The 57,671-nt window shown below is 74.2% G+C and carries 42 protein-coding genes and 1 tRNA gene (1 of these 43 only partly in view); 21 read left to right on the forward strand and 22 right to left on the reverse strand.

Translation table 11 applies throughout. The features are described from left to right. Positions 1-1,949, reverse strand: the 5' portion of a protein-coding gene (locus tag ACFPZN_RS00245; RefSeq protein WP_378278836.1) for an AfsR/SARP family transcriptional regulator. The gene continues 1,048 nt to the left of window position 1, outside the view; 1,949 of the gene's 2,997 nt are visible here — the first part of the coding sequence; its start codon is at positions 1,947-1,949; its stop codon lies beyond the left edge, outside the window. Positions 1,950-2,045: 96 nt separating this feature from the next. Here ACFPZN_RS00245 and ACFPZN_RS00250 point away from each other — a divergent pair, with 96 nt between their 5' ends. The 7 genes from ACFPZN_RS00250 (at position 2,046) to ACFPZN_RS00280 (ending at position 12,269) form a co-directional block, all read left to right on the forward strand. Beyond that, positions 2,046-5,048 carry an AfsR/SARP family transcriptional regulator gene (locus ACFPZN_RS00250; RefSeq protein ID WP_378278838.1) on the forward strand — a complete coding sequence of 1,001 codons (3,003 nt, stop codon included), beginning with the start codon at positions 2,046-2,048 and terminating at the stop codon, positions 5,046-5,048. A gap of 131 nt (positions 5,049-5,179) precedes the next feature. Beyond that, the gene (locus ACFPZN_RS00255) at positions 5,180-6,445 is read left to right on the forward strand and encodes an MFS transporter (protein ID WP_378278840.1); all 1,266 of its coding nucleotides are present in this window, start codon (positions 5,180-5,182) and stop codon (positions 6,443-6,445) included. Next, a complete protein-coding gene (locus tag ACFPZN_RS00260) occupies positions 6,442-7,395 on the forward strand; it encodes a LysR family transcriptional regulator (RefSeq protein ID WP_378278842.1) in 954 nt (317 codons plus the stop codon). The genes ACFPZN_RS00255 and ACFPZN_RS00260 overlap by 4 nt, the downstream gene beginning before the upstream one ends. Further along, entirely contained in the window at positions 7,392-8,297 is a 906-nt protein-coding gene (locus ACFPZN_RS00265) for a serine hydrolase (protein WP_378278844.1), read from the forward strand. The genes ACFPZN_RS00260 and ACFPZN_RS00265 overlap by 4 nt, the downstream gene beginning before the upstream one ends. Before the next feature lie 114 nt (positions 8,298-8,411). After that, positions 8,412-9,215: a hypothetical protein gene (locus ACFPZN_RS00270; RefSeq protein WP_378278846.1), complete on the forward strand. Its 804-nt coding sequence runs from the start codon at positions 8,412-8,414 to the stop codon at positions 9,213-9,215. A gap of 53 nt (positions 9,216-9,268) precedes the next feature. Then, the gene (locus ACFPZN_RS00275; RefSeq protein ID WP_378278848.1) at positions 9,269-10,798 is read left to right on the forward strand and encodes a serine/threonine-protein kinase; all 1,530 of its coding nucleotides are present in this window, start codon (positions 9,269-9,271) and stop codon (positions 10,796-10,798) included. 1 nt (position 10,799) lies between these two features. Beyond that, positions 10,800-12,269 (forward strand): serine/threonine-protein kinase, encoded by a 1,470-nt coding sequence (locus ACFPZN_RS00280; RefSeq protein WP_378278850.1) that lies wholly within the window; start codon positions 10,800-10,802, stop codon positions 12,267-12,269. A 182-nt stretch (positions 12,270-12,451) separates the two neighbouring features. On the opposite strand, the gene ACFPZN_RS00285 is transcribed toward ACFPZN_RS00280, so the two are convergent. Beyond that, positions 12,452-12,811, reverse strand: a complete 360-nt coding sequence (locus ACFPZN_RS00285; protein WP_378278852.1) for a hypothetical protein — start codon at positions 12,809-12,811, stop codon at positions 12,452-12,454. 909 nt (positions 12,812-13,720) lie between these two features. Between ACFPZN_RS00285 and ACFPZN_RS00290 the strand changes: the two genes are divergently transcribed. Both ACFPZN_RS00290 and ACFPZN_RS00295 read left to right on the forward strand, forming a co-directional pair. After that, positions 13,721-16,459: an AAA family ATPase gene (locus tag ACFPZN_RS00290; RefSeq protein ID WP_378278854.1), complete on the forward strand. Its 2,739-nt coding sequence runs from the start codon at positions 13,721-13,723 to the stop codon at positions 16,457-16,459. 58 nt (positions 16,460-16,517) lie between these two features. After that, on the forward strand, positions 16,518-18,230 hold the full coding sequence (locus ACFPZN_RS00295; RefSeq protein ID WP_378278856.1) for a toprim domain-containing protein: 1,713 nt from the start codon (positions 16,518-16,520) through the stop codon (positions 18,228-18,230). 278 nt (positions 18,231-18,508) lie between these two features. Here ACFPZN_RS00295 and ACFPZN_RS00300 read toward each other — a convergent pair whose 3' ends face one another. Then, positions 18,509-19,894: a sensor histidine kinase gene (locus ACFPZN_RS00300; protein WP_378278858.1), complete on the reverse strand. Its 1,386-nt coding sequence runs from the start codon at positions 19,892-19,894 to the stop codon at positions 18,509-18,511. Between the two features lie 164 nt (positions 19,895-20,058). Between ACFPZN_RS00300 and ACFPZN_RS00305 the strand changes: the two genes are divergently transcribed. After that, positions 20,059-20,964 carry a hypothetical protein gene (locus ACFPZN_RS00305; RefSeq protein ID WP_378278860.1) on the forward strand — a complete coding sequence of 302 codons (906 nt, stop codon included), beginning with the start codon at positions 20,059-20,061 and terminating at the stop codon, positions 20,962-20,964. Between the two features lie 10 nt (positions 20,965-20,974). Here the strand turns inward: ACFPZN_RS00305 and ACFPZN_RS00310 are convergent, their stop codons facing one another. Further along, on the reverse strand, positions 20,975-28,150 hold the full coding sequence (locus ACFPZN_RS00310; RefSeq protein ID WP_378278862.1) for a tetratricopeptide repeat protein: 7,176 nt from the start codon (positions 28,148-28,150) through the stop codon (positions 20,975-20,977). A 167-nt stretch (positions 28,151-28,317) separates the two neighbouring features. Here ACFPZN_RS00310 and ACFPZN_RS00315 point away from each other — a divergent pair, with 167 nt between their 5' ends. Continuing rightward, positions 28,318-29,229, forward strand: coding sequence for an AraC family transcriptional regulator (locus tag ACFPZN_RS00315; RefSeq protein WP_378278864.1), 912 nt, complete (start codon positions 28,318-28,320; stop codon positions 29,227-29,229). Here the strand turns inward: ACFPZN_RS00315 and ACFPZN_RS00320 are convergent. Further along, a complete protein-coding gene (locus ACFPZN_RS00320; RefSeq protein ID WP_378278867.1) occupies positions 29,202-30,779 on the reverse strand; it encodes an ABC-F family ATP-binding cassette domain-containing protein in 1,578 nt (525 codons plus the stop codon). The genes ACFPZN_RS00315 and ACFPZN_RS00320 overlap by 28 nt on opposite strands. Before the next feature lie 135 nt (positions 30,780-30,914). Between ACFPZN_RS00320 and ACFPZN_RS00325 the strand changes: the two genes are divergently transcribed. Continuing rightward, on the forward strand, positions 30,915-31,862 hold the full coding sequence (locus ACFPZN_RS00325) for an ankyrin repeat domain-containing protein (RefSeq protein WP_378278869.1): 948 nt from the start codon (positions 30,915-30,917) through the stop codon (positions 31,860-31,862). Here ACFPZN_RS00325 and ACFPZN_RS00330 read toward each other — a convergent pair. Further along, a complete protein-coding gene (locus tag ACFPZN_RS00330) occupies positions 31,846-32,409 on the reverse strand; it encodes an HD domain-containing protein (protein WP_378279228.1) in 564 nt (187 codons plus the stop codon). The two genes, ACFPZN_RS00325 and ACFPZN_RS00330, sit on opposite strands and share 17 nt — an antisense overlap. 193 nt (positions 32,410-32,602) lie before the next feature. On the opposite strand from ACFPZN_RS00330, the gene ACFPZN_RS00335 reads away from it, so the two are divergent. After that, positions 32,603-34,402 (forward strand): FtsX-like permease family protein, encoded by a 1,800-nt coding sequence (locus ACFPZN_RS00335; protein WP_378278872.1) that lies wholly within the window; start codon positions 32,603-32,605, stop codon positions 34,400-34,402. Between the two features lie 12 nt (positions 34,403-34,414). Here ACFPZN_RS00335 and ACFPZN_RS00340 read toward each other — a convergent pair whose 3' ends face one another. The 3 genes from ACFPZN_RS00340 to ACFPZN_RS00350 form a co-directional block, all read right to left on the reverse strand. After that, on the reverse strand, positions 34,415-35,080 hold the full coding sequence (locus ACFPZN_RS00340) for a response regulator (protein ID WP_378278874.1): 666 nt from the start codon (positions 35,078-35,080) through the stop codon (positions 34,415-34,417). Further along, positions 35,077-36,210, reverse strand: a complete 1,134-nt coding sequence (locus ACFPZN_RS00345; protein WP_378278876.1) for a sensor histidine kinase — start codon at positions 36,208-36,210, stop codon at positions 35,077-35,079. The genes ACFPZN_RS00340 and ACFPZN_RS00345 overlap by 4 nt, the downstream gene beginning before the upstream one ends. Positions 36,211-36,298: 88 nt before the next feature. Then, entirely contained in the window at positions 36,299-36,433 is a 135-nt protein-coding gene (locus tag ACFPZN_RS00350; RefSeq protein WP_378279240.1) for a hypothetical protein, read from the reverse strand. Between ACFPZN_RS00350 and ACFPZN_RS00355 the strand changes: the two genes are divergently transcribed. Further along, the gene (locus tag ACFPZN_RS00355; protein WP_378278878.1) at positions 36,375-36,965 is read left to right on the forward strand and encodes a multicopper oxidase domain-containing protein; all 591 of its coding nucleotides are present in this window, start codon (positions 36,375-36,377) and stop codon (positions 36,963-36,965) included. The genes ACFPZN_RS00350 and ACFPZN_RS00355 overlap by 59 nt on opposite strands. On the opposite strand, the gene ACFPZN_RS00360 is transcribed toward ACFPZN_RS00355, so the two are convergent. The 7 genes from ACFPZN_RS00360 to ACFPZN_RS00390 all read right to left on the reverse strand — a co-directional run bounded on the left by ACFPZN_RS00360 (position 36,947) and on the right by ACFPZN_RS00390 (position 42,470). Then, positions 36,947-37,020 (reverse strand) — tRNA-Ala (locus tag ACFPZN_RS00360). The two genes, ACFPZN_RS00355 and ACFPZN_RS00360, sit on opposite strands and share 19 nt — an antisense overlap. A gap of 47 nt (positions 37,021-37,067) precedes the next feature. After that, positions 37,068-37,589: a divisome protein SepX/GlpR gene (sepX, locus tag ACFPZN_RS00365; RefSeq protein WP_378278880.1), complete on the reverse strand. Its 522-nt coding sequence runs from the start codon at positions 37,587-37,589 to the stop codon at positions 37,068-37,070. A gap of 204 nt (positions 37,590-37,793) precedes the next feature. Then, positions 37,794-38,417, reverse strand: coding sequence for a GNAT family N-acetyltransferase (locus tag ACFPZN_RS00370; RefSeq protein ID WP_378279229.1), 624 nt, complete (start codon positions 38,415-38,417; stop codon positions 37,794-37,796). Positions 38,418-38,506: 89 nt separating this feature from the next. Next, positions 38,507-40,249: a DEAD/DEAH box helicase gene (locus tag ACFPZN_RS00375; protein WP_378279231.1), complete on the reverse strand. Its 1,743-nt coding sequence runs from the start codon at positions 40,247-40,249 to the stop codon at positions 38,507-38,509. 36 nt (positions 40,250-40,285) lie between these two features. Continuing rightward, the gene (locus tag ACFPZN_RS00380) at positions 40,286-41,245 is read right to left on the reverse strand and encodes a zinc metalloprotease (RefSeq protein WP_378278882.1); all 960 of its coding nucleotides are present in this window, start codon (positions 41,243-41,245) and stop codon (positions 40,286-40,288) included. A 266-nt stretch (positions 41,246-41,511) separates the two neighbouring features. Continuing rightward, entirely contained in the window at positions 41,512-41,760 is a 249-nt protein-coding gene (locus ACFPZN_RS00385) for a DUF3039 domain-containing protein (protein WP_378278884.1), read from the reverse strand. A 134-nt stretch (positions 41,761-41,894) separates the two neighbouring features. Further along, positions 41,895-42,470 carry a YqgE/AlgH family protein gene (locus ACFPZN_RS00390; protein WP_378278886.1) on the reverse strand — a complete coding sequence of 192 codons (576 nt, stop codon included), beginning with the start codon at positions 42,468-42,470 and terminating at the stop codon, positions 41,895-41,897. 178 nt (positions 42,471-42,648) lie between these two features. On the opposite strand from ACFPZN_RS00390, the gene ACFPZN_RS00395 reads away from it, so the two are divergent. Next, positions 42,649-43,353 (forward strand): hypothetical protein, encoded by a 705-nt coding sequence (locus tag ACFPZN_RS00395; RefSeq protein WP_378278888.1) that lies wholly within the window; start codon positions 42,649-42,651, stop codon positions 43,351-43,353. A 54-nt stretch (positions 43,354-43,407) separates the two neighbouring features. Here ACFPZN_RS00395 and ACFPZN_RS00400 read toward each other — a convergent pair whose 3' ends face one another. The 3 genes from ACFPZN_RS00400 to ACFPZN_RS00410 all read right to left on the reverse strand — a co-directional run bounded on the left by ACFPZN_RS00400 (position 43,408) and on the right by ACFPZN_RS00410 (position 46,609). Then, positions 43,408-44,811: an NAD-dependent malic enzyme gene (locus ACFPZN_RS00400; RefSeq protein ID WP_378278890.1), complete on the reverse strand. Its 1,404-nt coding sequence runs from the start codon at positions 44,809-44,811 to the stop codon at positions 43,408-43,410. A gap of 96 nt (positions 44,812-44,907) precedes the next feature. Further along, positions 44,908-45,549 carry a cytidylate kinase-like family protein gene (locus tag ACFPZN_RS00405; RefSeq protein WP_378278891.1) on the reverse strand — a complete coding sequence of 214 codons (642 nt, stop codon included), beginning with the start codon at positions 45,547-45,549 and terminating at the stop codon, positions 44,908-44,910. Between the two features lie 127 nt (positions 45,550-45,676). After that, the gene (locus tag ACFPZN_RS00410; protein WP_378278892.1) at positions 45,677-46,609 is read right to left on the reverse strand and encodes a tetratricopeptide repeat protein; all 933 of its coding nucleotides are present in this window, start codon (positions 46,607-46,609) and stop codon (positions 45,677-45,679) included. A 473-nt stretch (positions 46,610-47,082) separates the two neighbouring features. Here ACFPZN_RS00410 and ACFPZN_RS00415 point away from each other — a divergent pair, with 473 nt between their 5' ends. Both ACFPZN_RS00415 and ACFPZN_RS00420 read left to right on the forward strand, forming a co-directional pair. Next, positions 47,083-48,705 carry an ATP-binding cassette domain-containing protein gene (locus ACFPZN_RS00415; protein WP_378278895.1) on the forward strand — a complete coding sequence of 541 codons (1,623 nt, stop codon included), beginning with the start codon at positions 47,083-47,085 and terminating at the stop codon, positions 48,703-48,705. Then, complete coding sequence (locus ACFPZN_RS00420; RefSeq protein ID WP_378278897.1) at positions 48,698-50,083, forward strand: hypothetical protein; 1,386 nt, start codon at positions 48,698-48,700, stop codon at positions 50,081-50,083. The genes ACFPZN_RS00415 and ACFPZN_RS00420 overlap by 8 nt, the downstream gene beginning before the upstream one ends. A gap of 67 nt (positions 50,084-50,150) precedes the next feature. Here ACFPZN_RS00420 and ACFPZN_RS00425 read toward each other — a convergent pair whose 3' ends face one another. Continuing rightward, positions 50,151-50,459 (reverse strand): DUF3817 domain-containing protein, encoded by a 309-nt coding sequence (locus ACFPZN_RS00425; protein ID WP_378278899.1) that lies wholly within the window; start codon positions 50,457-50,459, stop codon positions 50,151-50,153. Positions 50,460-50,652: 193 nt separating this feature from the next. On the opposite strand from ACFPZN_RS00425, the gene ACFPZN_RS00430 reads away from it, so the two are divergent. Next, positions 50,653-51,372: a DUF4230 domain-containing protein gene (locus ACFPZN_RS00430; protein WP_378278901.1), complete on the forward strand. Its 720-nt coding sequence runs from the start codon at positions 50,653-50,655 to the stop codon at positions 51,370-51,372. A gap of 224 nt (positions 51,373-51,596) precedes the next feature. Here the strand turns inward: ACFPZN_RS00430 and ACFPZN_RS00435 are convergent, their stop codons facing one another. Further along, positions 51,597-52,784 carry an acetyl-CoA C-acetyltransferase gene (locus tag ACFPZN_RS00435; protein ID WP_378278902.1) on the reverse strand — a complete coding sequence of 396 codons (1,188 nt, stop codon included), beginning with the start codon at positions 52,782-52,784 and terminating at the stop codon, positions 51,597-51,599. A 130-nt stretch (positions 52,785-52,914) separates the two neighbouring features. Between ACFPZN_RS00435 and mce the strand changes: the two genes are divergently transcribed. From mce to ACFPZN_RS00450, 3 genes are all read left to right on the forward strand, one after another. After that, a complete protein-coding gene (gene mce / locus ACFPZN_RS00440; RefSeq protein WP_378278903.1) occupies positions 52,915-53,343 on the forward strand; it encodes a methylmalonyl-CoA epimerase in 429 nt (142 codons plus the stop codon). Positions 53,344-53,827: 484 nt separating this feature from the next. Beyond that, positions 53,828-55,156 (forward strand): DivIVA domain-containing protein, encoded by a 1,329-nt coding sequence (locus ACFPZN_RS00445; RefSeq protein ID WP_378278905.1) that lies wholly within the window; start codon positions 53,828-53,830, stop codon positions 55,154-55,156. A gap of 141 nt (positions 55,157-55,297) precedes the next feature. Further along, positions 55,298-56,812 carry an AI-2E family transporter gene (locus tag ACFPZN_RS00450; RefSeq protein WP_378278907.1) on the forward strand — a complete coding sequence of 505 codons (1,515 nt, stop codon included), beginning with the start codon at positions 55,298-55,300 and terminating at the stop codon, positions 56,810-56,812. 15 nt (positions 56,813-56,827) lie between these two features. On the opposite strand, the gene ACFPZN_RS00455 is transcribed toward ACFPZN_RS00450, so the two are convergent. Beyond that, positions 56,828-57,616, reverse strand: coding sequence for an alpha/beta fold hydrolase (locus ACFPZN_RS00455; protein ID WP_378278909.1), 789 nt, complete (start codon positions 57,614-57,616; stop codon positions 56,828-56,830). Positions 57,617-57,671: the final 55 nt, after the last annotated feature.

Genomic DNA, 57,671 nt, shown 5'->3' on the forward strand with positions numbered 1-57,671 from the left:
GGGCCCGGGTCGGCCACCGAGATCGGCGCGCCCGGCCGGACCAGCCGGTGCACCCCGCGCTGGGTCGCCAGCACGAACCGCACCAGCCGGCGCAGCGCGGCCCGGCGCTCGCCGCGCTCGCCGTCCGGTGCGGGGAGCTGGCGGGCGAACAGCCACAGCAGGTCGTGGTAGCGGTAGCAGCCGGGGGCCGGGGAGTCCATGAGGCCCAGGTCGACCAGCGCCTCCAGGACCCGCTCGCCCTCGGCGTGCGTGGTGCCGAGCATCGCGGCGGCGCCCGGCGGGCACACCCCGGAGGTCTCGGGCACCGACAGCAGCCGGAACGCGCGGGCCAGGTACGGGTCGAGCTGGTCGTACCCCAGCCGGAAGGTGGCCTCGACGGCGAGGTCGCCGATCCGCAGCTCGGCCAGCCGGCGGCGGCCGTCGGCCAGCCGGGCCGCCAGCGACCGCACCGACCAGCCGGGCCGGGCGGCCAGCCGGGACGCGGCGATCCGCACGGCCAGCGGCAGGAACCCGCACAGCCCGACGGCGTCGACGACGGCGCCGCGCTCGGCGGCGGCCCGCGATCCGACGATCGCGGTGAACAGCGCGATCGCCTCGACCGGGTCGAGGACGTCCAGGTCGACGGCGCGGGCGCCGGGCAGTCCGGAGAGCCGGGGCCGCGAGGTCACCAGCGCGGCGCAGCCGGTCGTGCCGGGCAGCAGCGGCCTGACCTGCTCGGCGTCGCGCGCGTTGTCGAGCAGGACCAGCACGCGCCGGTCGGCGAGCATCGACCTGAAGAGGGCGGAGCGCTCGTGCTCGCCCTCCGGGACGGACTGGTCGGGCACGCCGAGCGCGCGCAGGAACTCCCCCAGGACGACGGCGGGCGGCAGCGGGTGCTTGGCCGTGCCCAGGAGATCGACGTAGAGCTGCCCGTCGGGGTAGGCGTCCCGTACGGCGTGGGCGACGTGCACGGCCAGGGCGGTCTTGCCGACGCCGCCGACGCCGGAGACCGCGATGACGGCGGGCGCCGTGCCCTCGCGGCGGGCCAGCCAGCCGGTCATGCGGTCGGCCAGTGCCGCGCGCCCGGTGAAGTCGGGGAGGTCGGCGGGCAGCGAGGCGGGCCGCTGGAAGGGGCGACCCTGGGAGGGGGCGGGGGCGGGGTCGTCCTTCTCTCGCCGGGCGGGCGCGGTCAGCGACGGGTCGTTCCGCAGGATCCTCTCCTGCAGATCGCGCAGTCCGGGGCCGGGGTCGATGCCCAGCTCGCCCGCCAGCGTCCGGCGGGCGGAGGTGTAGGCGGCCAGCGCCTCGGCCTGCCGCCCGCACCGGTAGAGCGCGAGCATCAGCAGCCCGCGCAGCGGCTCCCGCAGCGGGTGCTCCCCGCTCAGCAGCGCCAGCTCGCCGACGATCTCCGCGTGCCGGCCCAGCTCCAGATCGGCCTCCAGCCGCGCCTGCAGGACGGCCAGCCGCCGCTCGGCCAGCCGCGTCCGGCGGGCCTGGAGGTACGGGCCGGGCAGTCCGGGCAGCGGCGCGCCGTCCCAGAGGTCGAGGGCCTGGCCGTAGAGCTCGCGCGCCCGGACCGGATCGCCCGCCGCCTGGGCCCGGCCCGCCTCGGCCGTGCGGGCCTCGAACACTTCGGCGTCGAGCGTGCCGGGCTCCGCGCGGAGGGCGTACCCTTTCCCGGTCGAGACCAGGATCTCGGGGTTCGCCCGATCGTTCTCGAGGACTCGGCGCAACCGGGAGGCGTAGGTGCGCACCGTTCCGACGGCCCGGGCGGGCGGCAGGTCGCCCCACAGCGCGTCCAGCAGGCCGTCGATCGGCATGGTCCGGCCGCGGTTCAGCAGCAGCACGGCCAGGACGGCCCGCTGCTGCGGGCCGCCGAGGTCCAGTTCGGCGGGGCCCCGCCAGGCGCGGACGGGCCCCAGCACGGCGAAGCGCAACCCGGGAGTGTCCACGGTAGTGGAGTCTCTCATCCCGTTCCGGCGATCTTCGAGGCGACGGTAAGCCGGCGCTCAGCTGCCGGCCGTCGCCTTGGCCGCCGTTTAAATCGGCTCATATGGTGCTTTGCAATGGAAATGCCCTCCCTGCGCTTCACCGTCCTCGGCCCCCCGCGGGCCCGGCGCGGCACCGCCGAGCTGCCCCTGGGCCCGCCGCAGCAGCGGGCCGTGCTCGTCGCGCTGCTGCTCCGGGACGGGCGGCCCGCCACCGCGCAGGAGCTGGTCGACGCCGTCTGGGGCGACCAGCCGCCGCGGCGCGCGCTCGGCGCGCTGCGCACGTACGCCTCGGGGCTGCGCCGCGTCCTGGAACCCGGCCGGGGCGGCGGCCCGCGGGGCGGCCACCGGATCCTCGTCTCGGTCGGCGACGGCTACGCCCTCCGCCTGCCGCCGGACGCGCTGGACGCCGCCCTCTTCGAACGCGAGGCGGCCGCCGCCGGACTGGCCCGTTCGCAGGGCCGCGCCGCCGAGGCCCGCGACCTGCTGCGCACCGCACTGGGCCGGTGGCGCGGCGAGCCGCTGTCGGGCGTGCCCGGGCCGTACGCGCGGGCGCAGCGGATCCGGCTGGCCGAGCGCCGGCTGGCCGCCCTGGAAACCCGCCTCGAACTGGACCTGGAACTGGGCGCCCACGCCGAGCTCGTGCCCGAGCTGACCGCGCTGGTCGCCGAGCATCCGCTGCGCGAACGACTGCGCGGCCTGCTCATGCTCGCCCTGCACCGCACCGGCCGCCACGCCGACGCCCTTGCCGTGTACGCCGAGACCCGCCGCACCCTCGTGGAGGACCTCGGCATCGAGCCCGGCCAGGACCTGTCCGCGCTCCACCGGCGGCTGCTGGCCGAGACCGGCCCGGCCCCTCCCGAGACGTCCGAGAGCGAAGGGCCTCCGGACGGGCCCGTCCCGCCGGCGCGGTCGCCCGCCCAGCTGCCGGGCGACGTCCCCGACTTCACCGGCCGCGCACGGCTCGTCGAGGAACTGCGGGAGACGCTGCTGGCCGAGCCCCGCCGCGCGGTGGCCATGGTGACGGTGGCCGGGGCCGCCGGCGTGGGCAAGACCGCGCTGGCCCTGCACGTCGCCCACCGCGTGCGGTCCGGCTTCCCCGGCGGTCAGCTCTACGCCGACCTGCGCGGTGCGGGCTCCGACCCGGCCGACCCGCACAATGTGCTGGGCGCGTTCCTGCAGGCCCTCGGCGTCGAACGGGACGCGATCCCGGCCGGGCTGAGCGAGCGCGCCGCCCTCTACCGCACCCGGCTCGCCGAACGCCGCGTCCTGGTGCTGCTCGACGACGCCCGCGACGCCCGCCAGATCAGGCCGCTGCTGCCCGGCTCCCCCGGCTGCGCCGTCCTGGTCACCAGCCGGTCCAAGCCCGCCGGGCCGGGCGCCGGACGCCAGGTCGACCTGGACGTGATGGAGCCCGGCGAGGCGCGGGCCCTGGCCGCCCGGATCGTCGGGGAGGAGCGCCTGGACGCCGAGCCCGCCGCCGTCCGGGACCTGCTCGCGGCGTGCGGGCACCTGCCGCTGGCGGTGCGGATCGTGGCCTCCCGGCTGGCGGCCCGCCCGTCCTGGACCGTCGCGTCCCTGGTGGAGCGGCTCGCCGACCGGCGCCGCCGGCTGGCCGAGCTGCGCGTCGCCGACCTGGCCGTCGAGGCGGTCTTCCAGCTGGGCTACAACCAGCTGGACGCGGCGCAGCGGCGCGCGTTCCGGCTGCTGGCGCTGGCCGAGGGCCCGACCCTCTCGCGGGAGGCCGCCGCGGCGCTGCTCGGCGTGCCCGAGTACGACGCCGACGAGCTGTGCGAGTCGCTGGTGGACGCCAGCCTGCTGCGCTCCCCGACCGCCGGCCGCTACCGCTACCACGAGCTGCTCAAGCTGTACGCCCGGCAGCGCGCCGAGGCCGACGAGCCCCCGGCCGAGCGGGCCGCGGCGCTGCACCGGCTGTTCCACTTCTACCTGGCCACCGCCCGCGCCGCGCACCTGATGGTCAGCCCGGGAGACGGCCGGGCCGGCGACGCGCTGCTTCCGGCCGCCGTGCGGGGCCTGCCGTTCGACGGCACCGACGCGGCCCGCGACTGGTTCTTCGCCGAGGCCCCGAGCCTGTTCGCCGCGATCGTCCAGGCCGCCCGCGCGCCCGGGGCCGACGGCGCGGCGCCCGCGGAGCGGCTGCCGCTGGCCGCCGAGCTGCTGCTGATGACCGACGCCCTGGTCAGCTCCGGGGTGCACGCCCGCGAGTGCGAGCAGGCCGCCTACGCGGTGCTCGACGCGGCCTGGGAGCACCGCGACCAGCGCAGCGAGGGCCGCGCCCACCTCCACCTGGGCTGGGTCTGCTACTACGCCGACCGGCTCGACGACAGCGCCGCGGTGACCCGGGTCGCGGTGCGCCGCGGCCGGGAGAGCGGCGACCTGTGGACGGTCGCCGACGCGCTGCTGCTGAACGGCCGCGGCGCGATCGCGCTGCACCGGCACGAGGAGGCGCTGCGCCACTGCATCGAGGCGCTCGACGCGTTCCGGCGGCTGGGCGACCGGTACGGGGAGGCCAACACGCTGGGCGCCCTCGCGCGGGCGCTGCTGGGGATGGACCGCGCGGAGGAAGCGCTCACCGCCGCCGAGCACGGCCTGGCCCTGCACCGCGAGCTGGGCGGCGTGGACCGTACCGGGGACGGCCTCTACCAGCTCGGCGTGGTGCTGCGCGGGGTGGGCCGCCCGGACGAGGCGATCGAGCGCCAGCGGGACGCCCAGAAGATCTTCCGGAGCCGCCGCAACCGGCGGTGGGAGGGGCTGGCGATGTTCCGCGTCGCGGAGGCGCAGGCCGACCTCGGCCGGGCGCGGGAGGCGGCGGCCGAGGCCCGCGAGGCGCTGCGGATTCTGCGCGACACCGGCCACGACTGGGGGCAGGGCCATGCCCTGCGGGTGCTCGCGGACGCGCTGGGCGCGCTCGGCCGTCCCACCGAGGCCCGCGCCCTCCGCCGCCAGGCGCTGCGGCACTTCGAGCACATCCGCATCCCCGAGGCCGGCCGCATGCGCGCGCTGCTCGACGACGACGCGTCCGACGATGCGCTACCGCAGATGACCCAGTGTGACGGATGACTCTCCGGTAGCGCCCTGAGCTGCATCGATATCGATTCGCTCATCGGATCCCGACCGATAGCGGTATTGGACCGTCCGGTATCGCTTCTGGTCTGCTCTCCTCGTCCACCCACACGACCGAGGGGAGCCGCATGCCGCAGAGCAAGCCCATGACGCTCCCCGCGCCCCCGCTCGGGCTGGTGCCGTCCGGCGGCCGGGCGGCGGACCGGCGGGTGGTCATGGTGATGGTGGCGGTGCAGTGCACCGCCGCGCTCGGCTTCTGGGCGGTGATGACGCACCTCGTCGCCCACCTGCGGCACGACGTGGGCCTGCTCGCCGGGACGGCCGGGACGATCCTCGCGGTCCGGGTCGGCGTGCAGTACGCGCTGCTGCTCCCCGTCGGGACCGTCACCGACATGCTCGGCCCCGCCCGCGCCGGGGCGATCGCGTGCGGGGTGCGCGCCGCCGGGTTCACGCTGCTCGGGTTCGCGGACGGCCCCGCCGAGTTGGTCGCCGCGGCGGTGCTGCTGGGCGCGGGCGGCGCGCTGTTCCATCCGGCCGCGCAGAGCCTGCTGGCCGGGCTCGCTCCGGGGCGGCGCGCCCGCGGGTTCGCCGCGTACGTGATCACGGGCCAGGCGGCGGCGGTGGCCGGCCCGCCGCTCGGGCTCCTGGTGCTCTCCCTCGGCTCCGGGGCGCCCGCCGGGTTCACGCTGCTGGCGACGCTGGCGGGCGGCGCGTGGGCCGTCGCCTCCGTCCTGTTCCTCCTCCTGCTGGGCCACCGCCCGCCCCGCTCGAACGGCGGCGGCGCCGGTGCCCGGCTGCGGGAGCTGGCCGCGAACGTGCGCGCCGTGGTCGCCGACCGGGCGTTCCTGGCGTTCGCGCTGGCCACGGCCCCCACCACGCTGCTGGCCGACCACACCACCGTGGTGCCGCTGAAGGGGTTCACCTCCGGCGCGGCCACGCTGTTCTTCTGCGTCCTGGCGGCGACGGCGGCGGCCGTCCAGCCGTGGGTGGCCGCCCGCGGCCGGGGCGAGCGGCCCTGGACGCTGCGCTGCGGCCTGCTCCTGGCGGGTGCCGCGTACCTCACCCTGGCGCTGCTCGACGGCGCCCGCTCCCCGCTCGGCTGGCTGCTGGCCGCCGCCGTGCTCGCGGGCGCCGGGAACGGCCTCCTCCAGGCGTCGGTGTTCCAGCGGGTCGCGCGGCTGGCCGCGCCGGAACGGTTCGGGTCCTACTTCGGCGTGCTGAGCTTCGTCTCCGGGATGTTCGCCGCCGCCGGCGGCATGGCCGTGGGGCGGCTGTTCGACTTCGGCGGGACGGGCGCGACCGCCGCGCTCCTCGGGCTGGCGGCGCTCGGCGCGGCGACCGCGGCCCTGTGCGGCGGCCGCCGATATCCGTATTGGTATGATCCCCGGTCGTGAACCTGGTGGGGCACCTGCGGTGCTTCGTCGTCGTGGCCGAGGAACTGCACTTCGGCCACGCCGCCGAACGCCTCGGCATGGCGCAGCCGCCGCTCAGCCAGCGGATCCAGCGGTTGGAGAGGGAACTGGGCGTACGGCTGTTCGACCGGTCGAGCCGCCGGGTGGAGCTGACCGGCCCCGGCCGGCTGCTGCTCGACGAGGCCCGCGAGTTCCTGGCCCGCGCCGACCGGATCTACTCGCTGGCCGAGCGGGCCCGCCAGGGCGGCGCCGGGACGCTGCGCGCCGGGCTGCCCTCGGGCCTCGGCGGGGACGTGGTCGCGGCGATCATCGCCGCGTTCCGTGAGCGCCGTCCCGAGCTGCGGCTCGACCTGCGCGAGCTGCCCACCGACGAGCAGGCCCGGGCGCTCGCCGACGGCGTCCTGGACGTGGGCGTGCTGCGCCATCCCTGCGACACCCGCGATCTCGCCCTTGGGCCCATGCTCGGGCAGCCGGTGGGCGTCCTGCTGCCCGGGCCGGGCGAGGACGAGGCGGACGAGGTGCATCTGGCCGATCTCGCCGGGCGGGAACTGGTGATCTTCCCCCGGGACGAGGCGCCCGGCTCCTACGACGAGCTGCTGGTCACCTGCCGCCGGCACGGCTACTCCCCGCCGGCCGTGCACGAGACGGCCAATCCCCAGTTCGCGCTCGGCCTCGTCCTGTCGGGGACCGCCGTCGCGCTCACGCCCCGCACGGCCGACACCCCGGGGGTCGTGTGGCGGCCGCTGGCCGGAGAGCCGCTGGTCCTGCGGACGTCCTGCGCCTGGCGGCAGGCGGCCGAGCCCGACCCGGCCATCGCCGGGTTCACCGCCGCCGCGACCGCCGTGCTGCGCCGCGAGGCGGGCATGGTGCCGCTCGACCGGGCCCCGGTGCGCCGCGTCACGCCCCGTCCCGCCTCGGGGTTCCTGGCATGAGCGACCGGAACGGGGACGCCGCGCCGCTCGCCCGGATCGAGGCGGTGTTCCGGGACGCGGGCGTCACCGGTTTCCTGCACGCGGCCGACGTGGACGGCGGCCGGGAGCTCGGGCTGCGCGCCGACGAACCGGTGGTGCTCGCCTCGGTGTTCAAGGTGCCGCTGCTGGTGGCGTTCTTCCGGCAGGCCGCGGCCGGGCTGCTCGACCCCGCCGAGCCGGTGACGCTGCCGCCCGGCGGCCGCACCGACGGCCCCACCGGCCTGTCGGTGATGCGCGACGAGGTGCGGATGTCGCTGCGCGACCTGTGCTACACGATGATCGCGGTGAGCGACAACGCCGCCGCCGACGTGCTGTACGCCCGGGTCGGGCCGGAGGCGATCGGGGCGACGATCGAGGCGCTGGGCCTGCGCCGCACCCGCGTCGTCGCCGACGCCCGCGGGCTGCACGACCACATGCTGCGCGACGCCGGGGTCGGCAGCCTCGCCGAGCTGTGGCCCCGGCTGGACGAGCCGGGCCTGCTGCCCGCGCTGGGCGTGCTCGACCCCGCCCACACCAACAGCAGCACGCCCCGGGAGATGACCCGTCTCCTCTCGCTCATCTGGCGGGACGAGGTGTGCCCGCCCGACGAGTGCGAGCAGATGCGCAGGCTCCTGTCGCTGCAGGTGTGGCCGCACCGCCTGTCGTCGGGGTTCCCGTACGACGACGTCCGGGTGAGCGGCAAGACCGGCACCCTGCCCACGCTGCGGAACGAGGTCGGCGTGGTCGAGTACCCGGACGGGGGGCGCTACGCGGTCGCCGTCTTCACGCGCTCGCTCGTCCCGGTGGCCGTGCAGCCGGAGGCCGACGCCGCCATCGGCATCGCCGCCCGGCTGGCCGTGGAGGCGCTGCGCCGCCCCGCCTAGGTTCAGCGCGAGGCGTCGCAGGTGATGGTGCCCGGACGGAAAACGGCTCGCGGAAAGGGCTCCGCGTTCCTACCTTAAGGAGCGCGGCGCGCGCGCCGCGGGGAGGAGGTCCCGATGGGCCTGGACGCCTATGTGCGGTGCCGCTGCCTGCAGGACGGCCTGACCACCGAGCCGCCCGTGCCCGCGGACCTCATCGTCGAGGACGAGGACGGCTACCTCGACCTCTCGGTGCCCTACGAGGGCAACGAGGAGTTGTTCCATGCCTTCGGCGAGTGGCAGCAGTACCACGCCTGCGCGCACGAGGACATGGAGATCGTCAGCGTCCGCGTCTCCAACTGGTACGGGTACCGGCTTTTCCAGGAGGCGCTCCACGGCGCGGGCCGCGAGCGTTTCCCGGTGCTGTGCACCGAACTGCCCAAGGCGAACGGCGGGCACATGTCGCCGGAGTCGGCGCGGCGGGCGCTGGCCGAACTCGACCGTTTCACTGCCGCCCATCTCGCCGCCGTCACCTGGCTGGTAGACGACGAGACGGGCGAGCGGCTGATCGAGAGCATCGAGTCGTACGACGGCGTGTTCGTCCTGGACGGCACCACCGGGCGGCGGGCGGGCGTCGACCCGCGGGGGTTCTTCGTGCGCGACGTCACGGCCGAACCGCACCGCGAGGAGTTCCGCGCCGTCCGCTTCACGCAGGAGCCGGTCGATGCGGGCCACGTCCGGTTCCGGGACCTGGACTCCGGCACGGAGGCGGCCGTACCCCTCGCCGGGCCCGTCCGCGCCGACGGGCAGGGGCGTTACCCGCGGCGCATGCGCGTCGACACCGTCCAGGCGCGGGCCGACGACTTCACCTACATCCTGGAGCCTCTGCGCCAGGTGTTCCGCGCGTCCGTCGAAACGGGGAACCCGGTTTCCTGGTGCTGATCAATGGACCGCCGGCCCGTCGGTAGGGTGTGGGCGCTGGAAAGGACGCGCCTATGCCCGATCGTGTGCTGGCCGGCCGCTACCGGTTGCGGGAGCGGCTCGGCAGCGGCGGCATGGGCACGGTCTGGTCCGCCGTGGACGAGACGCTGCGCCGGGACGTCGCCGTCAAGGAGATCGTGTTCCCCGACGGGCTCACCTCCGAGGAGCGCCGGGTGGCGACCGGGCGGGCGCAGCGTGAGGCCCGTGCCGCCGCGCTCGTCGACCATCCCGGGGTCATCACCGTCCACGACGTCGTCGTCGAGGACGACCGCCCGTGGATCGTCATGGAGCTGCTGAGCGGGCCGTCCCTCGAACAGACGGTGCGCCGGGACGGCCCGCGCCCGCCCGCCGCGGTCGCGCACATCGGCCTGCAGCTGCTCGACGCGCTGTGCGCCGCCCACGCCAAGGGGATCGTGCACCGGGACGTCAAGCCGGCCAATGTGCTGTTCGCCCGGGACGGCCATGTCGTCCTGACCGACTTCGGCATCGCGAGCATCGAGGCCGACCCCGCCCTCACCCGTACCGGCGCCTTCGTCGGCTCCCCCGGGTACGCCGCCCCGGAACGGCTGCGGGAACAGCCGGCCGGCCCTGAGTCCGACTTCTGGTCGCTGGGCGCGACCCTCTACATGGCCGTGGAGGGCAGGTCGCCGTTTGAACGCGACAGCCCCATGGCCGTCCTGGGCGCCGTACTGAGGGAGCAGCCCGCGCCGCCGCGCCAGGCGGGTTCCCTCTCGCCACTGCTGTGGCACCTGCTGCAGAAGGATCCGTCCGCGCGGCCAGGCGTCGACGTCATCCGCCAGGTACTCCACAACGTGGCCGCCGGAAGGCCGTCGGGCCTACCCGACCCCATGCCGCCGCCTCCACCCCGGCGCCCAGGAGCGTTGGTGCCCGTCCTGGCGGGGGCGGCGATGCTCACGGTCATCGTCCTCGCCGTCGTCTTCGTGGCGGTGTTCGCCTTTTCCGGGGACGACCAGACGACCGCGGCGACGCCCACGGCGGCCCCAACGAGTCCCCCGGCCACGACGCCGTCGGCCTCACCCACGTCCGGACTCGACCCGTGCAGCCTCCTCACGGCCGAGCAGGTCCGCAGGCTGCTCGCCGACCGGAAGTCCCAGCAGGAGAAGGACTCCGACAAATCCTGCGGATGGGCGGCGAAGAAGCGCGGGGTGAGCCTCACCAACCTCACCCTCGGAACGGGAGGGCCGCCTCCCGAGACGTCCGTGGAGGCCCACAACAAGTTCGTCAGCTGGCGCAACGCAAGGTCGAAGGCCTCCGACAGCGTGTACTGGGGATGGCCCGAGATAGACGTCAAGCACGTGCGCGGAAGTCAGAGCGCCGCCCGCACGGTCTCCGGCATAGGCGACGAGGCCTTCGCCTATACGACGACCGGGCTGACCCAGCCGATGGACAAGGCCTTCGTCGTCGTCCGGGTGAAACACGTCGTCATCGAGGTCGAGCACATCTACGAACGCGGCACCGCCACCACCGACGACGCGGCCCAGGCCGCCCGCTGGGTCGCGCAGAGCCTCGCCTCGAAGACCTGACATGGACACCGCACGCCTGCTCGCCGGCCGCTACCGGCTCGTCCAACGCCTCGGCAAGGGGGGCATGGGCGTCGTGTGGCGCGCCCACGACGAGGCCCTCGGACGGGACGTCGCCGTCAAGGAACTGCTCCTCCCCGACCACCTGTCCCCCGAGCAGCAGGAGCAGGCCGCGCAGCGCGCCATGCGCGAGGCCCGCGCCGCGGCGCTCGTCCGCCACACGTCCATCGTCACGGTGCACGACGTCGTCATGGACGAGGGCAGGCCGTGCATCGTCATGGACCTGCTGCCAGGACGTTCTCTGGACGCGGTCGTCGCCGCCGACGGACCACTGCCCTGGGACCGCGCGGCCCGCGTCGGCCTGGAAATCCTCGGAGCCCTGCGCGCGGCCCACGCCCAGGGCATCCTGCACCGCGACGTGAAGCCCGCCAACATCTTCCTCCGGGACGACGGCCGCGCCGTACTGACCGACTTCGGCATCGCCTCACTCGAAGGGGACGCCACCCTCACCCAGGAGGGGTCCCTCATGGGGTCCCCCTCCTACATGGCGCCCGAACGCGTGGGGCACGAGCCCACCGGGCCCGCGTCCGACCTGTGGTCCCTGGGCGCGACCCTCTACACCCTGGTCGAGGGGCGTCCGCCGTTCGTCGCGGCCACGATCATGGGCACGCTGAGCGCCGTCCTGACCGACGAGCCCGAACGCCCCCAGAAGGCAGGCCCCCTCGGCCCGCTCATCATGGCGTCGCTCGTCAAGGACCCGTCCCTCCGGCTGAGCGCGGACAGGGCCGGGCAAGCCCTGCACGCCCTGGCGTCCGGCGAGCCGACCTCGCCCGCGATCCCGCTCCCCGCGGCCCCGCACACCGCCCCCTCGGGCCCGCCCCAGAAGGGCACGACGCTTCCCTGGGTCATCGCGGTGCTGGCGTGCGCCGTCCTGCTCGTCGCCGTCGTCGTCGCCGTCGCGCTCCTGCACTCACCCGACCGCCGGACACCGCCACGCGCCGCGCCGACGACCTCCGCCCCCGCGCCCCCCGGCCGCTTCGCCTCGCCCCCGGCCCCGTGCGCCCTGATCAACGCGGAGCAGGCGACACGGCTCGTCCCCTCGTTCTTCACCACGAACGACGCCGGAACCGACCCGTCCACCAACCTGCCCCGCAAGAGCTGCACGTGGATGACGAACGCGACCGCCGACGGCCAGGACGACGACCTGACCCTCACCCTCCGCACCGCCCCGACGGCCGCCGGCGCGCAGAGCCACCACGCCAAGGAGCGCGGCGACGCGACCGCCCCCGTGACCGACCTCCGCGACCTGGGCGACGGCGGCTACTCCTCCACCAGGGGCACCCACGTCATCGTCGGCTTCCGCCTGGACAACCTCCTGGTCGAGGTCGACTACGCGACCAGCCGCCCCAACGCCGCCCAGGAAGCCCTCAGAGCCGCCCGCTGGACCGAAACCTCCCTCACCCGCCCCCGCTGACCCGGCCGGGCCCGTCGGACGCAATTCCCGGGGAGGGCACCTTTCGACAATTACCGAGCCCGCTGACTTACCACGAGCCTCGTCAACAACGACGCTGACAGATCGACCGAACCAGGGTCACCATCGCCGCCGCGACGCGGTCATGCCGGGTCCTCGGCCCACGATCGCCGCCGGTTCCGTCGTCACGGCCCAGCGCCGCCATCCCAGACCATTCCGCCGAGCCGCTGGACCAGGGCCTCCGCGAAACGCCGGGCGATCTCGTCGGCGCCGTCGCGTTCCGCCGCGCGGACCTCGACCCTCCACAGCGGCGGCTCCAGCCCGGCGGACCGTTCCCCCAGCAGGCGCTCGGCCTCGTCCGGCACCTGGATGAGGATCGGCGCCTCGACCGAGAGCAGTGTCCCGCCGGTGTCGTCGCACAACTGAATGACCCCGTCGTGATCAGGGAGGTCCACCCGCAACTCGTCCCCGGCCGCGCCGAGGCCGTCCAGCACGGCCACGGTATCCGGCATTTTCTGAGTCAGGACGATGACATCGAACGTCATCTCCCGGCCACCTCCGATGATCGTGACAGAACGGTCACATGCAGCGTACATCTAGAAGTTGAATACCGGCGGCGTGATCACGATCGCATTTTTTCCGGCCAAGTCGGAACCAGCCTCCTTGCGATGCGTCGACCCCTTATGCCACGCCATGGAGGGCTCCGGCGTCACCGATTACGCCATCGCCCCAGGTGGTGGAGAGAGACGCCGAGCGCCAGCGGATAAACAAACGTGCTGCGTGCGCTTCTCCGCGCTCCAGGCCCCCGGTCGCGGGGCGGCGCGGCCGCGCCGTCCCTCGGCAACACGGTCGTCCACCTGATCGCGGACCGAACACACGAGCCCAGCAGGGTCGGGCGCCGCCATATGTCGAGCCGCCGCCATGGGTCGCGTTGCGCAACCAGCCGTTGGCGCCCTTGCCTTCTGGGGCTCGGGGAGACGCGGGCGGTCCCGCGCGCCGGCGGCCACTTCCGGCCGGGCGGGAGTCGCGTCCGATCGATGATGAGAAGAGGACCGATCGGCGCGAGCTCACCGTCGGCTTTCGGGCCGCCCAGACGGCGGACGCGAATCGCTGAGAATGTTGATGAGGCTCCCAGGCACGGGGTGGGCCGGGTGCGGGGTCGTTACATCGTGTTCGCGTTCGTCACGCGGTTCGACGGGACCGCCGCGCACCGGGCCATGGGGCGCTTGCCGAGGTGGGAGGGGGTTTCGCCGGTCACGGGGAGCGGCGGATCGGGGGCTGAGAGTGACCGGGGGGTCACGGCGGGGTTGTACGTCCTCAGTGAACGCGGGGGTGCCCGTCGGCGGGGGACAGTTGAATGGAGCTTGCGGGTGAGGCGGGCTCCGGTGGGGATTCGATGCGTTCCGGAACCATAGGCTGTTACCCCGATTTGAGTCACTCTTGGGGAGAATGCGTTGCGGCTGCCGGATCATCTGGGGCTACTGCTCACCGACGAGCCGGTCCTCGACGTCTACTCGTACGGGCCCTGGCGGGTGCCGGACGGGCTGTTCGAGGAGATCGGCGCGCGGATCGACGCGCTGGCGCGCGATCCGCGCTGCGCGGGGCTGACCACCGACGAGCACAAGCTGCTGACGCTGCCGGCCTCGCTGGTGACGGCGGAGATCTTCGGGATCCTGGCGTTCCTGCCGGGCGGCGGGGCGATCAAGGCGGGGTCGTGCTCGCAGCTGCCGGAGCGGCTGCTGCACCGGCACCTGGTCAATCCGGGGCCGCTCAGCTCCCGGATGACCCGGTGGGACGCGCCGGGCGGCCGGTGGCGGCCGCCGGTGGACTGGCTGGTGGAGGCGCCCGACCGCGAGCTGGCGATCTCGCTGGCCCGGGACTGCCTGGCGGTCCTGGAGGGCATCGAGCCGCTGGAGCGGCGGCGCAAGGCGCTGCTGCGGCTGTACGACGACCCGCCGCGCTGCGACGTGAACCTGCCCAAGATGGAGCTTCGCGAGCACTGGCACGCGCACGCCGACGACGAGATCCTCTCGGCGGTGCCCGAGCTGATGGGCCCGGTCGGCTACCTGGAGTGGGTGACGGCGGGGCTGCTGGCCGCCTACGGGAATCTGGCGAGCGTGGCGCCGCGGGACGAGACGGTGGAGACGCACCTGATCCAGCTGCTGCTCCAGGGGAACATGGAGCAGGTCCCGGCCGAGCTGGTGGCCGCGCTGGGCGAGGACCGGTACCGGGAGCTGCAGGCGCGGTTCCCGTCCGAGCGCGGCGGGTTCAAGCCGGCCGCGTGGCAGGAGCGGACGCGGGCCTGGCTGGTGCGGGCGCTGGTGTCGGGCGCGGCGGACGCCTGCCGGGCCTGGCTGGACATGGCGATGCGCTGGGTGGCGACCGTCCAGGGGCTGCCGGGCGATCCGTGGTTCCCCAAGCCGGAGTGGATCCCGGTCGGGCAGTTCCAGACCGATCTGCGGCGGCTGTACGCGCCGCGGCGCCGGGTGGTCAACCCGCTGGTGGAGGAGCTGCGGCCGGTGCCGCCGGAGGCGGGCGGCGTCTCCTCGGGGGCGGCCGCGGCCGTCCCGGAGCTGGCGAGCGGGCTGGTGGGGCAGCCGGAGGTGAGCCGGGCGCTGGCGGAGCTGAGCGCGGGCCGCGAGCCGGTGCGGCTGCTGCTGGTGGGCCCGGACGGCACCGGCAAGCGGGACGCGGCGCAGGAGCTGGGCCGGGCCCTCAACCTGGGGCGTGACCCGGTCTGGCTGACCGACAACCTGTTCGTGGGGCAGCGCCTGTCGGACGCCGTGGCCAAGCTGCACGCCGACGTCCGCGACTGCGCGGGCGAGCGGCTGCTGATCATCGAGGGCCTGGACGGGATCGTGACCGATCCGGGCAACGGCGAGGCGATCGCGGGCGAGCTGCACCGGCTGCTGGCGGTGCACGAGGACCTGCATCTGGTGGCGCTGTGCGACGCGGGCGGGGACGAGCGGATCCGGGAGATCAACCCGGTGCTGCCGCACCGCTTCCGCGTCGCCCGTACCGTCCCGTTCGACGCCGGCGGCCATGCCGAGCTGTTCCGGCGGGCGCTGCGCGAGCGCGGGGCGCGGGGCACCCGGCACGCGGTCGCGGCGGCGGGCGAGCTGCTGGCGGCCACGCCGCCGGTGCAGACGCTGCGGAACGCGCGGCTCGCGCCGTACCTGGCCGATGTGGTGGTGGAGGCGGTGCGGGCCCGTGCGGCCGAGGGCGAGGAGCTCGTGGTCGGGAAGCGGGACGTCCCGGCGGCGCTGGACACCACGCAGAGCCCCGGCAACCCGATGACGGAGCTGCGCGAGCTCACCGGGCTGGAGACGATCAAGCAGGAGATCGCGCTGCTGATCGCGGGGACGCACGCGGCGCGGCTGCGCGGCGAGAGCGGGCTGAAGATCAGCCCGCCGACCCGGCACATGGTGTTCACCGGCAATCCGGGGACGGGCAAGACGATGGTGGCGCGGCTGCTGGGCCGGATCTACAAGCGGCTGGGGGTGCTGTCGTCGGGGCACGTGGTGGAGGCGTCCCGGGCCCATCTGGTCGGCGAGTACATCGGGCAGACGGCACCGCGCACCCGGCGGCTGGTGGAGCGGGCGATCGGCGGGGTGCTGTTCATCGACGAGGCGTACACGCTGACCCAGTCGCCGCACAAGAGCGACTACGGGCACGAGGCGATCGCCGAGCTGGTGAAGCTGATGGAGGACCACCGCGACGACCTGGTGGTGATCGTGGCCGGGTACGAGCGGGAGATGGCGGAGTTCCTGGCGGCCAACCCGGGGCTCGACTCGCGCTTCCCCAAGCAGCTGCACTTCCCCGACTACACCGACGACGAGCTGGTGGCGGTGTTCGAGGCGCTGGCGACGGCGGACGGGTTCCGGCTGGCGCCGGGCACGACGGATCTGCTGCGGTCGTCGCTGCGGCGGGTGCAGCGCGGGGAGTCGTTCGGGAACGGGCGGCTGATGCGGAACCTGCTGGACATCGCGGTGGCCAACCAGGCGCAGCGGGTGGCGTCGGCGGCGCGGGACGCCCGGCTGGCCGAGCGCGCCGCGTTCAACGGCGAGGCGGCCGGCGAGGCGGCCAAGAACGGTGTGCGGGCGCCGAGCAAGAAGGACCTGATCACGCTGCGGGCGGACGATCTGCCGCCGATGCTCGACCATCCCGAGGAGCTGTTCGGCCTCTACCTCTAGCTCTAGCTCTAGCCTCTAGCGAGGAGAGCTGAGGCATTTATCCGGGTATGACCGCTATATGGCGATGCCCGGTGACGAGCTGCTCCCCGCCGTGCTGCGCGGCGTCGCCGCGCGGGAGGCCGCCCGGCTGCGCGACGGCACGCTGCCGTGGACGTGGTGGCTGGAGCTGGCGGCCAGGTTCGGGCTGCGGTACGGGTTCACCGACACGCTGCTGATCGCGGCGCAGTGGCGGGCGGCCACCGACGTCCGGTCGTACGGGGCGTGGCGCTCGGCCGGCCGCCAGGTCCGCAGGGGCGAGACCGGGATCCGGATCCTGGCCGACGTGCTGGACGCCTCCACCGCGAACGGGACGGGCCCGCGGGCCGTGTTCGACATCAGCCAGACCGACGGCCTGCCGCCCGAGACGCCCGCCTTCCCCGGACCGCGCGAGGCCAGGAGGCGGCTCGCGGCGCTCGGGGCCCGGTACGGCATCCCGCCCGCCGCGGAACGGGGCGACGACCTCGACGCCTGCGTCCGGCTCGCCCACCAGCTGGCGCACGCGCTGCGTCCCGGCGACCGGATCGACCGGCCGGGGGCGCAGGGCTGCCGCGGGGCGCGCCGGTTCGAGGCCGACTCGGTGGCGTTCCTCGTCCTGGCGCGGTACGGGCTCCCGGCGGACCGGCCGGCCTTCCCGGACGGGCCGGTGCCGTACGCGGTGCCCGACGTGGGCGACCGGATCCTGCGGGTGAGCCGGCGGATCAGCGCGGCCGGCGGGCACGGGAGCGGCCCGCTGCGGGACGCCCACCGCTTCTTCCAGGCCCGGCTGGACGACGGCTGGGTGCCCGCCTACCTGGCCGGACGGGGGTTCGACCGCGGAGTGCAGCGGCGCTGGGGGCTCGGGTACGCGCCGCCCGGCCCGCGCGCGCTCACCGACCACCTCCGCTCGCGCGGCCACTCCGACGAGGCGCTCGTCGCCGCCGGGCTGGCCCGCCGCACGCGGTCGGGGCGGCTGCGCGACACCTTCCGCGACCGGGCGATGTTCGCGGTCCGCGACGCCGCCGACGGGACGGTCGCCGGGTTCGTCGGGAGGCTGCCCGAAGGCGCGCCCGGCCCCAAGTACCTCAACGGCCCGGACACCGCCGCGTACCGCAAGGGCGAGCTGCTGTACGGCCTGCACGAGGTGCGCGAGCGGCTGGCCGCCGGGACGGCCCGCCCGGTGGTGGTCGAGGGGCCGCTGGACGCCATCGCGGTCAACCTGGCCTCCGGCGCGTACGCCGCCGTCGCCACCTGCGGGCTGGCGCCGACGGCGGGGCAGCTCGGCGCGCTCGCCCGGGTCGCCGATCTCGACCGGACCGGGCTGGTCGTGGCGCTGGACGGGGACCGGGCCGGGCGGGCGGCGGCGCGGCGCCTCTGGACGCGGCTGGACGGCGTCCGCGGCCCCGTGGAGGCGGTGCCCCTCGGCCCCGGCGAGGACCCCGCCGGGGTGCTGCGGGAGCGGGGCCGCGCGGGCGTGCGGGCGGCGCTGCGCTCCCGGGCGAGCCTGATGGACGTGCTGGTCGACGACGCGATCGCGCGGTGCGGCGGGACGCTGGCGGCACCGGAGGAGCGGCTGGCCGCGATCCGGGCCGCGGTGGCGGTCATCGCGCGGGGGCGCCCGGCGGAGGCCGCCCGCCAGGTCGCCCGGGTGGCGGAGCGGACGGGGGTCGGCTGCCCGCTGGTAACCGCCGAACTGGTCGAAACGGTCAGTCCGGATTCCGGTCCCGCACCTACCGCTCATACCAACAGGCGGTAATCGGTTCACCACTCAACGCCCCCCTTCGACCGCTCGTCGACAGGGTCCCCGTAGGGCCGAACCTACGGCCCAGTACGGAATAGCTTCATCGCACCCTGTGGGAGTGAGGCTCGCATCGGTTCCTGGTGGGGGGCGGGCGGCGCCCGGTGAGACGGACGGCCGCCGCCCTGGAGCCGCGACCGCCTCCCCACCGGGTGGGGGGACGGGGTCACGGCGACCGGTTGAGGCGCGCACCGGTCGCCGTGACCTCCTTCGCGGGCCGCGCGAGCCGCCGGCTCCTAGTGGACGCCCGGCAGCCGCAGCACGAAGCGGGCGCCGCGCGGGCCGTCCTCGATCGTGAGGGTCCCGCCGTGCGAGGCCGCGATCTCCCGGGACAGCGGCAGCCCCAGGCCGCTGCCGCCCTTGTCGAGCCGGCGCCCCTCGCGCAGGCGGGTGAACCGCTCGAAGACCCGCTCCCGGTCCTCCGGCGCGATGCCGGTGCCGTCGTCGTCCACCGTCACGACCACCTCGTCGTCCCTGACCGCGACGCTGAGGTCGACCCGCGCGCGGGCGTGCCGGACGGCGTTGTCGAGCAGGTTGGTCAGCAGCCGGTCCAGCTGGACGGGCGAGCCGAGCACCCGCGCGGGGCCGTCCAGGTCCGCGTGCACCGGCACCCGGGCGCGGGCGAGCCGCCTGATCTGCTCGGCGGCCAGCCGGCTCAGGTCCACCACGCGCCGCTCGGCGGTCGCGCCCGCGTCCAGCCGGGCCAGCATCAGCAGCTCGTCCACGATCCCCGAGAGCCGCTCGGTCGCCGCCAGGGCCTGCGCGTTCGCGGCGGGCCAGTCGGCGCCCTCGGGGTAGGCGGAGTTCGCCTCCAACTGGAGGCGGAGCGAGGTGATCGGGCTGCGCAGCTCGTGGGAGGCGTCGGCGACGAACCGCCGCTGCGCCTCGGCCGACCGCTCCAGCCGCTCCAGCGTGGCGTTGGTGGTGGACGCCAGGCGGGCGATCTCGTCCCCGGAGCCGGGCACGGGCACGCGGCGGCTGAGGTCCTGGCCGCTGATCTCCTCCAGCTGCGCCCGGATCCGCCCCACCGGGCGCAGCGACAGCCCCACCGCGCCCCACGCGACCGAGGCCACCAGCAGGACCGCGAACGGCGTGACGATGAAGATCAGCAGGTTGAGCAGGGTGAGGGCGCGCTGCACCTCGACCAGGTCGACGGCCGCGTACACGGTCACGGGACCGTACGGCGAGCGCACCCGCAGCGCGGCGACCAGGTGCTCCTCGGGCTTCTCCGAGCGCCCGCCCGGCGGCCGCATCGGGACCTGCTGGGTGGCGACGGCCTCGTACCCCTCGGGCTCGAAGGAGGCCATCCGGCCCCGGCCGCGCAGCCCGGCGCTGGAGGCCAGCACCCGGCCGTCGCTCGCGACGACCTGCACCTCGTAGCCGGGGCCCAGGCCGCCGTGGGGCACGCTCAGCGTCCCGGGCAGATTCCCGGTGCGGGCCGGGCCGGCCGCCCGCCGCGCCGCCAGCTCGACCCGGCTCTCCAGCCCCTCCCGCAGGTCGCCGGGCACCAGTGCCAGGATCAGGCTGGAGGTGATCGAGAAGACCACCATGGAGATCAGCGCGGCCACCACCGTCAGCCTGGCGCGCAGGGAACGCGGCACCAGGCGTCGCAGGCCGGTCATCGCCCCCCTTCCCCTGGCGTCCCGAGGCCGCCACCGCACGTGACGAGAAGATCGTTCCCTTTCGCGGCGACATCACCCCTGCAGGTCAGGGCCCTGCGCGACACGCGCGGCGGCGCGACCGGAACCTACAAGACCGGACGGCCCGGCCCGCCCACGATGGACGCATGACGATCGACATCCACGCCGCCGGGTCCTTCATGGCCGGCCACGCCCGCGTCCTCGACCGCCGCCGCTTCGCGCTGCTCACGGGCGGCGGCGACACCGCCGGTCTGCTCGCCGCCCTGGACGGCTACCGCAACCCCGACGGCGGCTACGGCTGGGGCCTGGAGCCCGACCTGCGCTCCCCCGAGAGCCAGCCCGGGACCGCGCTGCACGCCTTCGAGGTCTTCGAGGAGGCCGCCCGGGCCGCCGCGCCCGCGACCGGCCTCCCGGAGGCGGCCGCGCTCTGCGACTGGCTGGGCTCTGTCACGCTGCCGGACGGCGGCCTGCCGATGGCGCTGCCGCTGACCACCGAGGCCGCGACCGCCCCGTGGTGGCGGGCCGCCGACCCGGCGGTGTCCTCCCTCCAGATCACCGCGGTGTCGGCGGCCGCCGCGCTCCGGGTGGCCGCGCACGACCCGGCCGTCGCCGCCCATCCCTGGCTGGACCGGGCGGTCGGCTACTGCTTCGAGGCCGTGGAGGCGCTCGACGAGAGGCCGCACGCGTACGTGCTGTCGTTCGCGCTGCACTTCCTGGACGCGGCGCACGACACCCGGCCCGAGGAGGCCGGCGCCCTGCTCCGGCGGCTGGCGGCGTTCGTCCCGCCCGAGGGCGAGCTGCCGGTCGAGGGCGGCACCGCGGACGAGAGGCTCCGTCCCCTGGACATCGCCCCCCGCCCCGGGCGCCCCGTCCGGGACCTGCTCGCCCCCGAGGTGATCGAGGCCGACCTGGACCGGCTCGCCGCCGGGCAGCAGGACGACGGCGGCTGGAAGGTCGACTACGCCGAGATCTCCCCGGCGGGCGCCCTGGAATGGCGCGGCGCCATCACCGTGCACGCCGTGGCGGTCCTGCGCGCCAACGCGCGGATCTGAGTCCCGCGCCTCACCCTTCGGGGTCGAGCTTGCCCAGCAGGGCGCGGGCCTGCTCGGCGAAGGACTCCTCGCCGGACCCGGCCGCCCGCCGCAGATGCTCCCGGGCCAGGTCGAGGTCGCCGTCGCCGTGCCGGATCTCGCCGAGCCGGTACGCGGCCTCGCCCACCAGGTCGGCCTTGGTCGTCCCGGTTGCCAGGGTCAGCTCGTAGTACCGCACCGCAGAGTCGCGGTCGCCCAGCCAGTACGCCAGCTCGCCCAGGTGGGCCGCGGCCAGCGGCGCCTGGCCCTCCACTCCGGCGTCGATCACCTGCCGGTACCAGCGCAGCGCCTCCGGCCAGTCCCGGTCCCGCTTGCCGAGCGCGCCCAGGTACATCTTGGCGAGCGCCTCCGCGTGCGCGTCGGCGTCGCCGGGCCCCTGGACGGCCTGGAGGTAGAGCTCCCGCGCCCGGTCGGGCCGCTGCTCGTGGTGGGCGCGGGCGAGCAGGACGGCGATGTGCCGCGTGTAGCGCGTCTCCGTCTCCGGGATGCGGGCCAGCACCTCGCCGCCCTCCGCGAACTCGCCCGCGTCCACCAGCGCCTGCCCGAGCGAGAACAGCGCGGTGGGCTCGCCGCTCTCGGCGGCGGCGCGGAGGGTGCGCAGCGCGCCCTCGTGGTCGCCCTGCTCGCGCTGCAGCAGCCCGAGCAGGCTGCCCAGGAACGCCTGGTCGCCCTCGTCGAGGCCGGTCTCGGCGGAGTCGCCGGTGATCGCCCGGGTGACGCCCTCCAGGCCCGCGGCGTCGCCGGCCCGGCGCAGCAGCGGGACGAGCCGCCCGTTGGCGACCAGCCGCACCTCGGCGTCGGAGTGCCCGGCCAGCCGCTCGTAGATCGCGCGCGCCCGTTCCGGGTCGCCCGCCGAGACGTACAGGTCGGCCAGGCCGATCTCCAGGTCGGGCGAGGGGTCGGACAGCATCCCGGCGAGGCACTCCACGTACAGCATGGCGGCGGCGCGGTCACCGGCCTCGGCCAGCCCGGTGGCGTACCGCCGGGCGGTTTCGACCGCGTCCTGCTCGCCCGTGGAGCGGAGCAGCGCCAGCGCCCGGCCCGCGACCTCGTGGACGCCCTCGCGGTGCGCCCGCTCGGCCACGACCGCCAGGTTCTGGGCGGCCGTCTCCGCCAGCGACGACAGCGGCTCCGGGTCGGCCGGGTCGATCTCCGCGCGGGCGACCAGGCCGAGGGCCTCGGCCGCCGCCGCGAGATCGCCGTCCTCGAAGGCCCACTGGCCGCGCAGCGTGCCGGCGCGCGCCCGCACCTCCGGGTCGGCGGCCTCGGCGGCACGGGAGATCTCCGCCGCCGCCTCCCCCGGCTCGCCGCGTTCGCGCAGCGTCCGGGCCAGGTCGGTGCGGATCCGCGGGGTGACCTCCGGATGCCCGGCCGCGATGCCCCGCCGGTACAGCCGGACCGCCGCGTCGCCGTCGCCGCGGTGCCCGCGCGAGTCGCCCCACAGCCAGTAGCCGACCGCGACCGTCTCGGGGTCGCCGCTGGTCACCGCGCGCTGGGCGGTCTCGGCGACGGCGTCGTGGTCCTCCTGGTCCGCCAGCGCCAGCAGCAGACTGCGCAGCGGGACCAGCGCGGCCGGGTGGTCGACGTCCGCGCCCTTGCGGTACGCGGCGACGGCGGCCTCCATGTCGTCCTCGACGAAGCCGTGGATGTCGCCGATGTCGTCGTAGGCGACGGCGATCTCCTCGGGGTCGCCGTACGCCACGACCGTCTCCAGGATCCGGCGGGCCTGCGCCGGGTCGTCGTCCATGATCTCGCGGGCGGCGCGGATCAGCTGCCGGCCCGCGGCGCCGGCGGTGGCCTTGCCCGACTGGTTGCGCATCAGCCACAGCAGGGAGTCGGCGCCGTCCGGGCCGTTCTCCTCCTCGGCCTCGGGTTCGTCGGATTCGGTGGAGGTGAGCGTGGCCAGGGCGGCGTGGAGGGCGCCGTCGTAGGCGGCGTCCACGCCGACGACCGCTTCGAGGAACGACCGTATCCCCGCGGGGTCGTTCCCGGTGACCTGGGCCGCCACCGTGAGGGCCACGTCGGCGCCGCTGTCGCGGAACCCGGCCCGCGTCCCCAGGACCATGCCGCGCAGGGCGAGCGCGTGCTCGCCCTTGGTCCCCGACTCGATCGCGATGGCCATCACGTTGTTGGCGGCCGTGGAGATCATGTCGGCGAACTGGCAGGGCTCGCCGGGGCCGGTGAGCACGGCCACCCGCCCGAACGCCTCCAGCGCCCCCGGCATGTCGCCGCCGAGGTACATGATGTTGCCCAGGTAGCTGTCGGCCTTGGCGGTGAGGACGACGTCCCCGGCGCCCGCCGCCCGCTCCCGGACGCGCGCGGCCTCGGTCTTGGCCGCGCCGTCGTCGCCCTTGCGCTGGAGCACGTGGGCCAGTTCGAGGCGCGTCTGGAGGGCGTCGGCGAGGTCGGCGTCGTCCGGTTCGATCCGCGCGGCGGCCTCCAGCGCCTGGCGGTACGCGTGTTCGGCGCCGTCCAGGTCGTCCCGGCCGCTGAGTATCTTCGCCAGCACCTGGTGGCCCGACGCCACTGTCGTGGGGTCGCCGGTTCCGGTGGAGCGGCGCGCGAGTGCCTCGGCCTCGTCCAGGTCGCCGTCCTCGTAGTGCTTCCAGGTCCGTTCTCGCAGCGCGCTCAGGAGGTCGGCGGGCTCGCCGGTCTCAGGGCTCTCGGGCTCGGGCTCGGGCGCGGGGTCGCCGGCGGAAACAGGGTCGGGAACCGGAACCGGATGGCCCGCGGCGCGGGCGGCGACCTCCAGGGCCGCGCCGTCGTCGCCCGCCTCCTTGAGCAGGGGCACGAGCAGGGCGGTGGCCGCCATCCGCACGGCGACGTCGTCGGACGACGCGAGCGGCTCCAGGAGCGTCCGGGCCTCCTCCGGCTCGCCGCGCTCGGCGAGGAGTTCGGCCAGGGCCAGCAGGGCGGTCCGGTCGCCGGCGGGCGGGAAGGCGGCGGCGCCCTTGTAGTAGGCGCGCGCGGCGTCCAGGTCGCCGCGGTCGGCGGCCTCGGCCGCGTACCGCCGCGCGATCTCGACGGCGCCGTCGGGCGCGCCGCCCGCGGCCGCGAGCCGGAGGGCGCGCACGGCGATGGCCGCGTCCCCGGCCTCGTCGGCCATGCCGGCGACGGCGCCCAGGTTGTTCAGCGCCATCCGGTGCAGCTCGCGCACCTGGTCGTCCGGCTCCGGGACGCGCAGCGCCGCCGCCGCGGCCGCGCCCATGGCCTCGGCGGCGCCCGCGTGCCGCCCGTCCTGGCCCAGCCAGACCCCGAGCAGGTTGCCCGCGCGCACCGCCGGGACGGGATCGTCGCAGGTCAGCAGCGACTCCATGGTGCGGTGCGCGGCCTCGGTGTCGCCGTGCTCATGCAACGCCTCGCCGAGCTCCACCTGGATGTACGGCACGTACACGGCGTCGGCCTGCTCGGACGCGGCGCGCAGCTCCGCCACGGCGCCCGCCAGATCGCCCCGGTCCTTGAGCACCCCGCCCAGTGCCCAGTGCCCCTGGACGGCGGTCTCCGGGTCGGCGGTGGCGACGGCCCGCCGGGCGGCGGTCACCAGGGCATCGAGGTCACCGCGCACCGACAGCACCGGGAGGAGATGCTGCAGGCACTGCAACGCCGCGGGATCGTCGATCGCCGCGCCGCGTTCGAGGGTCTCGACCGCGGCGTCCAGGTCCCCGGCCAGCCAGTGGGCGTGCCCGAAGGCAGCGCAGATCTCGGCGACCTGCCGGGGCGTGCCGTGGTCGAGGACGAGCCCGTACAGGTCGCCGGACCCGTCCGCGCCCGCGGCGAGCCGCTCCTGAGCGACGAGGGAGACCAGGTCGGCGGCGCGCTCGGCGTGCCCGGCGCCGGCCGCCCGCGCGAGCAGTCCGCGGACGTCCGGGAGCCGCCAGTGGTACAGCGCGACGTGCAGTTCGGCGATGAGGGGCGTGCCGTACTCGCGGGCGAGGAGTTCCAGGGCGCCTGCGTCGTCGCCGTCGCGGAGCCGCAGCACCGCCCGCTCGACGAGGCTCGCCGTGCCGAGCCGTTCCATGGCGGGCAGCGCGATGTCGGGGTCGGAGGAGGCCGCGGCCCGTTCGTAGGCGTGGCGGGCGCCGTCATCGTCGCCGGTCGCGGTCAGGTAGCCGCCCAGCTCGTAGGCGGCGACGGCCAGGCTCTCGGCCGCGTCCTCGGCGCCGTCCCTGCCGGGCTCGGCGAGGCGCTCGTAGCGGGTGACGGCCCGCCGGGCGTGCTCGGCGGCCCGCGCGGGTTCGCCCCGCTGGTCGCACAGCCGGGCCAGCAGCACGCCCGCCATCGCGGCGGCCCGGAGCTCCATGCTGTCGTCGGACGGGGCGGCGGCGAGCACGGTCTCGAACTCGGCCGCGGCGGCGTCCGGGTCGCCGCTGTCGCGGAGCGCGGCGCCGAGCGTCAGGGCGACGTGCGGGCCGTCGCCGGTCTGGTCCACCTGGACGGCGCGGGCCTCCTCCACCCGACCCGCCGCGACCAGCACCCGTACGACGGTGTCCAGGAGCCGGGTGTGCTCCTCGTCCCCCGGATCGGCGGCGTCGAGCGCCCGCCGATACGCGTCGGCCGACCCGTCCAGGTCGCCGAGGTGGAACAGCGCCTCGCCGAGCCCGCCGGCCGCGCGGCGCGCTTGGCCTTCGTCCTCGCCTTCGGCGGCGCGGGCCCACGCCTCGGCGGCGCCCGCGTGATCGCCCGCGTCCCCGCGCAGCGCGCCCAGGTACAGCGCGGCCTCCTGCGCCTGGACGGCCGGTCCGTGCTCGATCGCCAGGGACAGCGCGGCGTCGGTGGACGCGTGCTCGCCCGCGCGCTGCCACGCGTGCGCGGCCTCCAGCGCCAGCCAGGCGGTCATGGCCCCGCGATGGTCCTCGCCGCGCTCCCGGGCGCCGGCCAGCACCGCCGCGGCCCCCGCGAAGTCCCGGTCGAGGAGGCGGCGCGCGAACACCCCGTCCACCGCCAGCTCCGGATGGTCCTCGGGCACCAGCGCGAACGCCGCCCGCGCCGCGTCGAAGTCGTCCAGCCGGACCCGGGTGAAGCCCAGCAGCCAGGCGCTGCGCGGCGCCCGCAGCCGGTCGCCGCGCGCCACGATCCGCTCGTGCACGGCGGCCGCCCCGGCCAGATCGCCCCGCGCCTCCAGGATCTGGAGCGCGCCCGCCTCGGCTTCCGCGGCCAGCCCCGGATGCCCGGAACGGGAGACCGCCTCGAACGCGTCGAGGGCCTCGCCGGCGTCGCCGTCCGCGTCCCGGCCCTGGAGGGCGGTGCCCAGCGCGTACGCCACCCACGGCGCCAGCACCGGATGCCCGCCGTCGCGTGCCCGCCGCAGCGCGCCGATGACCTCGTCGGCCTCGGACGCGCCAGAGGCGTCGCGGAGGATCCAGGACAGCACGGCGGCGTGCGAGAGCGCCAGCGGGTCACCGGACGCGGCGGCCTCGTCCAGCAGTCGCACGCCCTGCGAACGGGGCGCGGCGCCCAGCGAGACGTACACCTGCCCCAGCATGCTCTTGGCCAGCGCCGCCACGGCCGGGTCGGCGTGCCCCTCGCACTCCCGGTAGCGGGCGACGCCGATCTCCCGGCCGAGCCGCTGGTAGTCGACCAGTGCGGCGAGCACCGGATGCGGCGCCCCGGCCCCGCTCGCCGCGATCAGCAGGCGGTGCACGGCCGCGCCGAACCCGCCCGCGAAGTCCTCGCCGTCGGCGACGGGTTCCAGCAGCTCGTCCGCCTGCTCGGGGTCGCCCTCGCCGAACTCCAGGGTCGCCAGCATCGACGCGGCCCGGTCGGACGGCCCGGTGATCTCCGCGTCCACCACCCGGCGCAGCAGCGCGCGGGCTTCGTCCACCGCGCCCTCGCGCAGCCGCTCCAACGCGGCGTCGCAGTCGTCGACCGCCCGTTCGTACTCCTCGTCGGGGCCGCGCACGGCCAGCTGCGCCTGGGTCAGCACCAGCCGGGCCTGGAACGCCAGGTCGGGCTCGTCGTCGATCTCCCCGGCCCGCTCCAGCAGCTCCACCACACTCAGGCGGCGCGGATCGTCCGCCGGCAGCCCGGCCAGCAGCGTGCCGAGGAAGTGCACCGCGCCCCAGCGGTACTCGGAGACGCCGTCCAGCACCGCCCGCCAGTTGGCGACGGCGTCCTCGACCTCACCGGCCTCGGAGTACACCTGCCCCAGGCAGGCCCGCGCCTCCACGGCGAACTCGGGATGGCCCGACTCGACGACCCGCCACAGGATCCCCCGGGCCTCCCGCTCGCCCTCCTCGCCGTCCATGTCCCGGGTGAACTTCGACTCCTGGATCAGCGCGTCCAGCCGGATCTCCGGGCGGTGGTCCTCGGCGGCGCGCCGGTACGCCTCCCGCGCCTCGGCGTTCTCACCGAGGTCGAACAGCGCGGCGCCGAGCAGCTTCTCGGCCCGGCCGCGCTCGGCCGGGTCCCCGACCGCGATCGCGTGCTCCATGACCCGGCGGCAGTCGGCGAACTCGCCGCGCCCGGCGTAGATCGGGTACAGCCGGAACGCCGCCGCGGTGCACAGGGCGGGCATGCCGTGCGCCAGCATCCTGTTCAGCGCGGTCAGCACGACCTCGTCGGCGGCCTCGGCCTCTTCCGCGTGCTCGTCCAGCAGCGCGCCGATCGACTCGAACGCCTCCCATGCCTCGCGCTCGCGCTCGCCGCCGTCCTCAGGCCAGCGCGGGACGTCCAGGTCCGCGGCGAGCCGGGCCACCTCGGGGTCCGCCGCGCGCCGGACGCGCTCCAGGACGGCCGCCGCGCCGTCCAGGTCGCCCAGGCGGCGCAGCACGGTCACCAGCGTCAGCTCGGCCATCGCCGCGATCTCGGTGTCGGCGCCGCCGGCCGCGGCCCGCAGCGGGCGGTGGGCCTCCGCCCACTCCTCCGCGTCCACCAGCATCAGGCCGAGCGCCACGGCCGAGCGCTGCGCGAAGACCGGATGGCTCCCGGCGGCGACCGAGCGGTGCGCGGCCCGCGCCCCGTCCAGGTCGCCGCTCTCCTGCAGCAGGCGGCCGAGGAGATGGGACGCCTCGGCCACGGCCTCGGCCCCGCCGCCGGAGTCGTCACGGGCGGAGACGACGATCGCGCGCAGGGCCCCCGCCGCGCCGTCCAGGTCGCCGTCCCGCCACTGGTCGATCGCCGTCTGGAGCCGTGCGGCCCACGAAGACATGCTCGCTTCCCCCTCGTACCCCGGCCCCGTATCCGGTTCCTCGAGTGATCATTCACCGTGCGGACGGCGAACGTACTGGAATGAACCCCGGTTTTTCCGGACTTTCACTGATTCGCCGTGTCACACGGGGGCCGAGCGGAGGTCAGGACCGGCTATATCGTGACGGCGTGGACCCCTTCGACGATCTGCTGAAAGGCGTGCGCGGCGAAGGCGCCGCGTTCGGCACCTCCGCGCTCACGCCCCCGTGGGGGCTGCGCTTCACCGACGGCGCGCCGCTGACACTGTGCGTGCCCATGCGCGGCGAGGGCCTGCTCACCCAGGGCGACCTGACCCTCCCGATCCGGGTCGGCGAGGCCGCCATCGTGCGCGGCCCCGAGCCGTTCGTGTTCGCCGACACCGACGCGCCCCGCACCGTGCGCGACGTCGGCCCCGGCGACTCCGCCGCTGGCACGGGCGACACCGTCCTCCTCGCCGCGTCCTACCGGCTGAACGGCGAGATCGCGCGCCGCCTGGTCGGCGTGCTGCCCCCGATGATCGTCGTCCCGGACGAGCACGACTGCGCCGCCATGCGCGGCTACCTGGAGGCCCAGCTGGACGCCTGCCGCCCGGGCCGCCAGATCGTCCTGGACCGCCTGCTCGACTGGCTGCTGGTGTGCACGCTGCGCGACTGGTTCGACCGTCCCGAGGCGGTGCGGCCCGGCTGGTACCAGGCCCTGGGCGACCCGGTGGTCGGCCCGGCCCTGCGCGCCGTCCACGCCGACCCCGGCCGCCCCTGGACGCTGGCCTCCCTCGCCGCCGCCGCGCACGCCTCCCGCACCACCCTCGCCCGGCGGTTCACCGAACTGGTCGGCGAACCCCCGCTGGCCTACCTCACCGGATGGCGGATGGCGCTGGCCGCCGAACGGCTGGCCGACCCGTCGGCGACGGTCGCCGCCGTGGCCCGCGAGGTCGGCTACACGGACGCGTTCGCGTTCAGCTCGGCGTTCAAGCGGACCCTCGGCAAGAGCCCGACCGCCTACCGGAAGGACGCCGAAGGCTCAGGCCCGTCCGGTCAGGCGAGGGCGACCAACTCCATGTAGTCCTCGCTCCAGAGGTCCTCGTCGGCGTCCGGCAGCAGCAGCACCCGTTCCGGACGGAGAGCCTCGATCGCGGCCTGGTCATGGGTGACCATCACCACCGCGCCCTTGTACGCGCCGAGAGCCCCCAGAACCTCCTCCCGGGACACCGGATCCAGGTTGTTGGTGGGCTCGTCCAGCAGCAGCACGTTCGCCCCCGAACTCACCAGCCCCGCCAAGGCCAGCCGCGTCTTCTCCCCGCCTGACAGGACCCCGGCGGGCTTGTCCGCGTCGTCCCCAGAGAAAAGGAACGAGCCCAGGATGCGGCGCGCCTGCCCAGGCTCCAGGTGGGGCGCGGCGTCCGCGAGGTTCTGCGCGACGGTACGGGCCGGATCGAGCGTGTCGTGCTCCTGGGCGAAGTACCCCAGCCGCAGCCCGTGCCCGTGCACCACCCGCCCCGAGTCGGGCCCCAGCCGCCCGGCGAGAACCTTCAGCAGCGTGGTCTTGCCCGCGCCGTTCAGCCCGAGCACCACCAGCCGCCCGCCCCGGTCGACGGCCAGGTCCACGCCCGACAGCACCCGCAGGTCACCGTACGACTTGGACAGGCCCACGGCGCCCAGCGGCATCCGCCCGGACGGCGCCGGATCGGGCAGCCGGATCCTGGCGGCCTTCTCCGCCCGCCGCACCGGCTCGGACTCCGCCAGCATCCGGTCGGCCCGCCGCGCCATGTCCCTGGCCCGCACGGCGGTCGCGCTCCTCGCGCGCATCCTGTCGGCCTGCGCGTGCAGCGCCGCCGCCTTGCGCTCGGCCGCCGCCCGCTGCCGCGCCCGGCGCCGCTCGGCGGAGTCCCGGTCGGCCAGGTAGGTGCGCCAGCCGGTGTTGTGCACCTCCATCGCGCCGTGCTCCAGGTGCCAGATCCGGTTGGCGACCGCGTCCAGCAGCCCGGTGTCGTGGCTGATCAGCACCAGCCCGCCGGGATACCCGCCCAGGAAGCCGCGGAGCCAGCCGATCGAGTCGGCGTCCAGGTGGTTGGTGGGCTCGTCCAGGAGCAGCGTGCCCCGTTCGGCGAACAGGACCCGGGCCAACTCGACCCGCCGCCGCTGCCCACCCGACAACTCGCCGATCGGACGCTCCAAGACCCGGTCGGGCAGACCCAACCCCGCAGCGATCCGCGCGGCCTCGGACTCGGCGCCGTACCCGCCACGCGCCTGGAACTCGGCCTCGGCACGGACGTACCGGGCCATCGCCCGTTCGTCCTGAACCAAGGCGGCCTCGGCCACGCGCAGGGCCCGCACCGCCTCGTCCAGGCCGCGGGCAGACAGGATGCGCCCGGTCACGGTCACCGCCGGATCGGCCGCCGCCGGATCCTGCGGCAGGTAGCCGACGGGCCCGGTACGGACGACCTGCCCCGCCGCGGCCGGCGACGCCCCGGCCAGGATCCTCATCAGGGTGGTCTTGCCCGCCCCGTTACGTCCGACCAGCCCGACGCGGTCGCCGGGGGCGACATGGGCGGTGGCACCGGACAGCAGCAGGCGGGAGCCGGCACGCACGCCGACATCACGGAAGGAAAGCATGGAATGACGCTCCGGAAAGGCTCATGGGCACACGGGTGGCGAGGAACGTGTGTCCTGAGCTAGGAGATCCGGGGCGCCGACATGGATCCGAGCGTACCCCAGCCTGTCAGAGGCGGCCCGTACCATCCGGATCCCATGGACTCCGACTGGACGGGCATGCCCCGGCGCAACTGGGAGAACCTCGCCCTCGTCCGCGCCCGCCTAGACGCCGGCGCCGACCCCAACGCACCCGTGTGGCACGGCGAACTCCCCCTCCACGTGGCGGCACGGGACGGCTCCCCCGAAGTGGTCGCCGAGCTGGCCCGGCGCGTCGACGACATCGACGCCGACCACGAAGGCCGTACGGCATTGTGGCTGGCCGTCTACGCCCGCCGTCCCGAGAACGCCCGCGTGCTCGCCGCCGCCGGCGCCGACCCGTGGCGCCCCATGATGGGCGGCTGGTCCCCGGGCCAGCTCAGCCTGGCGGGCCCGACACCTTTCCCCGTCCCGCCCGGCGAACCCGGCCTCTCCGACGCCGAGGCCGCCATGGTGGCGGAGAGCGCCCAGCTGATCGCGGCGCTCGACGTCCCCCACTACCACGGCACGGGCCTGGCCTGCGTCGCCGACATCGACGCGGCCGAGGCCGCACGGCGCCTGGAGGCGACCCCGATCGTCCCCGACGAGGAGTACGCCGACGAACCCTGGCCCTTCCACGAGGAACTGGACGACGACGAGCTCGACTTCATCGTCGGCGCCACCGACGTGCCGGGCGGATGCGTCATCACCCAGCCCTGGGGCTACCTGCCCCGCACCCGGGAGGTCACGACCCGCCTGTCCGCCGGCACCCTCTGCTACGGCATGTACGCCAACCCCAAGAGCGGGAACCAGGGCAGCGTGCTGATCGACGGCGTCACCGAAAGCTGGGACGTCACCCCCGGCGGCGAGCCGATCGCCGACGACGACTCAGACGAGATCCTTCTCGCCTACCTCTACCGGCACCGGGCCATCGCCTACGCCTGCGCCTACGCGGGCCTCAAACCGTCCGACGCCCGCGCCGTCACGGGCCCGCCCGACGTCTGGCTCGAACTCACGCGCCGTCCATAGCCCGCTTGTACCACTCCATCGACCCCGTGCGGAGGGCCTCCTCAGCGAGCCTCCGGGCCGTCTCCGTCCGAAGCTGGGCCAGGGAACTGTCGATCCACGGCTGCGTGTTCGCGTTCCCGTGCTCGCGGTATTCGACGGCCTGCAGGAGGCATTCGAGCTTGTCGGCGTCCCGGGCGCAGACCGCCTCCGCGCTCGCCCTGCCCTCGTACTCGTCCACCACGCCCGTGATCATCCGCGCCACCGCCTCCGGAAGCCCGGCCGTCTGGTCCGCCGTCACCCTCTCGTTGGACGCCTTCGTGACGTACGGCCGCGCCAGATACGGGATGTCCGTGAGCCGGGTCTCCTGGCTGTCATGGAAGAGACTGAGCAAGGCCGCCCTCTCCGGATCGGCCCCCTCCATCGCCGCCAGCACACTGGCGATGATCGCCGTCCGCAACGAGTGATCGGCGATGCTCTCCGGATCCCGGACCCCCGCGACGAGCCAGCCCGTCCGCTTGTACCGCTTGAGCAGCCCGACCTCGTACAGCAACCCCACCAGCCGCTCCATGCCCGGCAGCCTACTGCGGGCGGCGAAGCCGTCGACCGGGATACCTGAGAAGGCGACCGCCAGAGACATTCACTCCTCCGCTCGGCTTGACGTTCTTGATAGCTAACGGCTATCTATGGCTAACCGTCAGCGGCGGCGCGTACCTGACCGGCAGGGCGCGGCACCCGGGAGATCGGACTGGAGGACTGAACGCATGGGCCGCATCCTGCTGGTGTTCCGCCTTGTCGTGGCCGACGTGCGCCGGCATCCCGCCCAGGCCGCGATGCTCCTGGTCGCGATCACCGCCGCCACCACCACGCTGGCCCTCGGTCTGTCCTTGTCCGGGGCGACCGAAACGCTCTACCGGCAGACCCGGGAAGCCACGGCCGGGCCGGACGTGGTCGCGTTCTCCCCCGGCACCGGCCGGACCACGATCAGGGCCCTGAAGTCGTTGGAGCACGCGCCCGGGGTGGTCGCGTACAGCGGACCGTACCGCCAGTACTACACACCGCTGACGGTGCGCGGCTCCACCGGAGCGGCGGTGGTGCAGGTCGCCGATCTGACACCGGGCCCGGTCGACCGTCCGCTGGTGACCTCGGGCAGTTGGGTCCGCCCCGGAGGCGCCGTGGTCGAACGCGGCTTCGCCACCGCACTGGGCGCCGAGGTCGGCGACCGCGTCACGGTCGCCGGCCGCTCGCTGCCGGTCGTCGGCATCGCCGTGACCGCGGCCCGCTCGGTCTACCCTTGGGCGCCGGGGATCGGCCCGGGCGGCGGGCCGGACGACGGCGGCGGTCTGGTCTGGCTGGCCGAACCGGATACCCGGGTACTGGAATCGGCCGATCTCCCGGTGACCTCCTTCATCAACCTGAAGCTGCGGGATCCCGACACGGCCCTGGTGTCGTTGCGTGAGCGTCACCCCTCCGTGGCCGACGCGTTCGCGGACACCTGGGTGAACTTCCGGGCCTGGCAGCAGGTGGCCGAGCAGGACTTCGTCATGCTCCGGGGCAGCCAGCCGATCATGGTCATCGGCGGCTGGCTGCTCGGCTTCCTGTCCATCGGCGGCGTGGCCACACTGGCGGCGGGACGTGCCGCCAAGCAGACCCGCCGGGTCGGGCTGCTCAAGGCCGTCGGCGCCACACCCGGCCTCATCGCCGCCGTCCTGCTCGCCGAGTACCTGACCCTGGCGCTCCTCGCCGACGCACTGGGCCTGACGATCGCACGGCTGGTCGCGCCCGCCATCGTCAATCCCAGCGCGAGCCTGCTCAGCACCGCCACCGGTCCCAGCGGCGGCACCATCGCCGTCACGACCACCGTCGCCTTGGCGGTGGCGGCCCTCAGCACCTTCGGCCCGACGCTGCGGGCACTGCGCACCGGAACCATCTCCGCCCTGGCCGACACCGCCCATGGGCCCAAGCACCGGGCCTGGCTGAACGGTTTGTCGGCGTTGCTGCCGACCCCGCTCCTGCTCGGGGTGCGCCTGATCGCCCGCCGCCCCGGCCGCGCCGTCCTGCACGGGTGCAACATCGCGACCACGCTGATCGTGGTCACCGCACTGCTGATGGTGCACGCCCAGCCTGTGAGGGGCTACCCGGGCTCTCCCATGGCGACCCTCGCGCAGGACGGTCAAGAACGCCACCTGCTTCTGGCCGTCACCGCCGCGGTGATCGTGCTCGCCATCGTGAACACCATCACGATCACCTGGAGCACCGCACTGGAAGCCCGCCCCACCATGGCCATCGCGCGCACCCTCGGCGCCACCCCCGGGCAGATCACGGCCGGACTGTCCATCGCACAACTGCTGCCGACCCTGCCCGGCGCCATCGCAGGCATCCCCCTGGGCATCCTCCTGTGCCTACCCTTCAGCCCCGGAAACGCGACCATCCTGCCCCCCGCGGGGTGGCTGCTCACCGCCGCGCTCGCGTCCGTGCTCACAACGGCGGCACTCACCGCCTTGCCTGCCCGTATCGCAGCCCGCCGATCCGTGGCACGAACCCTCAGCGCCGAAACACGCTGAGCGCGTACTCGCTCAGGAGCCGCCCCCCGGGGTGGCCAGACCGGATTCGTAGGCGAAGACGACCAGTTGGGCGCGGTCGCGGGCGCCGAGCTTGGTGATCGACCGGCTGACGTGCGTCTTCACGGTGGCGTGGCTGATGACCAGGTGCGCGGCGATCTCCTCGTTGGACATCCCGGTGGCGACGAGCGCCACGATCTCGCGCTCGCGCGCGGTCAGCCGCTCCAGTTCCGCGCCGCCGGCCGGGCGCGGGACGGTGGCGACGTACTCCTCGATCAGCCGCCGCGTGATCGACGGCGACAGCAGCGCGTCGCCGCGGGTGGCGACCCGTACCGACTGCAGCAGGTCGGCGGGCTCGATGTCCTTGAGCAGGAAGCCGCAGGCCCCCGCGCGCAGGGCCGCGAAGACGTACTCGTCGATGGCGTGGTTGGTCAGGATCACGACCCGGACGCCCGCGAGGTCGGGCGCGGCCCCGATCCGGCGGGTGGCCTGGATGCCGTCCAGCAGCGGCATCCGCACGTCCAGCAGGGTCACGTCGGGCAGCAGGGCCCGGCACAGCTCCACGGCCTCGACACCGTTGGCCGCCTCGCCGACGACCTCGATGTCCTCGGCCATCTCCAGCAGCGCGCGGAAGCCCGCGCGGATCAGCGGCTGGTCGTCGGCCAGCAGCACCCGGATCACGCGGGGGCCGTCACGGGCAGCTCGGCCCGGACGGCGAAGCCGCCGCCGGCGCGGGGCCCGGCGACCAGCGTGCCGCCGACGGCGACCGCCCGCTCGCGCATCCCGATCAGCCCCATCCCGTGCCCCGCGGGCGGATCGGCGCGGGAGTCCCCGTCGTCCTCCACCCGTACCACCACCGAGTGCCGACGGTACTCGGTGATCAGCGTGATCGACGCGGCGCCGGCGTGGCGCAGCGTGTTGGTGAACGCCTCCTGCACGATGCGGTACGCGGCGCGGTCGACCTCGACCGGCAGATCGCGGCGCTCGCCGACGACGCTCGCGGCCACGGGCAGGCCGGCGGCCTCGACCCTGTCGACGAGACGGGACAGGCAGGCCAGCCCGATATCGGGGCCGGCCGTGTCGGTGCGCAGCACCCGGAGCGTGGACCGGAGCTCGTTCATCGCCTCCGCCCCCGACTCCCTCACCGCCGCCATGGCCTGCCGTGCCCGCGTGGGGTCCCGGTCAAGGTACTGCTGGGCGACGGCCGTCTGAACGTTCATGATCGAGATGGTGTGCGTGAGGGTGTCGTGCAGTTCCTGGGCGATCCACAGCCGTTCCTCGCCGACCCGCCGCAGCGCGGCCTCCTCCTTGGTGCGCTCGGCCTCGACCGCGCGGTTCTCCACCTCGCGCAGGTAGGCACGGCGGCCGCGCACCACTTCCCCGGCCACGACCATCGCGACCAGCCAGCCGCTGAGCAGGGTGAAGCCGTCGCCCGGCCGGGGATTGACGTCCGACAGCGCGACCAGCGTGTACGCGATCACGCAGAATCCGGCGGCCAGCGCGATCGCCGGCCGCCGCCGCCCCTGCGCCGCCGCGGTGTAGATGGCCGCCAGCGCGGGCGCCGCGGCGAAGACGCCCGGATAGCGGCCCGCGTAGTAGACGATGGCCGCCGCCAGCGTGACCGCGCCGACGCTCACGGGAGCGGCCCGGCGGAACACCAGGGCCAGTGACGCCACAGTGATCAGGCACAGGCCCAGGGCGTCGAGGTCCCGCTCCCAGGGGCCCGAGGAGGAGAGGCCGGCGTAGGTTCCCGAGACGATCCCCGCCAGCGCGCCGCCCGCGACCAGGACGTCGCCTTTACTGATCCGCACGCCCTCACCGTAGATCGGCCGCGGGCCCGGATCCTCCTGCGCGCGGCGCAGTTCCGCCGTACATCCCGTGGCGTGCCGCCGGGGCCGCCTACATCCGCCGGGGTACGGAAGACGCCATCCCCGTCACGACGCCCGCGACGTGCGGCTCCAGCACGATGGCGCGCATGATCTTCTGGTCGCTGCGGCTGACCGCCACCGCGCACCTGGCCGGCTGGCCTGGCATCGCAACAACGCCGGGATCACCCACACCCTCCTCTAGCTGGCCGCCGCGGTCCTGCTGTGGCGACCGGGGCGAGCGCCGCGCTCGTCGCCGCGGAAACGGTCCAGGTCGCCGTGGGGCAGTCCCGGGCGTCCTGGCCGGCCGCGTCCTGTCGGCCCCCGAGTCCACGACCGAACTCCTCACCAGCAGGCTGCCCCTGCCCGAGCCGTTCACGCTGCCGCTTCCCGTGCCGCCGGTCGCGCGCCCCACGCGTCCCGGCCTGTACGAGGTGGTTCAGCGAGCGGCGAAAGCAGAGATCATCCCCGGGACGACGACCGAGATCTGGGGGTACGACGGGCGCTTCCCGGGACCCACGTTCAGCGCCCGGAGGGCGGAAGGCCTCACCCTGCGCGTGCGCAACGAACTACCAGCCCCAGCCCCGCACACGGGGGGTTCGGGGGGTCGCCCCCCGATAAAAACGACGAAGGACCAGCGGGAAGCGGCAAAGCCGCGACCACACTGGTCCCAGGTCCGAAGTGGAGCTGAGGGGATTTGAACCCCTGACCCCCTCGATGCGAACGAGGTGCGCTACCGGACTGCGCCACAGCCCCAAGGACTCCGTTAGGTTAGCAAACTCCAGGGGGTGCTCGCGCACGGGTTATTCGCCGACGGCTCGGCGGTCGTCGGCGTACTGGTCGAAGACCTCGTCCTGGGCGGGGGCGGCGAGCTCGATGACCTCCGCCTCCTGCTGCGCGGCGGCGGCGCGGCGGGCCTCCTGGGCGGCGGCACGGGCGCGGGCGGCCTGTTCGCGGCGGTGGGCGGCGTCCATGCCCACGGCGACGCGCAGGAGGGCCATGTGGCCCGCCAGGAGCAGCACCGGGGGCAGCGTGACCCACCAGGGGGCGTAGCCGGCGGCGCCGACGCCGATGGAGGTGGCGAGCAGGAGCGTCAGGCCCGACGTGCGGCGGCGGCGCCGGGCGATGACGGCGGCGCGGCCGGAGCGGCGGCGGGCGGGGGTGGCGGGTTCGTCCTGCTCGTCGGCGGGCTCCTCCTCTTCTTCCGCGCGCTTGTGGAGGAGGCGGGAGATGCCGGTGGACTCGCCGTCGCGGCGCAACCACATGGGCACCAGGACGACGGCCCATACCGCGACGATGGCCAGGTAAAGGACGGCACTGCTCACCGGCCCACCGCCGGGGCCAAGGGCGGGCCGACTTTCGGCGCGCGCACGTGCAATGGGAGCAGGGTCACGCCCCGCACGGTACGAGCCGGTGTCAGAGCTTGACGAGCATAAGGGGCGGTGTGTCGCGAGATCGATCCCAGCGTTACTCTCTGTTTGCCCGCTCTTCTCGTCCGCAGGATTCTTACGAGGGAAAAGCCGGGGGCGTCAGGAAGAGGATCGGGGAAATGCCTGGCGGCGGGATGCCAGCCAGCGGGAACGCAGGCCACCTGGGACGTCCTCCACGGTGAGGGCATAGCAGATGTGGTCGCGCCAGGCACCGTCGATGTGCAGATGGCGGCGCCGAATTCCTTCTTCCCGGAATCCGAGTTTTTCCACCACGCGGCGGCTCGCGGTGTTCTCCGGACGAATATTGGCCTCCACGCGGTGCAGCCCGACGGTGAAGAAACAGTGGTCCACCGCCATCGCCACGGCGGTGGGGATGACGCCGCGCCCGGCGACCTGCCGGTCGACCCAGTAACCGATCTGCGCGGAACGGGCCGACCCCCACACGATGGCGCCGATCGTCAACTGGCCGACGAAGTCGCCCTCGTGCGTCACCACCCAGGGCAGCGCCAGCCCCTGCCGCGCCTCGTGCCGCATCGTGTAGACCATGCTGAGGTACGGGCCGAGGCCGCTGCGGAAAAGGGGCGTCTCGGGATTGGTGGGCTCCCACGGGCGCAGCCAGTCGGCGTTGCGGACCCGCAGATCGCGCCAGGTCGCAGCGTCGCGGTGCCGCAGCGGGCGCAGACCCACCGGGCCTTCGGTCAAGGTGACCGGCCAACCCCGCATCCGTTCCACGGCTCCAATGATTCCCTGATCCTGCGTGCGAACGCCATCAATTGTCGCCGACAATCGCACGGACGGGCAGGTCGGGGTGGTCAGGAACCGCGCCGGGCCGCCCATTCCCTGATCTTGGCGATGCGCTTGCGGATGTCCTCGGCGGACGCCTGCGCGATCGCGGGCCCCCCGCAGCTGCGGCGGAGCTCGCTGTGGATCACGCCGTGCGGCTGGCCGGTGCGGTGGTTCCACGCCCCGACCAGGCCGTTCAGCTCCTTGCGGAGGGTGTGCAGGCTCTCGGCGGCGGTACGGTCGTCGCGCGGGTCGCCGGTCTTGCGCGCGCGCTCGTTCTTGACCTGCTCCGCCTGGCGCTTGCGGAGGAGGGCGGACACCTGCTCGGGCTCCAGCAGCCCGGGGATGCCGAGGTACTCCTCCTCCTCTGCGGAGCCCGGCTCGGCCTGCATGCCGAACTCGCCGCCGTCGTACAGGACCCGGTCGAAGGTGGCGGACGCCTCGACGGTCTCGAACGGCAGCTCCTCGCCCACGTCGGGGGTGTCGCGCTGCCGGTTGGCCTCGGCCAGCAGGTCGTCGTCGAGGCCGTCCTCGCGGACGGGCCGGTCGAGGACGTGGTCGCGCTCGGTCTCCATCTCGGCGGCGTGGCCCATCAGCGTCGGCACCGACGGCAGGAACACCGAGGCGGTCTCGCCGCGCCGGCGGGCCCGGACGAAACGTCCGATGGCCTGGGCGAAGAACAGCGGGGTGCTGGTGGAGGTGGCGTACACGCCCACGCACAGCCGCGGGATGTCGACGCCCTCGGACACCATCCGGACCGCGACCATCCAGCGGTCGTCGGACTCCCCGAACTGCTTGATCTTCTTGGACGCGGCGGGGTCGTCCGACAGCACCACGGTGGCGCCCTGGCCGGAGACGGCGCGCAGCATCTTGGCGTACGCGCGGGCCGTCTCGTGGTCGGTGGCGATCACCAGCCCGCCGGCGTCGGGGATGGCGCGGCGCAGCTCGGTCAGCCGGCGGTCGCCGGCGGCCAGCACCTGCTTGATCCAGTTGCCCTTGGGGTCGAGCGCGGCCCGCCACGCCTGGGAGGTCTGGTCCTGGGTGAGCGGCTCGCCGAGGGTCGCGGTGATCTCGTCGCCGGCCCGGGTGCGCCAGCGCATCTCGCCCGCGTACGCCAGGAAGATCACCGGCCGGACGACGCCGTCGGACAGCGCCGGGCCGTACCCGTAGGTGTAGTCGGCGCGGCTGCGGCGGATGCCGTCGGAGCCCTCGTCGTACTGGACGAACGGGATCGGGTTGATGTCGGTGCGGAACGGCGTGCCCGACAGCGACAGGCGGCGGGTGGCGGGCTCGAACGCCTCCCGCACCGCGTCGCCCCACGACAGCCCGTCGCCCGCGTGGTGCACCTCGTCGAAGACGACCAGGGTCTTGCGGGCCTCGGTGCGGTTGCGGTGCAGGGCGGGACGGGCGGCGACCGTGGCGTAGGTGACCGCGATGCCGTGGAAGTCGGCCCCGACCTTGCCCTGGGCGTTCTGGAACTCGGGGTCGATCCTGATCCCGACGCGGGACGCCGATTCCGCCCACTGCCGTTTGAGGTGCTCGGTGGGGCAGATCACAGTGATCGCGGCGACGATCCGGCGGTCGAGCAGCTCCTTGGCGAGACGCAGCGCGAACGTCGTCTTGCCGGCGCCGGGCGTCGCGACCGTGAGGAAGTCGCGCGGGCCGGGCTGCGTGCCGTCGCTGCCGAAGTACGCCTCCAGCGCCTGCTGCTGCCAGGCGCGCAGGGACGACGCGGTTCCCCAGGCGGCCCTCTCGGGGAACGCGGGGGGCATGTCCGATGCGGCGAAAGTGCTCACGGTCATCGAAGGCTACCGAGCCCCACCGACAGATCGTGCCCCGCCGCCCCCATCCGGCCCGTTCGCCGTCCGCCGCCCCGGTGCTCGGTAGGCGGCCCACGAGGCACGAATCCGCAGGCCCTGGCCCTGGGTGAACTCGCGCATGCACTCGTCCCAGGCGTAGTTCATGAAGTTCCGCACAGGGTCGCGCCCCCGCTGCCTGCACGTGTTGCGGCGCCGCGGGCAGCCGTCGGCCGGACGCGCCTCGTACGGCGTGTCGCCGACCCCGTCGCCGGGCGGCGTGCAGCCGTTCTCGAAGGTGTGGAACAGCCCGAGCCAGTGCCCGATCTCGTGCGCCGCGGTGAACCCCCGGTCGAAGTGCCGGAACGACCCGCCCGGCAGCGTGCGGTAGTCGATCACGACCCCGTCGCCCACCGGGTCGTCCCGGTACCACTGCGGGAACGCGGAGAACCCGAGCAGGTCGGAACCGACCGCCGCCGTGTACAGGTTGAGCGTCGCGGGCCCTCCCTTGCGCAGCGCCGCCTTCATGGTCCGCTCGTACCGTTCGGGCGCCCTGAACCAGGCCCGCCTCGATCGCGTGTCGAGACCGGCCAGCCTGAAGGTGACCCCCGTGTCGGCCCCTCCCTTCCCGCCGCCGTACGCGCGGTTGAGCGTGCGGATCTGCTTGCGCACCCTCGCCCGCGACACCCGTCCCGTGGCCCCGTCCGTGATGGCATGGAACCAGACGGCTACGACAACGCGGCGCGGCCGCCGCTCCCCCGGGCCGGCGGACGCCCGGTCGACCGCCGTCTGTTCGTCGGCGGTCCCGTACCGGCCGGTCAGCGTCCTGCGGAGGTCGTCCAGCATCGCCACGACCTGCTCCCGGCCCAGCCCGTGCGCGTCGCGTCCGCCCCTGCTCCTGGCCGCCGTCCCGTGGACGCACGACGGTTCCGCGGCGGCGGTGCTCCGCGCCCGCACGGGGACATCACGCACCGAACCCGGAATACAGCAAAGAGTGACCGACAATGCGCAGACTGAGACCGCAAGGGTCCGGCCCATGAGACTCCCCCGAGTGCAGAACGTCGCGAACCTGCCGTCGATCGTCCCGGACGACCCGCGGGATCCGGCGTCAGCGCGCCCGCGTCGGCGTGCCGTCGAACGTCGGACAAGAAACACGAAGGCGGCCCCGCCAACGGGACCGCCGGAGCGTCAGGACGGCGGCGGGGCCGCGCGCGGCGGCGCGGCCCCCGCCCAGGTCGTCACTCCTTGTCGCCGCCGCCGGACTGCATCGACTCGTAGATCTCCTTGCACTCCGGGCATACCGGGTACTTCTTGGGGTCGCGGTTGGGCACCCACACCTTGCCGCACAGCGCGATCACGGGCGTGCCGGTCACGGCGCTCTCAGTGATCTTGGCCTTCTTGACGTAGTGGGCGAACCGCTCGTGGTCGCCGTCGCCGTGCGAGAGATCCGGCCGGGTATCGCTCTCGGGAAGGATCTTGGTGCTCATCTGCTCTCCTCACCCCGGCGGCTCCACGGCCGTGTTCGCCTGGTAGCCGTCCTCATCGACATGCTGATCAAGACCGCCGTCGCCGGCGGCGCGCTTCACACCTTAGTTCAGCCTCGGAACGGCTTCGCCCGCCACTAGTTCAGGGTCGGGTCATCGGGGAAGGTGGAGACGAACGCCAGGTCGCCGCCCTGCCGGCGCAGGACCTCCTGCCAGAGCCGGTCCGGGTCGCCCGCGAAGACGTCCCCGGCCTCGGCGGGCACCAGGTACCAGGCGCCCTCCTCGATCTCGGAGTGCAGCTGGCCCGCCGACCAGCCCGCGTACCCGGCGAACACCCGCAGTTGCAGCAGCTCGGGGGCCAGCAGCGCGGGCGGGGCGTCCAGGTCGACCAGGCCGACGCGGGCCACCTCGGAACCGCCGTCCAGCGCCCGCCAGCCCAGCGGCTCGTCCTCGCCCGGCAGCCTGGCCAGCGCGAGCGCGTTGTCGAGGGCCACCGGCCCGCCCTGGAAGACGACGGACGGCCCGGTCACCAGCTCCGCCCACGGGGGCAGTACACGATCGACGGGAACTTCGGTCGGCCGGTTGAGGACAACCCCCAGCGTTCCGCCCTCGGCATCGTGCTCGACCAGCAGGACCACGCTGCGCTTGAAGTTGGGATCCTCCAGTTGAGGGGTCGCGACCAGCAGAAGCCCCACCCTGATGCCGTCTTCCATGGATTCCATGATGCGTTGCCGAAGGCTTCGGCGGCACGTCCCCCCACTCGTTAGCCTGTTGTGCGTTCCCATTCTTCGGGGTACAGAGCACAATACGGGCCTGGGTCAATAATGATCTAGGAACAGCGACCGCGCGCGGGTGCGGACACCGGCGGGCGGCCAGCCGGGAGGAACCGCGATGCAGTTGCCCAGGGTCGTCATCGCAGCCGTGTTCTTCGTCATCGGGGCACTGATCGCCGTCCCCGCCCTGGCGAGCACGCTGTCATCGGACGGCGAAGGCACCCCTCAATCCGCCACCACATCGCCGAGCCCGTCGGACAGCCCCACCCGGACCAGCGGGAGCCCGTCGCCGACCCGCACCACCACGTCCCCGACCCGTTCGCCCTCGCCGACCCCGACCCGCACCCGCACCACCTCGCCACCGCCGCCGCCCGCGCAGGCGCCGCTGCGCGTGACGATCGGCTCGGTCCGCTGCTCGGACCGTTCCGCGGAGGTCACCGTCCGCAACACCGGAACGCGGACCGAGGACTACGCGATCGAGAAGAACGACAACACCGAGGCCCGCCCGGGCCGGATCGCGCCCGGCGCGACCCGTACCAGCTCGATCGCGCTGCGCGAGGACCGCCGCACCCGCGTCCAGGTCACCTGGCGGAACGAGCCCGTGCAGTCCAGGACCCTCACCGCCAACTGCCGCGGCGCGACGCCCGCCCCCAACGACTCCCCCGACGACGAGCTGCCCCGCACCGGATCCGACAGCGCCGTCCTGTGGGCCCGCGCCGTCACCGGCGGCGCCGCCATGATCACCGGCGTCATCATCTTCTGGTACGGCGGCATCTGGCCCCGCCGCCGCGAGCACATGTTCGCGGGCAAGAAGGCCGACTGACCCCCGCCCGCCCCCACCCCACCGTCGTGCCGGGGTGGGGGTCGTCCCGCGAGGTCACACTTCGGTGCGGGGGCGGCCGCCGGCGGCCTCCCGGACGGCGCCCGCCACGCGCGGCGCGACGTCCGGGTGGAAGACGCTGGGGACGATGTAGTTGGGGCCCAGCTCGTCGTCCGTCACGACCTCGGCGAGGGCGGTGGCGGCGGCCAGCAGCATGTTCTGGGTGACGCCGTCGGCCTGGGCGTCCAGGAGGCCGCGGAAGACGCCGGGGAAGGCCAGCACGTTGTTGATCTGGTTGGGGTAGTCGCTGCGGCCGGTGGCGACGACGGCGGCGTGCTCGCGGGCCTCGTCCGGGGAGACCTCGGGTTCGGGGTTGGCCAGCGCGAACACGATCGCGTCGTCGTTCATGGCGGCGATGTCGTCGCCGGTGAGGATGCCGGGGGCGGAGACGCCGACGAACACGTCGGCGTCCTTGACGGCGCCGCGCAGGTCTCCGGCGTACCCCGCGGAGTTGGTGTTCTCGGCGATCCAGCGGAGCGAGTCGTCGAGGTCGTCGCGGCCCTTGTGGACCGCTCCCTTGTAGTCGCAGACGACGACGTCGCGGGCGCCGGCGTGCATCAGCAGCCGCAGGATGGCGCTGCCGGCCGCGCCCGCGCCGGCCATCGTGATGCGCACGGCGCCGATGTCCTTGCCGACGACGCGCAGCGCGTTGGTCAGCGCGGCCAGCACGCAGATCGCGGTGCCGTGCTGGTCGTCGTGGAAGACCGGGATGTCGAGCAGGTCGCGCAGCCGGGCCTCGACCTCGAAGCAGCGCGGCGCGGAGATGTCCTCGAGGTTGATGCCGCCGAACGCGGGGGCCAGGATCTGGACGGTGCGGACGATCTCGTCGGTGTCCTGGGTGTCCAGGCAGATCGGCCAGGCGTCGATGCCGGCGAACCGTTTGAACAGCGCGGCCTTGCCCTCCATGACCGGCAGCGCGGCCTCCGGGCCGATGTTGCCCAGGCCCAGCACGGCCGACCCGTCGGTGACGACCGCGACGCTGTTGCGCTTGACGGTGAGGCGGCGGACGTCCTCGGGGTTGCGGGCGATGGCGAGGGAGACCCGGGCGACGCCGGGGGTGTAGGCCATCGACAGCTCGTCACGGGTGCGCAGCGGCACCTTCGACTGCATCTCGATCTTGCCGCCGAGGTGCATCAGGAAGGTCCGGTCGCTGACCTTGTGGATCCGGATCGCGTCGATCTTCTCGAGGGCGGCGGCGATGGCCTCGGCGTGCTGGGTGTCGCGGGTGGCGATGGTGACGTCGATGCGCAGCGTCTCGTGCCCGGCGGTGTTGACGTCGAGCGCGGTGACGATGCCTCCGGCGTTCTCGACGACGTGGGTGATCTGGCTGACGGCCTTGCCGCCGGCGGGGACCTCCAGCCGGACGGTGATGGAGTACGACACGCTGGGCACGCTGGCCACGACTTGCTCCCTCTGCTACCGGGTACGTCCTTGTCCCGCCTGCGTCGTCCCGCGTGGGACGGGCGGCCGGGGGCCTGCGCCCGGCTCCTCCCCGGCTCAGACCGCCCGGGCCGCGGCGGCGATCAGGTCGACGGCGGCGGCCTCGGGGAGCCTCGTGGTGTCGATCACGAGGTGGTAGAGCCTTGGATCGGCGGGATCGGCCCCGTAAAAGTGCTTCACGTAGGCCGCTCGGGCGCGGTCATTGTCATCGAGCATACGCTCAACCTCCCGCTGGGGCGTCCCGCTCGCCGCGACGGCCGCGGCGGCCGCGGCGAGGCGGCGGTCGCGGGGGCCGTCCAGGCGTACGTGCAGGACTCCGGGACGCTCGGCGAGCAGCACGGCGCCGGCCCGGCCGAGGATCACGCCGCCGTCGCCGTCGGCGCAGCGGCCGATGATCCGTTCGGTGCGGGTGACGAACTCCTCCTCCGGGACGATCGCGCGCTCGGGGAGGTAGACGTCGATGCCGCCGAGGGTGACGTTCGGCAGCCGGGCGGCGCCGGCGAGGATCCGGCCGAGCCCGCTGGCGGCCCGGCCGTCGTGCGCGAGGGCCTCGTCCAGGGTGCAGCCGATCTCGGCGGCGACGGCGGCGGGGATGGCGCGGTCGACGAAGGGCAGCCCGAGGCGGGCGGCGACGGCGGGCCCGACGGTGCTTCCGCCCGCGCCGAACGTGGCCGAGATCGTCACCACGCGCGCACTCACACCGCCATCATGCCTCGTCTCCAGGGCGCGCAGGGGCGTTACCCGCGCGTATCAACGGGACGCGCAGCGGATCCGGCGGCCGGCGGAGCCGTCCGGGCGCCCGCACGCGGCGGGCGCCGGGCCGGACTCAGAACAGCGCGGACTGCAGGGCGCGGCGCGCCTTGCCGACCCTCGGGTCCTCGGCCGGCAGGACCTCGAACAGCGAGAGCAGGTGCTTGCGGGCCGCGTCGCGGTCGTCGCCGGCGGTGCGCCGCACGGTCGCCACGAGCCGGTCGAAGGCCTCCTCGATCCGGCCGGAGACCAGTTCGAGGTCGGCCGCCTGGATCTGCGCCTGCGCGTCGCCGGGCTGCTCCTCGGCCTTCCGCAGGACGGCCTGGGCGTCCAGCGAACCAACGCGCCCGCTCAGCTCCACCAGTGCCAGACCCCGCCGGGCCTCGGTGTCCTGCGGCGTCTTGGCGAGGATCTTCTCGAACGCGGCCTTGGCGGCGTCGAGGTCGCCGCTCTGCAGGGCCTGCTCGGCCTCGGCGTACACCGGGTCGACCACGGGCTGCGCGCCCTGCGCCTCCTCGGCGTCGGGCCCGCCGTCCTCCGGGAGGATGCCCTCCTTGCGCAGCGCCTCGAAGAGCTGGTCGATGGCCTGCCGGACCTGCGGCTCGGGGGCGGCGCCGTTCAGGAACGGCAGCAGCTGGCCGCCGACGACCGCCGCGACGAACGGGATCCCGCGGACGCCCATCTGCTGCATGTACTGGGCGAGCGCCGGGTTGGCGTCGATGTCGACCTTGGCGAGGATCCACTTGCCCGCGGCCTCGCCGGCGAGCTTCTCCAGGATCGGGCCGAGTTGCTTGCACGGCCCGCACCATTCGGCCCAGAAGTCGACCAGTACGGGAACGGTCCGCGACCGCTCCACCACCTCGGTGTTGAAGGTCTGGTCGGTGACGTCCACGACGTAAGCGCCGCCGCCGTCGCCGCCCGCGCCCGCACCCGCGCCGCCGTCGGCCTGGCGGTCCTGCCGCTTCTTGGCGGCCGCCTGTCGGGCCCCAAGATCAATGGCCCCGTGCAACGAAAAGTCCCGAGAAGGCATGGGTCCATCCTGCCCCATGAACGCCCTCGTCCGTACGGCAGTCCGCTCCCAGCGGAGCGCGCCGCCGGACGAGGCGCTCCGCGAGGCCGGTCCGGGCGCCCGCCGCGGCGGGCCGGACGATCAAGGAACGGCTTTCCGGCCTGTCCGGACACAAGCGGCCAATTCATGGAAATTCTAGCCTTCGCTGTGCGGGCAAAGAATCACGGCCCTTCGCCGCGAGAGCAGAAAGAAGGCTGACAGCAATCGCCAAGCCTGGTTATAGTCACGATGTCGATGCATGGTGCGACGGCAAAAGAGGCCCGCCGCCGCGATCTTCTAAAGATCACGGCCAGAGCGGAGACGCGCCGCTGCGGAATAGGCCGCCGGTGTTCCTCCGGGTCGCCCGCAAGCGCATGACGAAACAACGGGGGGTAAGAGTGATCGCGGAGCATTCCGCGATCGTTGCCCGAGGGATGGGTGTCCGCCGCGGGGGGCGGTGGCTCCTGCGCCCGGTGGCCTTCGGCGTCGCCGAGGGCGTGATCGGCCTGGCCGGTCCACCTGGTGTCGGTAAATCCACTCTCTTGGCTACGTTCGCGACATTGCGCCGGCCACATGCCGGCGTACTGAAGATTCTCGGCCATGACATCGGCAAGGGCTCCGATTTGCGCGCCGTACGAGCGCGGATCGGATTCCTGCCGGGCCGATTCCACTGGGCCAAGAACATGACCGCCGAGGAACTGGTGGACTATGCGGCCTATTACAAGAAGGTGCGGGCGCCCGCGGCCCGCGACATCATGAAAAGGCTCGACGTCGCCGAGGCCGGGCGGACGGAGCTGGCGCTGCTCCCGCCGGAGGTGCGGCTGCGCGCCGGGCTGGCGGCGGCCTGCGTCCACGAGCCCGAACTGGTCGTGCTCGACGATCCGCTGGAGGAGCTGTACGCCGGCCGCGGCGTCGCCGACCAGACCGCGATCGCCGAGCTGATCCCGGTCATCCGCGGGCTCGCCCCCACCGTGGTGGTCTCGGCGGCGCGGCCCGAGCATCTGGCCGGCTGGTGCCGCGAGGTCCTCACCCTCGCCCGGGGCCGGCTGACCGAGCACCCGGCCGAACGCCCGGCCGCCGCGTGCGCGGCCGTCCAGCCCGCTTTCCGCTTCGCGGGAGCCGGGGGCCGGGAGACCGCCGGACCGGAGGGCCATGAAGAGCCTCCCTCCCCGCTGCGGCGGAACGGTTCGCCCGGACGCGCGCCCCGCACGCCCGGTCCCGACCCGTACCGCCCGCCCCCCGGCTCGTCCCGCCGGAGGCCCCCGGGCGCCCGGAGGCCGTTCCGGGGCCCCAGCGACCCGCCCGGCATGCCCCCGGACCCGTCCGTCCCCAGCCCCACACCCCACCTGCCCGTCATCGCGGCCGGCACATGGCTCCCCTGCGAACCCGCCCCGCCGACCGCCACCACCCCACTCCACCGTCCCCCCGCACTCAACGGAGCTGCCGCACCAAGCCACACCGCCACGCTCCCCGGAGCCACCGCACCCAACGAACCCGCTCCACTCCACGGAATGACCGCAGCCCACAGGGCCAGCGCACTGGACGAGGCGGCCGCACCCGATGGGCCCACCGCATTCAGCGGGGCCGTCCCGCTGAACGAGGCGGCCCCGCTGAACCGCGCCGCATTCCACGGCACGACCGCACCCAGCGAGCCCGGACTCAGTGACGTGTCCGCTCCCAACGAACCCGCCGCACTCCACGGAGTGAACGCAGCCCATGGGGCCAGCACAGTGGACGAGGCAGTCGCACACGGGACCGCCGTACTGAACCGCGCCGCCGCACTCCACGGCGCGGCCGCACCCAGCGGGGTCGGACTCAGTGACGCGGCCGCACCCGGCGGGGCCGGCGCGCTGAACGAGGCGATCGCGCCCGACGGGGACGGCGCTGCCGGGCCGAGCCGTGAGGCTGGTGCGTTTGGTGGGGTGGCCGTGGTGAACGGGGCCGCTCTGGCGGGTTGGGTGGTGCCGGACGCGGAGGGTGTGGTTCCTGGACGGGCGTGCCGGTCTTCGCGGGAGCGTGTGGGGCGGCAGCCCGCCGGGAGCGGCGCCGGTGTCTGAACTGGGGCGGGTGCTCCGGCTCGACGCCCGGCGGGCGGCACTGCTCATCGCGGTGCCGCTGCTGACGGGCATCGGGATCGTCACCGTCTGGCTGTCCCTGGTCCCGGGTGTCGCGTACTGGGACAACTCCGTCGTCGCCCTCATCAACGCCGTACGGCTGCTCGGTCCCGTCGCCGCGGGGCTGGCGGCCTGGGCCGCGGTGCGCGAGCGCGGCCTGAACTACCTCCGCGACCTCTCCCCTCGTTCCCCCGCGACGGGCGCCCTGGTCGACCTGCTGCTCTTGGCGGCGGCCGCGGTGCTCGCGTACGCGACGATCACGGCCGTCTTGATCGTCGAGACGATGCTGCGGCAGGAGGCGGGCCACCCCGATCCGCTGGGCGTCCTGGCGGGCGCGTCCGGGCTCGTCCTGCACGTGGTCGCCGGATATCTGGCGGCACGGGTGGCGCCGCGTCCGGCGACCGCCGCGGCCGTCATGGCGGTGACCTGGTCGTGGGCGGCGGCGCGCACGCCGGGCGCGTCGTGGTGGAGCCTGCTGCCCCCGGCGGCGCTCGATCACGTGGAGCCGTTCACCGGGCTGCGGTCGCGGGTGCTGGCCGACCAGACCGTGTGGGCGCTGGCGGTGACGGCCACGCTCGTCCTGGCGTACGTGGGGTGGGTGACGCGGCGGGCCGCGGTGGCCGTGCCGCTGGTGGCCGCGCTGGCCCTGGCGGGGTTCGCCACCGCGCGGCTGCAGTCGTCGGACGGCAGCGCGGTCGGGGCGGCGCCGGTGGGGCTGGCATGCCGCGAGTGGCCGCTGCGGGTCTGCGTCCATCCGGCGCTGCGGTCGGCGCTGCCCGCGCTGACCGCGGCGGCGACGCCGCTGGCGACCCGGCTGAGCGGCACCCCGGGAGAGTTCACGCAGGTGGTGCAGCGTCCCCGGACGGAGCCGGTCGCGGTGGTACGGGGCACGGCGACCGTTCACCTCGACAGCGAGCTGTCGCCGGGGTACGAGACGCGGGTCGTGCGGCAGATCAAGAACGCGCTGGCCGACCCGGAGGCGTGCCAGGCGTCCAGGGCGCCGGGCGGCGGCGAGGACCCGGCGGCGGCGCGGGCGGCCGGCGGGACGCCGCCGGCGCGGAGCGCGGAGTACGGGGCGCTCGTCGACGCGTGGCTGCTCGGGGCGCAGGCGCCGCCGATCTCCGACCAGCGGACGGCGTACAGGTTCGGAGGGTGGAGCGAGGAGCAGAAGCGGGAGTGGCTCCGCACGAACTATCCGCGCTACCGGAGCTGCGCCCTGGCCGCGGGCGATTTCCGCCTGGTGGTCACGCCGCCTCCGGCGCAGGCGCCACGGCCTTCGCCCCGGCCGCTGGGGCCGGGGCTGGCCCACGATCCCGCGTGAACCGCGGAGTAGTCCCCTGCATGGCCACGACGGGACCCCCCAGACCCGCCGCGGCCATGCAGAGTCATCAGGCCGGGACGCGTTCGGCGGTCCCGGCCGGCTTGACCCAGTGGCGCTCCACGAAGAACGGCGCCACCGGAAGCACACCGGCGATCAGCGCGAGCACCGTCCGCTTGCCCTTCCAGCCCAGCGCCCCCTGCGCGACCAGCACCAGCCCCACGTAGCCCAGGAACAGGACGCCGTGAACGGGCCCCATCACCTGGACACCCTGCGGGGTGTCCGCCATGTACTTCAACGGCATGGCGACCAGCAGCAGCAGAAGGAAGGAGACCGCCTCGGCGATCGAGACGATCCGGAGAGCACGAACGATGTCCACAGCAGGCCAACGTACCGGCACCCCGGCATGGTTTCGTCCATCCGTATGGCGCTTCTCACATCGCCCTCGTCCCATGTTCGCCCAGGTCATGGTACTTTCGGCGCTCCCCGGAGCGAGTTCGGCGTCCCGCGGTGTCCGCTTCGCAGCCGCCGGGTAAGGTGACCCGGCCCGATCACCGGGAATGCCCCTACGCATGGCACGTTCTGAGCAAAAGAACGACGAATCGCCCGAGGCCGTGCGGGAGCCCGCCGCGTCGCCGGGACGGCGCGGGCCCGGCCGCGGCCGGGTCACGCTCCTCCTGGTGGTCGTGCTGACCGCGGCGGTGGTGCTGGCGGGGCTGCAGGTGCTCCGCTCGCTCCCGGACTGGATCAACCCGTTCGCGGAGGAGACCAAGGACCGCAGCGGCCCGGTCGTGCTGCAGTCCATCCGCGACCTGGCGCGGTTCGAGTCGGCGTCCGGCAACTTCCAGGTGATCGTGGACCTGGAGAAGGACGCCAAGTTCCTGCCGGGCTCGGTGCGCGGATCGCGGACGCTGTTCGTCGGGCACGGCTCGGTGGACGCCTACGTCGACTTCGCGAAGCTCGGCTCGGGGGCGGTCACCGTGAACGCCGACCGTACGGCCGCGACCGTGCGGCTGCCCCGCGCGCAACTGGAGGCCACCAACCTCGACCCCAAGCGCAGCTACGTGTTCGAGCAGCAGCGCGGCCTGGTCAACCGGCTGGGCGACTTCTTCAGCGGCAACCCGAACGACCAGCAGCAGTTGCACGTGCTGGCGAGCCAGAAGATCCAGGCCGCGGCGGCGGAGAGCGGCCTGCGCGAGCGCGCCGACCAGAACGCCAGGCTGATGCTCCAGAACCTGCTCAAGGCGCTCGGCTTCACGACGGTGACCGTCCAGACCACCGCCTCCCAGTGAGCAACCCCAGCCACCGCGACCGAAGCGTGCAACAGCGAGCCGACCCCTTGGCGCACCAACCGCAACCGGCTGCTCAGCCCGCGGCGACCTCAACCATGGCGATCGCGTCCGAAGGCAGTTCCGAGCCTGCGAGGAACTGATCGCGGAGCGAGCCGCCAGGCGAGTTCGAAGCGATGCAGCGATCGCATGCGGCGGGGGGTGAAGCCGAGCCGCCAGGCGAGGCTTTACCCCCCGACGCGAATAAGCAGAGCGTCGCCCTGGCCGCCGCCGCCGCACAGGCCCGCGGCGCCGATGCCGCCGCCGCGCCGCTTCAGCTCGTGCGCCAGGTGCAGGACGATCCGGGCGCCGGACATGCCCACGGGGTGGCCGAGCGCGATCGCGCCGCCGTTGACGTTGACCTTCTCGGGGCCGATGCCCAGGTCGCGCATCGACTGGATGCCGACCGAGGCGAACGCCTCGTTGATCTCGACGAGGTCGAGGTCGTCGACGCCGAGGCCCTCCTTGGACAGGGCGTGCTTGATGGCGTTGGACGGCTGCGAGTGCAGCGAGTTGTCCGGGCCCGCGACGTTGCCGTGCGCGCCGATCTCGGCCAGCCAGGTCAGGCCGAGTTCCTCGGCCTTGGCCTTGGACATCACCACGACCGCGGCGGCGCCGTCGGAGATCTGCGAGGCGGACCCGGCGGTGATGGTGCCGTCCTTGGTGAAGGAGGGGCGCAGCCGGCCCAGCGTCTCGACGGTGGTGTCGCCGCGCACGCCCTCGTCGGTGGCGAACACGACCGGCTCGCCGCGCCGCTGCGGGATCTCGACCGGGGCGATCTCCTCGTCGAAGAGGCCGTTCTTGATGGCCTCGGCGGCGCGCTGGTGGGAGCGGGCGGAGAACTCGTCCTGCTCGGCCCGGGTGATGCCGAGCTTGGCGTTGAACTGGTCGGTGGACTCGCCCATGGACACGTCGTCGAACGCGTCGGTGAGCGCGTCGTGGGCCATGTGGTCGAGGACCTCGATGGAGCCGTACTTGTAACCGGCCCGCGACTTGGGCATCAGGTGCGGGGCGCCTGTCATGGACTCCATGCCGCCCGCCACCACGATGTCGAACTCGCCCGCCCGGATGAGCTGGTCGGCGAGCGCGATGGCGTCCAGCCCGGACAGGCAGACCTTGTTGATGGTGATCGAGGGGACGCCCATGGGGATGCCCGCCTTGACGGCGGCCTGCCGGGACGGGATCTGCCCGGCCCCGGCCTGCAGCACCTGGCCCAGGATGACGTACTGCACCTGGTCGCCGGTGACGCCGGCGCGCTCCAGCGCCGCCCTGATGGCGTGCGCGCCCAGGTCTGCGGCGGAGTGGTCCTTCAGCGAGCCGAGCAGGCGGCCGATGGGCGTACGAGCACCGGCGACGATCACCGATTGTGCGGTCATGACGGGGGCCTCCACAAAGGTCCGGCGGCGACGTTTGCCACGATACCCAGGACGACCCAGCCCGATTCCGACCGCCCCGTCCCGTTGGGGCGCACCGACCCGTGACCCGCACCTTGAGGAGCGCACCGCCATGCTGACCCGCATCGACCACATCGGGATCGCCTGCCACGACCTTGAGGCGACCGTGGAGTTCTACCGGGAGACCTACGGCTTCACCGACGTGCACTTCGAGGTGAACGAGGAGCAGGGCGTCCGGGAGGCGATGCTGAAGATCAACGAGACCGGGGACGGCGCGGCCGCCTACATCCAGCTGGTCCAGCCGATCCGGGACGACTCGCCGGTGGGCAAGTGGCTGGCCAAGAACGGCGAGGGGGTGCACCACATCGCCTTCGGCACCGACGGGGACGTCCAGGAGGAGGCGGACGGGATCTCGGGCAAGGGCGTCCGGGTGCTGTACGAGAGCCCGCGGCGCGGCTCGTTCGGGTCGCGGATCACGTTCCTGCACCCGAAGGACTGCCACGGGGTGCTGACGGAGCTCGTCCAGAAGGCGACGTCCTGATCCCGGGGGGCGCCTCGTCGGCGGACGGCCGGAGGCGCCCCTGCCGGACGCGGGACGGCGGCGCCCCTGGCCGGGACGGCCGGCGCCCTGACTCGTGCGCTGACTCCTGGGACGATCACGACGTGTCCGGTTTCGGGTGATTCAACGCGGGAATCGATCTTGATTCGGCCGGTAAGCCCGGTCGGCCCTGGATCGTGACGTGTTCGATATCACACGGCTAACCGCCGGGTTTGGGCGTGTCGGTGTGTAGCGATTCGGGCACGTCTGGTGCATTTGCACGTGGGGCCTCGCGGCCCCCGCGAGGTCAGCGGCGACTTTACAAACACGACAAAATGCGCAGCGCGTCAAGATGAGCCCCCAACACGGCAGCTCGCGGAGTACGCTTCTGTCGCCGGAAGAGGTCTGGGGCCGTGCGCCGACAAAGCCAGGCGATCAACCGGTCCCCGGAACCACCCGTAGCCCCGTCACATCAGGATTGAGCCACATGCAGTCCGACATCGACGCCCAGCTCAGCAACTTCTTCGAAGACACGCCCCCACGCGAGTTCGACGTGGTGCTCCGCGGCTACGACCGGCACCAGGTCGACGAGCACATCAAACAGCTCGACAACGAGGTCCGGCAGGCGCGTGAATCGACCCAGGCCCTGCAGCGGGAGCTGTCGGACGCGCATCGCCAGCTGCAGGAGCAGGAACGCCCGACCTATTCCGGTCTCGGCGCCCGCATCGAGCAGTTGCTCCGGCTCGCCGAGGAGCAGGCCACCGAGCTCGTCCAGGCCGCCCGGTCGGAGGCCAACGAGATCAAGGCCGCCGCCAAGGTGGACGCGGCCGAACTCCGCGCCACCACCGAGAACGAGGCGTCCGAGATGCGCGCCACCGCCCAGCGCGAGGGCGATGAGATGCGCAACGCGGCCGAGCGCGAGGCCGAGGACGTCCGCACCTCGGCGCGGCGCGAGGCCGACGAGCTGACCTCGACCACCGAGCGCGAGGTCGCCAAGCTGCGCGCCACCGCCGACCACGAGGTCGCCGAGAAGCGCGCCAGCGCCGAGCGTGAGATCGCCAAGCTGCGCACCACGACCGAGCGCGAGGTCGCCCAGCTGCGCGCCTCGACCAAGCGCGAGCGCGACGAGATCCTCACCACGGCCAAGCGGCAGGCCGACGAGATGCGGGCCCAGGCCCAGCGCATCCTCGAGGAGAGCGAGGCCCAGCGCGCCCAGGCCGAGGCCGAGTTCGAGATCCAGCTGGCCGCCCGCCGCGAGGAGGCCGACCGGCAGGACGCCGAGCGGCACTCCGCCGCGCAGGCCGCCACGCAGAAGCTGGTCGCCGAGGCCGAGCAGCGCGCCGCCTCCGCCGAGCAGCGCGCCGCCAAGGCCACCCAGCAGGCCGAGCAGACGCGGCGCGAGGCCGACTCGCACGCCAAGCAGCTCATGGCGAACGCGCGCAAGAACTCCGACCAGGTCATCGCCGAGGCCAAGTCGCAGGCCGAGCAGCTGCTCGCCGAGACCAAGGCCGAGGCCGACCGGGTCCGCACCGCCGCGCAGCGCCAGGTGGACGAGCTCACCCGCCAGCGCGACAGCATCACCAGCCACCTCAACCAGCTGCGCCAGCTGATCGGCGGCGTCGCGCCGTCGATGGGCGGCGCCGAGGAGCTGACCGCGCCGCCGGAGAAGCCCGCGCTGTCCTCGCCCGAGCCGAAGCCGGCCCCCGCGGCCGCTCCGGCGCAGGCCAAGCAGCCCGCGGCCAAGGCCGCCGGGCCCGCCAAGGGCGCCCAGGCCAAGAAGTCCGAGGACGACGACGAGGACTGGTGGCAGGAGTGAGCCGCCCGTGCCCGGCCCGCGCGGCCGGGCACGACCGCCGCTGAACGACGGGAAAGCCTAGAGGTGCTCACTGCCTCTAGGCTTTTCTGTGTCCCGGGTCCGCGTCCCGGATGGAGATAGACGGAGAACGAGGAGAGTGGCGTGCCCGACGAGCCCCCCAGCAAGGACCGGCCTGCCGCTCCCGAAGGCGCGGGAGACGAACCGCGCCCACCCGTGCCCGCCCCGTCCCCTCCGGCCGACGACCAGGCCGGCGACCTCGACCGGGCCGAGCAGGCCGAGCCACCCGGGCAGGCCGGGCAGGCCGGGCAACCCGAGCAGGTCACGCAGGACGACGCGGTCGAGCAGGCGGCGTTGCAGGCCGTGCCCTCCGGCGGTTCGGTGCGTCTGGGGGACGTGCCGCCCCCCGACGACATCCCCGACCCTCCCCGCAAGACAGAGGACAAGGGCGACGACGAGAGCGAGGACGACCGTCCCCTGCCCGTCGCGATCGGGAAGGGGAAGATCGCACAGGGGGCCGTCACGGAGGACACCGTCTCCGGCACCGCGCCCGACCCCGCGCACGACATCGAGCAGCGCAAGCGCGAGGCCGGGGTCGACCACCGCTTCCCGTTCGGACGGCCCGGCCAGCCGCTGGGCAACGCGCACCCGTTCGTGTTCGGCTTCACCGGCGCGCTCGGCGTCATCACCGCGTGGCTGCTGGTCCGCGCCGCGGCCAGCGCCCAGTCGGTGATCATCACGATCGTGGTGGCGATGTTCCTGGCGGTCGGGCTGAACCCGGCCGTGGAGCGGCTGAAGCGGATCGGGCTGTCGCGCGGCTGGGCGGTCGCCGTGGTGTTCCTGATGGTGGTGCTGTTCTTCGCCGGGTTCGTGGCCTCGCTCGTCCCGCCGCTGACCGAGCAGATCACGGCGCTGACCAGGAGCGTTCCCGAGTACATCGAGCAGCTGCAGAACAACCAGAAGATCGCCGAGTGGGACCGGCGGTACAAGCTGCTGGAGCAGGTCCAGGCCAAGATCAACGATTCGGACTTCCAGCAGACCCTCGCCGAGCGCGCCCTGGAGGTCGGCCGGCAGGCGCTGTCGGGCACCGTGCAGACGCTGACGATCCTGATCCTGTCGCTGTACTTCCTGGGCTCGCTGCCGCAGATCAAGACGTTCTTCTACCAGCTCGCGCCGCGCTCCCGGCGGGCCCGGGTGGCGCTGTTGGGCGACGAGATCCTGGACCGGATCGGCGGGTACGTGGCCGGCCAGTTCACGATCGCGTTCATCGCCGGGGTCACCAGTTACATCTTCCTGGAGATCCTCGGGGTGCCGTACGCGCTGGCGCTGGCGCTGATCGTGGCGGTGACCGACCTGATCCCGCTGATCGGCGCGACCATCGGGGCGGTGATCGTCACGCTGGTGGCCTTCCTCACCGGGCTGCCGGAGGGGATCATCTGCCTGATCTTCTACGTGATCTACCAGCAGGTGGAGAACTACCTGGTGTATCCGCGGGTGATGAAACGGACGGTGGACGTCCAGCCCGCGGTGACGGTGGTGGCGGCGCTGATCGGGGCGGCGCTGCTGGGCGTGATCGGGGCGCTGCTGGCGATCCCGACCGCGGCGGCGATCTCGCTGGTGATCCGCGAGGTGTGGATGCCGCGCCAGGAATCGATCTAGCGCGCCGAAATCGAGCTAGCGCGCGCGGGCCAGGGCGGCGGCGAACTCGGCGGCGGCCTGGTTGAACAGGTCGGGCTGCTCGACCGCGCACAGGTGCCCGGCGCGCGGGACGACCGTCAGCTCGGCGTTGGGCAGGGCCTCGGCCACCGCCCGCGCGTCGGCCTCGGTGGCGAGGGCGTCCTCGTCGCCGACCATGACCAGGGCGGGGACGTTCAGCTCGCGCAGCGTCCCGGACGCGTCGCCGCGCGCCGCCATGGCCCGCTGCGCCCACGCGGCGGCGGCCGCCGGGGTGGACTGGACGAGCCCGCGCACCCGCCCGTACACCAGGGCCCGCTGCTGGAAGGTGGTGGGCCCGACCAGGTCGGGCAGGACCTCGTCGAGGAGGACGGTCACGTCGCCGTCGCGTTCGAGCCGCTCGGCCTGCCGGAGCCGGGTCCCGCGGACGTCGTCGGTGTCGGCGCCGGCCCTGGTGCCGGCCAGCAGCAGGCCGTGGACGAGGTCGGGGTGGCGGCGGCACAGGGCCATCGCGACGTAGCCGCCCAGGGACAGCCCGCCGACGACCGCGCGGGACAGTCCCGTCCGCGCGAACAGCCGGGCGACGTCGTCGGCCATGGCGTCGACCGAGGGTTCGCCGTCGCCCAGCCGTGAGCCGCCGAAGCCGCGCAGATCCGGGGTGATCACGCGGAACCGGCCGGCCAGGCCCTCGCGCTGGGCGAGCCACATGGACGAGGACAGGGGGAAGGCGTGCAGCAGCACCAGCGGCGTTCCGGCCCCGATGTCCCTCGCGTAGAGCTGCACGGTCATGGCGGCGTGGTCCTCCCCTCGTGCGGCCGCGGAAGGCGGCCGTCCACGTGACGGC

The sequence above is a fragment of the Actinomadura rugatobispora genome, from assembly GCF_042656285.1.
Taxonomy (GTDB): domain Bacteria; phylum Actinomycetota; class Actinomycetes; order Streptosporangiales; family Streptosporangiaceae; genus Spirillospora; species Spirillospora rugatobispora.

Coding starts and splice junctions, on each gene's coding strand:
- ACFPZN_RS00250 (WP_378278838.1), top strand. CDS start 2,046: ATGGAAATGCCCTCCCTGCGCTTCACCGTCCTCGGCCCCCCGCGGGCC.
- ACFPZN_RS00255 (WP_378278840.1), top strand. CDS start 5,180: ATGCCGCAGAGCAAGCCCATGACGCTCCCCGCGCCCCCGCTCGGGCTG.
- ACFPZN_RS00265 (WP_378278844.1), top strand. CDS start 7,392: ATGAGCGACCGGAACGGGGACGCCGCGCCGCTCGCCCGGATCGAGGCG.
- ACFPZN_RS00270 (WP_378278846.1), top strand. CDS start 8,412: ATGGGCCTGGACGCCTATGTGCGGTGCCGCTGCCTGCAGGACGGCCTG.
- ACFPZN_RS00275 (WP_378278848.1), top strand. CDS start 9,269: ATGCCCGATCGTGTGCTGGCCGGCCGCTACCGGTTGCGGGAGCGGCTC.
- ACFPZN_RS00280 (WP_378278850.1), top strand. CDS start 10,800: ATGGACACCGCACGCCTGCTCGCCGGCCGCTACCGGCTCGTCCAACGC.
- ACFPZN_RS00285 (WP_378278852.1), bottom strand. CDS start 12,811: ATGACGTTCGATGTCATCGTCCTGACTCAGAAAATGCCGGATACCGTG.
- ACFPZN_RS00295 (WP_378278856.1), top strand. CDS start 16,518: ATGGCGATGCCCGGTGACGAGCTGCTCCCCGCCGTGCTGCGCGGCGTC.
- ACFPZN_RS00300 (WP_378278858.1), bottom strand. CDS start 19,894: ATGACCGGCCTGCGACGCCTGGTGCCGCGTTCCCTGCGCGCCAGGCTG.
- ACFPZN_RS00305 (WP_378278860.1), top strand. CDS start 20,059: ATGACGATCGACATCCACGCCGCCGGGTCCTTCATGGCCGGCCACGCC.
- ACFPZN_RS00310 (WP_378278862.1), bottom strand. CDS start 28,150: ATGTCTTCGTGGGCCGCACGGCTCCAGACGGCGATCGACCAGTGGCGG.
- ACFPZN_RS00320 (WP_378278867.1), bottom strand. CDS start 30,779: ATGCTTTCCTTCCGTGATGTCGGCGTGCGTGCCGGCTCCCGCCTGCTG.
- ACFPZN_RS00325 (WP_378278869.1), top strand. CDS start 30,915: ATGGACTCCGACTGGACGGGCATGCCCCGGCGCAACTGGGAGAACCTC.
- ACFPZN_RS00330 (WP_378279228.1), bottom strand. CDS start 32,409: ATGGAGCGGCTGGTGGGGTTGCTGTACGAGGTCGGGCTGCTCAAGCGG.
- ACFPZN_RS00335 (WP_378278872.1), top strand. CDS start 32,603: ATGGGCCGCATCCTGCTGGTGTTCCGCCTTGTCGTGGCCGACGTGCGC.
- ACFPZN_RS00355 (WP_378278878.1), top strand. CDS start 36,375: ATGATCTTCTGGTCGCTGCGGCTGACCGCCACCGCGCACCTGGCCGGC.
- ACFPZN_RS00350 (WP_378279240.1), bottom strand. CDS start 36,433: ATGCCAGGCCAGCCGGCCAGGTGCGCGGTGGCGGTCAGCCGCAGCGAC.
- ACFPZN_RS00370 (WP_378279229.1), bottom strand. CDS start 38,417: ATGCGGGGTTGGCCGGTCACCTTGACCGAAGGCCCGGTGGGTCTGCGC.
- ACFPZN_RS00375 (WP_378279231.1), bottom strand. CDS start 40,249: ATGCCCCCCGCGTTCCCCGAGAGGGCCGCCTGGGGAACCGCGTCGTCC.
- ACFPZN_RS00385 (WP_378278884.1), bottom strand. CDS start 41,760: ATGAGCACCAAGATCCTTCCCGAGAGCGATACCCGGCCGGATCTCTCG.
- ACFPZN_RS00390 (WP_378278886.1), bottom strand. CDS start 42,470: ATGGAAGACGGCATCAGGGTGGGGCTTCTGCTGGTCGCGACCCCTCAA.
- ACFPZN_RS00395 (WP_378278888.1), top strand. CDS start 42,649: ATGCAGTTGCCCAGGGTCGTCATCGCAGCCGTGTTCTTCGTCATCGGG.
- ACFPZN_RS00415 (WP_378278895.1), top strand. CDS start 47,083: ATGGGTGTCCGCCGCGGGGGGCGGTGGCTCCTGCGCCCGGTGGCCTTC.
- ACFPZN_RS00430 (WP_378278901.1), top strand. CDS start 50,653: ATGGCACGTTCTGAGCAAAAGAACGACGAATCGCCCGAGGCCGTGCGG.
- ACFPZN_RS00435 (WP_378278902.1), bottom strand. CDS start 52,784: ATGACCGCACAATCGGTGATCGTCGCCGGTGCTCGTACGCCCATCGGC.
- mce (WP_378278903.1), top strand. CDS start 52,915: ATGCTGACCCGCATCGACCACATCGGGATCGCCTGCCACGACCTTGAG.
- ACFPZN_RS00445 (WP_378278905.1), top strand. CDS start 53,828: ATGCAGTCCGACATCGACGCCCAGCTCAGCAACTTCTTCGAAGACACG.
- ACFPZN_RS00455 (WP_378278909.1), bottom strand. CDS start 57,616: ATGACCGTGCAGCTCTACGCGAGGGACATCGGGGCCGGAACGCCGCTG.